This window comes from Limnohabitans sp. Rim8 (assembly GCF_943326455.1).
Classification (GTDB): Bacteria; Pseudomonadota; Gammaproteobacteria; order Burkholderiales; family Burkholderiaceae_C; genus Limnohabitans_A.
This window is the reverse complement of record NZ_CALPTI020000020.1, coordinates 1-56,060: the sequence shown is the minus strand read 5'-3', so window position 1 is coordinate 56,060 and position 56,060 is coordinate 1. Positions and strand designations below refer to the sequence as shown.

The 56,060-nt window shown below is 58.4% G+C and carries 58 protein-coding genes (1 of these 58 running past the window's edge); 18 read left to right on the top strand and 40 right to left on the bottom strand.

The genetic code is table 11. The annotated features are described in order from the left end of the window. The 3 genes in view from Q1M54_RS12760 to Q1M54_RS12750 are tightly spaced (at most 58 nt apart) and all read right to left on the bottom strand, a layout consistent with a single transcriptional unit that may run on beyond the window. Positions 1-136 carry the start of an MFS transporter gene (locus Q1M54_RS12760; protein WP_300557788.1) on the bottom strand. 1,043 nt of this gene lie to the left of the window's left edge, so only the first 136 of its 1,179 coding nucleotides appear in the window; the start codon lies at positions 134-136; the stop codon falls past the left edge of the window. Positions 137-194: 58 nt separating this feature from the next. After that, entirely contained in the window at positions 195-1,172 is a 978-nt protein-coding gene (locus Q1M54_RS12755) for a tripartite tricarboxylate transporter substrate-binding protein (protein WP_300557786.1), read from the bottom strand. Between the two features lie 31 nt (positions 1,173-1,203). Continuing rightward, entirely contained in the window at positions 1,204-1,794 is a 591-nt protein-coding gene (locus tag Q1M54_RS12750) for a carboxymuconolactone decarboxylase family protein (protein ID WP_300557784.1), read from the bottom strand. 140 nt (positions 1,795-1,934) lie between these two features. Between Q1M54_RS12750 and Q1M54_RS12745 the strand changes: the two genes are divergently transcribed. After that, positions 1,935-2,633 carry a glutathione S-transferase N-terminal domain-containing protein gene (locus Q1M54_RS12745; protein WP_300557782.1) on the top strand — a complete coding sequence of 233 codons (699 nt, stop codon included), beginning with the start codon at positions 1,935-1,937 and terminating at the stop codon, positions 2,631-2,633. 9 nt (positions 2,634-2,642) lie between these two features. Beyond that, positions 2,643-3,350, top strand: a complete 708-nt coding sequence (locus Q1M54_RS12740) for a hypothetical protein (protein WP_300557780.1) — start codon at positions 2,643-2,645, stop codon at positions 3,348-3,350. A gap of 18 nt (positions 3,351-3,368) precedes the next feature. On the opposite strand, the gene Q1M54_RS12735 is transcribed toward Q1M54_RS12740, so the two are convergent. The 15 genes from Q1M54_RS12735 to Q1M54_RS12665 all read right to left on the bottom strand — a co-directional run bounded on the left by Q1M54_RS12735 (position 3,369) and on the right by Q1M54_RS12665 (position 19,909). Next, on the bottom strand, positions 3,369-4,256 hold the full coding sequence (locus tag Q1M54_RS12735; RefSeq protein WP_300557778.1) for an isocitrate lyase/PEP mutase family protein: 888 nt from the start codon (positions 4,254-4,256) through the stop codon (positions 3,369-3,371). Continuing rightward, positions 4,253-5,653 (bottom strand): FAD-dependent oxidoreductase, encoded by a 1,401-nt coding sequence (locus tag Q1M54_RS12730; protein WP_300557776.1) that lies wholly within the window; start codon positions 5,651-5,653, stop codon positions 4,253-4,255. Before Q1M54_RS12730 ends, Q1M54_RS12735 begins: the two co-directional genes overlap by 4 nt. A 4-nt stretch (positions 5,654-5,657) precedes the next feature. Beyond that, entirely contained in the window at positions 5,658-6,260 is a 603-nt protein-coding gene (locus Q1M54_RS12725; RefSeq protein ID WP_300557774.1) for a cysteine hydrolase, read from the bottom strand. Beyond that, positions 6,257-8,329 carry a hydantoinase/oxoprolinase family protein gene (locus Q1M54_RS12720; RefSeq protein WP_300557772.1) on the bottom strand — a complete coding sequence of 691 codons (2,073 nt, stop codon included), beginning with the start codon at positions 8,327-8,329 and terminating at the stop codon, positions 6,257-6,259. Before Q1M54_RS12720 ends, Q1M54_RS12725 begins: the two co-directional genes overlap by 4 nt. Beyond that, positions 8,326-10,017 (bottom strand): hydantoinase B/oxoprolinase family protein, encoded by a 1,692-nt coding sequence (locus Q1M54_RS12715; RefSeq protein ID WP_300557770.1) that lies wholly within the window; start codon positions 10,015-10,017, stop codon positions 8,326-8,328. The genes Q1M54_RS12720 and Q1M54_RS12715 overlap by 4 nt, the downstream gene beginning before the upstream one ends. Beyond that, on the bottom strand, positions 10,014-10,517 hold the full coding sequence (locus tag Q1M54_RS12710) for a 3-isopropylmalate dehydratase (protein ID WP_300557768.1): 504 nt from the start codon (positions 10,515-10,517) through the stop codon (positions 10,014-10,016). Before Q1M54_RS12710 ends, Q1M54_RS12715 begins: the two co-directional genes overlap by 4 nt. Then, positions 10,514-11,794: a 3-isopropylmalate dehydratase large subunit gene (locus Q1M54_RS12705; RefSeq protein WP_300557766.1), complete on the bottom strand. Its 1,281-nt coding sequence runs from the start codon at positions 11,792-11,794 to the stop codon at positions 10,514-10,516. The genes Q1M54_RS12710 and Q1M54_RS12705 overlap by 4 nt, the downstream gene beginning before the upstream one ends. Further along, positions 11,791-12,744, bottom strand: coding sequence for a tripartite tricarboxylate transporter substrate binding protein (locus Q1M54_RS12700; RefSeq protein ID WP_300557811.1), 954 nt, complete (start codon positions 12,742-12,744; stop codon positions 11,791-11,793). The genes Q1M54_RS12705 and Q1M54_RS12700 overlap by 4 nt, the downstream gene beginning before the upstream one ends. Positions 12,745-12,836: 92 nt before the next feature. Further along, complete coding sequence (locus tag Q1M54_RS12695; protein ID WP_300557764.1) at positions 12,837-13,547, bottom strand: ABC transporter ATP-binding protein; 711 nt, start codon at positions 13,545-13,547, stop codon at positions 12,837-12,839. Continuing rightward, entirely contained in the window at positions 13,544-14,332 is a 789-nt protein-coding gene (locus Q1M54_RS12690) for an ABC transporter ATP-binding protein (protein WP_300557809.1), read from the bottom strand. The genes Q1M54_RS12695 and Q1M54_RS12690 overlap by 4 nt, the downstream gene beginning before the upstream one ends. After that, a complete protein-coding gene (locus tag Q1M54_RS12685; protein WP_300557762.1) occupies positions 14,326-15,303 on the bottom strand; it encodes a branched-chain amino acid ABC transporter permease in 978 nt (325 codons plus the stop codon). The genes Q1M54_RS12690 and Q1M54_RS12685 overlap by 7 nt, the downstream gene beginning before the upstream one ends. Next, positions 15,300-16,172, bottom strand: coding sequence for a branched-chain amino acid ABC transporter permease (locus tag Q1M54_RS12680; protein WP_300557760.1), 873 nt, complete (start codon positions 16,170-16,172; stop codon positions 15,300-15,302). Before Q1M54_RS12680 ends, Q1M54_RS12685 begins: the two co-directional genes overlap by 4 nt. 24 nt (positions 16,173-16,196) lie before the next feature. Continuing rightward, positions 16,197-17,399, bottom strand: coding sequence for an ABC transporter substrate-binding protein (locus Q1M54_RS12675; RefSeq protein ID WP_300557758.1), 1,203 nt, complete (start codon positions 17,397-17,399; stop codon positions 16,197-16,199). Between the two features lie 20 nt (positions 17,400-17,419). Continuing rightward, a complete protein-coding gene (locus tag Q1M54_RS12670) occupies positions 17,420-18,223 on the bottom strand; it encodes a GntR family transcriptional regulator (protein ID WP_300557756.1) in 804 nt (267 codons plus the stop codon). A 126-nt stretch (positions 18,224-18,349) separates the two neighbouring features. Then, positions 18,350-19,909, bottom strand: a complete 1,560-nt coding sequence (locus Q1M54_RS12665) for an acyl-CoA synthetase (protein WP_300557754.1) — start codon at positions 19,907-19,909, stop codon at positions 18,350-18,352. A gap of 60 nt (positions 19,910-19,969) precedes the next feature. On the opposite strand from Q1M54_RS12665, the gene Q1M54_RS12660 reads away from it, so the two are divergent. Both Q1M54_RS12660 and miaB read left to right on the top strand, forming a co-directional pair. After that, positions 19,970-20,554 (top strand): DUF2889 domain-containing protein, encoded by a 585-nt coding sequence (locus Q1M54_RS12660; RefSeq protein WP_300557752.1) that lies wholly within the window; start codon positions 19,970-19,972, stop codon positions 20,552-20,554. A gap of 162 nt (positions 20,555-20,716) precedes the next feature. After that, entirely contained in the window at positions 20,717-22,054 is a 1,338-nt protein-coding gene (gene miaB, locus Q1M54_RS12655) for a tRNA (N6-isopentenyl adenosine(37)-C2)-methylthiotransferase MiaB (protein ID WP_300557750.1), read from the top strand. Positions 22,055-22,068: 14 nt separating this feature from the next. Here the strand turns inward: miaB and Q1M54_RS12650 are convergent, their stop codons facing one another. Beyond that, positions 22,069-22,461, bottom strand: coding sequence for a gamma-glutamylcyclotransferase family protein (locus Q1M54_RS12650; protein WP_300557748.1), 393 nt, complete (start codon positions 22,459-22,461; stop codon positions 22,069-22,071). Between the two features lie 20 nt (positions 22,462-22,481). Beyond that, the gene (ffh, locus tag Q1M54_RS12645) at positions 22,482-23,867 is read right to left on the bottom strand and encodes a signal recognition particle protein (protein WP_295500426.1); all 1,386 of its coding nucleotides are present in this window, start codon (positions 23,865-23,867) and stop codon (positions 22,482-22,484) included. A 77-nt stretch (positions 23,868-23,944) separates the two neighbouring features. On the opposite strand from ffh, the gene ccsA reads away from it, so the two are divergent. From ccsA to Q1M54_RS12615, 6 genes are all read left to right on the top strand, one after another. Beyond that, positions 23,945-24,748: a cytochrome c biogenesis protein CcsA gene (gene ccsA, locus Q1M54_RS12640; protein WP_300557745.1), complete on the top strand. Its 804-nt coding sequence runs from the start codon at positions 23,945-23,947 to the stop codon at positions 24,746-24,748. Continuing rightward, a complete protein-coding gene (locus tag Q1M54_RS12635; protein WP_300557743.1) occupies positions 24,745-24,981 on the top strand; it encodes a PP0621 family protein in 237 nt (78 codons plus the stop codon). The genes ccsA and Q1M54_RS12635 overlap by 4 nt, the downstream gene beginning before the upstream one ends. A gap of 77 nt (positions 24,982-25,058) precedes the next feature. Further along, a complete protein-coding gene (gene ampD / locus Q1M54_RS12630; RefSeq protein ID WP_300557741.1) occupies positions 25,059-25,640 on the top strand; it encodes a 1,6-anhydro-N-acetylmuramyl-L-alanine amidase AmpD in 582 nt (193 codons plus the stop codon). Between the two features lie 403 nt (positions 25,641-26,043). Continuing rightward, complete coding sequence (locus Q1M54_RS12625) at positions 26,044-28,953, top strand: ribonucleoside-diphosphate reductase subunit alpha (protein WP_300557739.1); 2,910 nt, start codon at positions 26,044-26,046, stop codon at positions 28,951-28,953. A 140-nt stretch (positions 28,954-29,093) separates the two neighbouring features. Next, a complete protein-coding gene (locus tag Q1M54_RS12620; RefSeq protein ID WP_300557737.1) occupies positions 29,094-30,236 on the top strand; it encodes a ribonucleotide-diphosphate reductase subunit beta in 1,143 nt (380 codons plus the stop codon). A gap of 192 nt (positions 30,237-30,428) precedes the next feature. Continuing rightward, entirely contained in the window at positions 30,429-30,953 is a 525-nt protein-coding gene (locus Q1M54_RS12615; RefSeq protein WP_300557735.1) for a histone, read from the top strand. Between the two features lie 92 nt (positions 30,954-31,045). Here the strand turns inward: Q1M54_RS12615 and Q1M54_RS12610 are convergent, their stop codons facing one another. From Q1M54_RS12610 to Q1M54_RS12585, 6 genes are all read right to left on the bottom strand, one after another. After that, the gene (locus Q1M54_RS12610; RefSeq protein WP_300557733.1) at positions 31,046-31,891 is read right to left on the bottom strand and encodes a DUF3426 domain-containing protein; all 846 of its coding nucleotides are present in this window, start codon (positions 31,889-31,891) and stop codon (positions 31,046-31,048) included. Positions 31,892-31,921: 30 nt separating this feature from the next. Beyond that, on the bottom strand, positions 31,922-32,812 hold the full coding sequence (gene prmA / locus Q1M54_RS12605; protein ID WP_300557731.1) for a 50S ribosomal protein L11 methyltransferase: 891 nt from the start codon (positions 32,810-32,812) through the stop codon (positions 31,922-31,924). 6 nt (positions 32,813-32,818) lie between these two features. Then, positions 32,819-34,168 carry an acetyl-CoA carboxylase biotin carboxylase subunit gene (gene accC / locus Q1M54_RS12600; RefSeq protein ID WP_300557729.1) on the bottom strand — a complete coding sequence of 450 codons (1,350 nt, stop codon included), beginning with the start codon at positions 34,166-34,168 and terminating at the stop codon, positions 32,819-32,821. A 15-nt stretch (positions 34,169-34,183) separates the two neighbouring features. Next, positions 34,184-34,636, bottom strand: coding sequence for an acetyl-CoA carboxylase biotin carboxyl carrier protein (accB, locus tag Q1M54_RS12595; protein ID WP_300557727.1), 453 nt, complete (start codon positions 34,634-34,636; stop codon positions 34,184-34,186). Between the two features lie 161 nt (positions 34,637-34,797). Then, positions 34,798-35,340, bottom strand: a complete 543-nt coding sequence (locus Q1M54_RS12590; RefSeq protein WP_300557725.1) for a TlpA disulfide reductase family protein — start codon at positions 35,338-35,340, stop codon at positions 34,798-34,800. Positions 35,341-35,354: 14 nt separating this feature from the next. Beyond that, a complete protein-coding gene (locus Q1M54_RS12585) occupies positions 35,355-35,939 on the bottom strand; it encodes a hypothetical protein (RefSeq protein ID WP_300557723.1) in 585 nt (194 codons plus the stop codon). 67 nt (positions 35,940-36,006) lie between these two features. On the opposite strand from Q1M54_RS12585, the gene mpl reads away from it, so the two are divergent. Continuing rightward, positions 36,007-37,374: a UDP-N-acetylmuramate:L-alanyl-gamma-D-glutamyl-meso-diaminopimelate ligase gene (gene mpl, locus Q1M54_RS12580; RefSeq protein ID WP_300557721.1), complete on the top strand. Its 1,368-nt coding sequence runs from the start codon at positions 36,007-36,009 to the stop codon at positions 37,372-37,374. Here mpl and Q1M54_RS12575 read toward each other — a convergent pair. The 8 genes from Q1M54_RS12575 to Q1M54_RS12540 form a co-directional block, all read right to left on the bottom strand. After that, positions 37,364-38,491, bottom strand: a complete 1,128-nt coding sequence (locus tag Q1M54_RS12575; RefSeq protein ID WP_300557719.1) for a 3-deoxy-7-phosphoheptulonate synthase — start codon at positions 38,489-38,491, stop codon at positions 37,364-37,366. The two genes, mpl and Q1M54_RS12575, sit on opposite strands and share 11 nt — an antisense overlap. 237 nt (positions 38,492-38,728) lie before the next feature. Next, entirely contained in the window at positions 38,729-40,189 is a 1,461-nt protein-coding gene (gene tldD / locus Q1M54_RS12570) for a metalloprotease TldD (RefSeq protein ID WP_300557717.1), read from the bottom strand. Positions 40,190-40,288: 99 nt separating this feature from the next. After that, the gene (locus tag Q1M54_RS12565; protein WP_300557714.1) at positions 40,289-41,176 is read right to left on the bottom strand and encodes an NAD(P)-dependent oxidoreductase; all 888 of its coding nucleotides are present in this window, start codon (positions 41,174-41,176) and stop codon (positions 40,289-40,291) included. Further along, a complete protein-coding gene (rodA, locus tag Q1M54_RS12560) occupies positions 41,173-42,354 on the bottom strand; it encodes a rod shape-determining protein RodA (RefSeq protein ID WP_300557712.1) in 1,182 nt (393 codons plus the stop codon). Before rodA ends, Q1M54_RS12565 begins: the two co-directional genes overlap by 4 nt. Before the next feature lie 13 nt (positions 42,355-42,367). Beyond that, positions 42,368-43,369: an NAD(P)H-dependent glycerol-3-phosphate dehydrogenase gene (locus tag Q1M54_RS12555; protein WP_300557807.1), complete on the bottom strand. Its 1,002-nt coding sequence runs from the start codon at positions 43,367-43,369 to the stop codon at positions 42,368-42,370. A gap of 27 nt (positions 43,370-43,396) precedes the next feature. Beyond that, the gene (gene secB / locus Q1M54_RS12550) at positions 43,397-43,876 is read right to left on the bottom strand and encodes a protein-export chaperone SecB (RefSeq protein WP_300557710.1); all 480 of its coding nucleotides are present in this window, start codon (positions 43,874-43,876) and stop codon (positions 43,397-43,399) included. A gap of 121 nt (positions 43,877-43,997) precedes the next feature. Further along, positions 43,998-44,258 (bottom strand): glutaredoxin 3, encoded by a 261-nt coding sequence (gene grxC / locus Q1M54_RS12545; protein WP_300557708.1) that lies wholly within the window; start codon positions 44,256-44,258, stop codon positions 43,998-44,000. Positions 44,259-44,301: 43 nt separating this feature from the next. After that, positions 44,302-44,703, bottom strand: coding sequence for a rhodanese-like domain-containing protein (locus Q1M54_RS12540; RefSeq protein ID WP_300557706.1), 402 nt, complete (start codon positions 44,701-44,703; stop codon positions 44,302-44,304). 114 nt (positions 44,704-44,817) lie between these two features. On the opposite strand from Q1M54_RS12540, the gene gpmA reads away from it, so the two are divergent. The 3 genes from gpmA to moeB all read left to right on the top strand — a co-directional run bounded on the left by gpmA (position 44,818) and on the right by moeB (position 47,890). After that, a complete protein-coding gene (gene gpmA, locus Q1M54_RS12535; RefSeq protein ID WP_300557704.1) occupies positions 44,818-45,561 on the top strand; it encodes a 2,3-diphosphoglycerate-dependent phosphoglycerate mutase in 744 nt (247 codons plus the stop codon). A 98-nt stretch (positions 45,562-45,659) separates the two neighbouring features. Further along, positions 45,660-47,108, top strand: a complete 1,449-nt coding sequence (locus Q1M54_RS12530) for a S41 family peptidase (protein ID WP_300557702.1) — start codon at positions 45,660-45,662, stop codon at positions 47,106-47,108. Positions 47,109-47,134: 26 nt separating this feature from the next. Further along, positions 47,135-47,890 carry a molybdopterin-synthase adenylyltransferase MoeB gene (gene moeB, locus Q1M54_RS12525; protein WP_300557700.1) on the top strand — a complete coding sequence of 252 codons (756 nt, stop codon included), beginning with the start codon at positions 47,135-47,137 and terminating at the stop codon, positions 47,888-47,890. Between the two features lie 3 nt (positions 47,891-47,893). Here the strand turns inward: moeB and Q1M54_RS12520 are convergent, their stop codons facing one another. Both Q1M54_RS12520 and Q1M54_RS12515 read right to left on the bottom strand, forming a co-directional pair. Beyond that, positions 47,894-48,391 (bottom strand): thermonuclease family protein, encoded by a 498-nt coding sequence (locus tag Q1M54_RS12520; RefSeq protein WP_300557698.1) that lies wholly within the window; start codon positions 48,389-48,391, stop codon positions 47,894-47,896. 8 nt (positions 48,392-48,399) lie between these two features. Next, positions 48,400-48,555: a hypothetical protein gene (locus tag Q1M54_RS12515; protein WP_300557696.1), complete on the bottom strand. Its 156-nt coding sequence runs from the start codon at positions 48,553-48,555 to the stop codon at positions 48,400-48,402. A 115-nt stretch (positions 48,556-48,670) separates the two neighbouring features. Here Q1M54_RS12515 and Q1M54_RS12510 point away from each other — a divergent pair, with 115 nt between their 5' ends. The 3 genes from Q1M54_RS12510 to Q1M54_RS12500 are packed head-to-tail and all read left to right on the top strand — an operon-like array spanning position 48,671 to position 52,702. Next, a complete protein-coding gene (locus Q1M54_RS12510; protein ID WP_300557694.1) occupies positions 48,671-49,651 on the top strand; it encodes a tripartite tricarboxylate transporter substrate-binding protein in 981 nt (326 codons plus the stop codon). A 4-nt stretch (positions 49,652-49,655) separates the two neighbouring features. Continuing rightward, positions 49,656-50,996 (top strand): sulfatase-like hydrolase/transferase, encoded by a 1,341-nt coding sequence (locus Q1M54_RS12505; RefSeq protein WP_300557692.1) that lies wholly within the window; start codon positions 49,656-49,658, stop codon positions 50,994-50,996. A 20-nt stretch (positions 50,997-51,016) separates the two neighbouring features. Then, a complete protein-coding gene (locus Q1M54_RS12500) occupies positions 51,017-52,702 on the top strand; it encodes a SulP family inorganic anion transporter (RefSeq protein WP_300557690.1) in 1,686 nt (561 codons plus the stop codon). 6 nt (positions 52,703-52,708) lie between these two features. On the opposite strand, the gene Q1M54_RS12495 is transcribed toward Q1M54_RS12500, so the two are convergent. From Q1M54_RS12495 to Q1M54_RS12480, 4 genes are all read right to left on the bottom strand, one after another. After that, positions 52,709-53,152 (bottom strand): SRPBCC family protein, encoded by a 444-nt coding sequence (locus Q1M54_RS12495; protein ID WP_300557688.1) that lies wholly within the window; start codon positions 53,150-53,152, stop codon positions 52,709-52,711. A gap of 33 nt (positions 53,153-53,185) precedes the next feature. Continuing rightward, positions 53,186-54,142 (bottom strand): putative transporter, encoded by a 957-nt coding sequence (locus Q1M54_RS12490; protein WP_300557686.1) that lies wholly within the window; start codon positions 54,140-54,142, stop codon positions 53,186-53,188. A gap of 13 nt (positions 54,143-54,155) precedes the next feature. Then, positions 54,156-54,545 (bottom strand): cupin domain-containing protein, encoded by a 390-nt coding sequence (locus Q1M54_RS12485; protein ID WP_300557684.1) that lies wholly within the window; start codon positions 54,543-54,545, stop codon positions 54,156-54,158. 122 nt (positions 54,546-54,667) lie between these two features. Then, the gene (locus Q1M54_RS12480; RefSeq protein ID WP_300557682.1) at positions 54,668-55,381 is read right to left on the bottom strand and encodes a Crp/Fnr family transcriptional regulator; all 714 of its coding nucleotides are present in this window, start codon (positions 55,379-55,381) and stop codon (positions 54,668-54,670) included. A gap of 128 nt (positions 55,382-55,509) precedes the next feature. On the opposite strand from Q1M54_RS12480, the gene Q1M54_RS12475 reads away from it, so the two are divergent. Next, positions 55,510-56,060: tripartite tricarboxylate transporter substrate-binding protein (locus tag Q1M54_RS12475; protein WP_300557680.1), on the top strand; the 551-nt coding region annotated here is incomplete at its 3' end.

Sequence of the window (56,060 nt, the reverse complement as noted above, 5' to 3'; positions counted from 1 at the left end):
CATACAAACCCACAAGTGCAGGAGACACCTGCAGATTTTGCGCGACCACCGGTGCAATCACTGGCAAAGTCAACAAGGCCATGGCCACCATGGCCTGGATGACCAGAGTCAGCAGCAAGGGCCACCAGCTTTGCATCATGAAATCTCCCGAACAGGCGAGACGCAGACCCCATGGCCCTTGCGCAGCGGGTGTATCAATTGGCTTTGACGCCAGCCTTGATCAACAAACCGCCCAGGGTGTCGATTTCGTTTTTGAGGTGGTTGCGCAAAGCTTCTGGACGCGCTTGGTCAACCGACACAGCCGAAATGCCCATGGCTTCAAGACGCTGGCGCACTTCAGGATCGGTCACCGACTTTTGCAGCGCAGAGGTCAACTGGTCGAGCACCGGTTTGGGTGTGCCCTTGGGTGCGTACAAACCAAATGAAATGTTGATGTCAAAACCCTCTACGCCGGCATCGGTGATGGCGGGCACTTCAGGCAACTGGGGCAGACGAGCCTTGCCTGCTGAGGCATAAGCCTTGATCTTGCCACCCTTGACCGAGGGCACTGTGCCAGAAGTTTGGTCGCACAAAATGTCCACTTGGCCGCCCATCAGGTCTGTCAAAGCGGGGCCTGTGCCTTTGTAGGGGATTTCATTGAGCTTGACGTTCAGGGCATTCATCATCATGAGGCCGCACAAGTGCGAAGCCGAGCCCACACCCGCGTGCGCCAAACTGACTTTGGGTCCGTTGGCTTTCACGTAGGCCACAAATTCGTTCAAATTGCGCGCCGGAAAATCATTGCGGGTGACGATGACCATGGGGCCGCTGGTGGCGCGGCCAATCGGCTCAAAATCGTCAACCGGGTGGTAAGGCAAACCTTTGTACATGGCCACGTTGGTGGCATGGCTCACATGGATCATCAACAAGGTGTAGCCATCGGGTCTGGCACGCGCCACTTTGGCTGTGCCAATGGAACCCGACGCTCCAGCGGTGTTGTCCACCACGATTTGCTGGCCCAAGTGCTTTTGCATGGCTCCGGCAAAAACCCGGGTGATGGTGTCACCCGGCCCGCCGGCGGCATAGGGCATGACCATGGTGATGGCGCGATTGGGAAAGTCTTGTGCCGATACATGCAAGGCCGTGGCTGCCAACATCAGGGCCAAAGCGCTGCGAACAAAACGGAATGTCATGGCGGTCTCCTTGGGGATTGTGAAAAACGGATCAAGCCAGCAAACGCTGGCGAATGTCTTGGGGGTCCATCACCTGCAAAGGGGCCTCGCCCCCGTCAGGAATGCCCACTTGAGTGGCATTGAGCAGCATGGAGACCATGACATAAGTGCCGGACAACACGGTGAGATCGACCACGGCTTGTTCGCCCATGGCCGCGACGGCCTCTTGCCACAAAGCATCTGGCACGCGGTGATTGAGCGACAACTGAACGCAGTAGTCGTACACCAAGCGTTCGTCGGCTTGCATGCTGGTGGGGCGCTGGCATTGCTGCAAGTCACGGATGACCGCATCGGACAAACCCGCCTTGCGTGCGATGCGCTCATGGGCCCACCACTCGAATTGCGCGTTCGAAATACGGGCCTGAATCAAAATGGCAAATTCGTTCAGGCGCTTATTGACCGAGGTGCGAAAACGCAAATAGTCTAAAAAATCAAAAGCGCGACGGGCCATGTCGGGGCTGCGCAACAGGGCGTTGTAAGGCCCACCCAAAGCAGCACTGGACACTTTGAGGATGTCATCGGCCAAGGGGCGTACTTCGGATGGCAAGTCCTCGTAAGTGATTTGCGAAAGTCTCTCGGTCATTGGAGTAGGCAAAAAGGGGGACATTAACAACAAGCCCCGCCAGCGACAGTCGCCCAAATGACTGTCTAAGCACCCCCTAGATGAACGGTTTCAGCGACACTGACGTTGGCTCTGTTATTCACCCCTCAATTGGATTGATCATGCTGAAATTTTTCTTCAATGCTGCCCCCAACCCCATGAAGATCGCCTTGCTGCTGGAAGAGCTGGGCCTGCCTTTTGAAGCCGTGCCCGTCGACACGCGCAAAGGCCAACAATTTGAGCCCGCCTTTTTGGCAGTCAACCCCAATGCCAAGGTTCCCGCCATCACCGATGGCGACACCACCGTCTTCGACAGTAATGCCATCTTGTTGTACTTGGCCGACCGCGAACAAAAGTTTGTACCCAGTGTGGCCCAAGCCCAAGGGCGAGGTGCAGCCCTGTCTTGGTTGATGTTCATCGCCAGTGGCATTGGGCCGTTTTCAGGCCAATCGGTGCACTTTCGCCATGCGGCACCAGAGCCCAAAGACTACGCGTTGAACCGCTACGACTTTGAGGCGCACCGCCACTGGACCGTGCTGGAAAAGCACCTGAGCCAACACACCTACATGCTGGGCGAGCACTACAGCATCGTGGACATGGCTTTGTGGGGCTGGGCACGTTTGTTGCCCTATGTGTTGGGCACAGGCGAGGCCACTTGGACCCAATACCCCCACATCAAGCGCCTGCTCGACTTGGTCAATGCGCGCCCAGCTGCTCAGCGTGCCGAGGCGTTTAAAGCGCAGTACACCTTCAAGACAGAAATGGACGCAGAAGCCAAGAAGTTCATGTTTCCGCAAAACGAACGTTTGCAAAAGTCATAAATTGACCGCATGAATTTGACGGGCGGTTGGCATTGGCATGTGCGTGCGTGGCGCTCTCAGGCGCGCTGGGCACCCGCTTGTACGCAGATCGCCGATTGGCTGATGGCGCAAGACATGCCTCGCCAACAATTGGTGCTGATCGGCGCGAGTGCAGCTTGGATGCTGCCCACGGCTTGGTTGGCCCAATTTGAAGAGGTCCATGCCTGGGACATCGACCCTTGGGCCAAGCCGCTTTTTTATGCGCGACATGGCCGACACCTGCGGCGCTTGGGAAGAAGATTGCACCTGCATACGGGCGATGGTTTGGCACTGCTGCCTGAACTTGTGCGCACGATGCCTGGCGCTTTTTTTTGGTTTGACAATGTGCTGGGGCAATTGCGCTTCACGGCCTTGCCTTTGCAAGAGACCACTCACCGATTGGGCCAAATACGGCATCAGATGAAGGGCGTGGCTTGGGGCAGTTTGCACGATCGCATGTCAGGACCCCGATTGCCTGACCACCCTTGGCCGCAGTCCAAAGCCGCTCTTGCAGGATGGGCGATGGAATCCAGCCAAGGCCAAGATTGGCTGCGCAGCATGGGGGCTGTGAGCCCTTGGCTCGACCACCTGACAGAGCAGGTCCTGCCGCAGGGCACACCCGTGCAATACACCGCATGGCACTTCAAAACGGGCTACGCGCATTGGCTTGAAATGGGTTGGTGTCCGCAAACCCTTTGAGGATGGCTTGCGCGCCGGTCACTTCAAGCCGGGCGGGCCCTGTTCGAAACTTTGCCCCAAATCCAACAGTTCTTGGGTTTCAATGACCGCGTTCAGACCATCGAAGTCCAGCATCTGGCCCTGCCAAGGCAGGGTCGTCTGATGCGTGTGCAAGCTGGCGTAGTAGCCTTGAAGCGTGTGCAGCACTGCCCGTGCCGTGCCGCCCGGAAAGATCACGATCTTGAATCCGCGCGCACCCAACTCGGCCGCGCTTTGCACCGGCGTCTTGCCGCCTTCCACCATGTTGGCCAAAAGCGGCACACGCTTTGCAAACTGTGCGCAGGCGCGGTTCATCTGTTCGTCCGAGCGCAGGGCTTCGATGAACAAGGCATCGACGCCGCATTCCAGATAGCGCTCGGCCCGCTCCAGCGCTGCATCCAGCCCCTCCACCGCCACCGCGTCGGTGCGCGCCAAAATCAGGGTATTGGGGTCGTGCCGTGCATCGAGTGCGGCGCGCAGCTTGCCCTGCATCTCTGCTACCGGCACCACGCCTTTGCCATCCAGGTGGCCGCAGCGTTTGGGGAAAGTCTGGTCTTCGATCTGGATCATCGCGGCCCCGGCACGTTCAAAATCGCGCACGGTGCGTTGGGTGTTGAGCGCATTCCCAAAGCCGGTGTCTGCATCCACGATCACAGGAATGTTCACCCGGTCGGTGATGTGGGCCAGGGTCTGCGCCACTTCGGTGGCGGTGGTCAGACCGATGTCGGAGCGGCCCAAGCGGGTGTAGGCAATGGATGCACCAGAAAGGTAAACCGCTTCGAAACCAGCCTGTTGCGCCACCAGCGCGGTGAGCGCGTCGTAAACACCGGGGGCGAGCAAGGCCTGCTCTTGTTGCAGGCGCTGGGCCAAAGTGTTGAGCTGGCTCATGGCGTGTCCTTCAAAAGTTGTTGCGCGGTATGCGCCGCAATGTGACCACCTGCGATGGCGCTGAGCAAACCGTTGCCCGATAAATAGCCCCATACCGCTTGGCCCGACACACCCCGTGCAGCGCCGCCTGCGGCCAGCAGGTTGGGCAAAGGCGTACCGTCTTGGCGCAAGACTCGGGTGTGTGCATCGATGTCCAAACCACCCTGCGTGTGAAACAAAGCGCCCGTAACCTTGATGGCATGAAAAGGGGCTTGCAAGGCGCGTTGGAAAGTTCGGCCCGTGACCGCATCGGTGCCGGGCTCCACCGCATGCAAAGTGACTCGCAAGGCTTCGGACGGGCAACCGATCAAGCGCGCCAGTTCGTTTGCGTCTTCGGCGTGTTGCACGGCACCCGCACCTTGCGCCGCCACAAAGTCCGGGAACTCTTGCGCAAAATTCAGGAGCGCATCGTCGAACACATTCCAGGCCACACCACCGGGCTGCGCCAACACATGCACCGCCGCTTCGGAATAGCCCTGGGTTTCGTCGTGAAAGCGTTGGCCTTGGGCGTTGATCTGCACACCGCCTTCCATCATCAGCGCCCATGAAATCAAAGCACCTTGTGGTACCGCCCATGAGCCGTGGCCTTGGTACGCGCCCAGGTCGGCCAGACCTGCGCCGAGTTGTTGACCCCATGCAATCGCACTGCCATCGTTGCCAACATGGCCTGCATAAGTGGCATCGGCCATCTCGGGCAGCATCTCTTGGACCATGGCCGTGGCCCCACCAAAACCGTTGCAAGCCAGCAGCACCCCATCGCAACGGATGCGCTCGATCTGACCATCGGGCCTGACAAAACCCACGCCGTGAATGCGCTGCGTGTCGTCTGCCCACAGCTCGGTCACTTGCGCTTGCGTGAGCACCACCACGCCTGCGGCGTCGGCTGCCGCTTGCAAGCGGCTCATCAGACCGGCGCCGGTTTTTTCGGGCACGGCGTGCATGCGGTGAGCGCTGTGGCCTGGGTACAAAAAGTTGTCCAGCACCTGCCAGGGCAGGCCATGGTGCGTGGCCAGCGCATCCATGGCGGGGCCGATGCTGTGGGCATAAGCTTGCACCAAATGCGGCGCAGCTTGGCCGTGGGCCTTGGCTTGAATGTCAGCCGCAAACTGCACCACGCTGTCGCTGATGCCTTGGACCTGTTGCGCCTGCGTGCCAGGTGCCGGAATGAAACCCGAAGACAAAGCCGTAGAGCCTGCTGCAAACACATCGCGCTCCAACACCACGCAGTCCACACCCAAGCGGGTCAAGGCCAGCGCGGCCGTGAGACCACAAGCGCCTGCACCCACGATCACCACCGGTGTGTGGTCCAGGGCTTGCAACTCGCTCGCAGGCAGAACTTGCGGCACTGGCGCGCTCATGGCTTCAGCCCAGTTGTTTCAAAAAAGTGGCACTGTCCATCACATCGCCCACCGAGGCCATATCGGCCAAGGACGCCTGGTGCGCGGCTTCACTGAAGGCGGCACAACCGTCTGACAAAACAATGGCGTGGTAGTCGCGCACATGGGCGTCGCGCACCGTGCTGGCCACGCCGCCGTTGGTGACGATGCCGCAAACCACCAAGGTGTCGATGCCCGATTTTTTGAGTACCCAGTCGAGCTGCGTGTTGAAGAAGGCTGAATACGCCACCTTGAACACCGACACATCGACCAGTGGCGCGAGCAGGTCCACATTGGCCTGGCCCCGGCTACCCGGCGCAAAGTCGCCCTTGCGCAAAAATGGGCGGCGCTCTTTCAGGTGCGCCGAAATCATGGGTTCGCCCTGCGCATCGGGCCACAGGGTGAACAAACTGGCTGTGACCAAACCGCCATGGGCTTTGATGGCACGCGCCACCGGGGCCATGCGCTCGGGCAGCTTCACCGCCTCAGCGCTCAAGGTGTTGCCCCGGGCATAAGCGCCGTCGGGTGCCAAAAAATCGTTTTGCAGGTCCACCATGACCATGCCAAGTTTCGCGTTCTTCAAGTTCATGCTGCGCGCTCCACCAACAAGTTGCCCAATTTGTCCACACGGCCTTCAAACCCGGGTTCGAGCCAAACAGTGGTGTCGGGCTGCTCCAAGATCGCTGGACCTTGCACCACGGTGCCCACGGGCAGGCTCAAGCGCTCATAGCGCTGCGCCGTCCACCATTGGCCCTGGTGGTAAACCTGCTGCTCACCCACCGGGGCGGTGCGGCCCTCGCCCTGCGGAGCCAGCACCGCCAAGTCAAACTTGGGACGCCGTCCGATGCGGGCATAACGCAGGTTCATCACGCGGATCACCGGGCCTTGCAGCACACGACCAAAAGCGTGTTGGTAAGCGGCCTCAAACGCGGCCAGCAAACCGGCAGCATTCAATTGCTCGCGTTTCACCGGGACTTGCAGCGTGTGCGTCTGGCCCATGTAGAGCATGTCAAAGCTGATGACTTCGTCCACCCGCACAAAGTTCACCCCGGCGGAATCGAGACGCAACTGGCAGGCCTCGGCCAGGCCATCCACGCGTTCCAACAATGAAGGCCAGGCCACATCGGCCAAAGCCACATTCAAGGTTTGCACCGCGTCGTGGCGCATGTCGGCCATCACGCAACCCAGCGCCGAGGTGACGCCCGGGTAACGCGGCACGATGCCGGTGGTCACTCCCACCTCGCGCATCATGGCGCAAACATGCAGGCCGCCGCCGCCGCCAAAAGGCATGTAGGCGAACTGGCGCGGATCGTGGCCGCGCTCGATCGACACCACGCGGATCGCGCCTGCCATGCGGGCATTGGCCACCGTCAAAACCGCTTCGGCCGCCGCCAGCGCCGTCAAACCCAAGGGCTCGGCCACATGCTGGGCAATCGCTTTTTCGGACAAGCCCGAATCGAGCTTTTGCAACAAGCCGCCGCCCAAAGGCCGGTCGGCCGCAATGCGGCCCAGCAGCACATTGGCATCGGTCACCGTGGGGCGGGTGTTGCCGCGCCCGTAACAAGCCGGGCCGGGGATGCTGCCGGCCGACTCGGGGCCCACTTGGAGCATGCCGCCCGCATCGACCGAGGCGATCGAGCCGCCACCTGCGCCGATGGTCTCGATCTGGATCATGGGCGAGCGCACCACCAGTCCGAATTCGATGGAGGTTTGCGCGGCCAGTGCCGCTTCGCCCCCGGCCACCAGCGACACGTCAAACGAGGTGCCGCCGATGTCGCCAGTAATGACGTTTTCAAAACCCGAAGCGCGGGCAATTTCGGCGCAAGCCATCACGCCCGCCGCCGGGCCGGACAGCGCGGTGCGCACCGGCACATCGCAGGCCGTCTCGCGGGACATCACGCCGCCATTGCTTTGCACAATCAGCAACTCACCGCCAAAGCCTTGGGCACGCAAGTCGCCATCGAGGCGCTGCAAATAGCTGCCCACCACGGGCTGCAAAGCGGCGTTGAGTGTGGCTGTGGAGCAGCGCTCAAACTCACGAATCTCGGGCAGCACTTCACTCGCAGCCGTCACATAGCTGTTGGGCCAGATCTCGCGGACTGCGGCCACTGCGGCTTGTTCGTTGGCCGGGTTGGCATAGGCGTGCACAAAAAAAACACACACCGCCTCGCAGCCTTCGGCCAGCAGCGCGCGGGCTTGTTCGCGCACCTGGTCCAGATTCACAGGCGTGTGCAATTGGCCATCGGCCAGCACACGCTCGTCCACCTCCAAACGCCAGGCACGGGGCACCACCGGCGTGTAACTGCCGCGCAGGCCCCAGGTTTGCGGGCGGTCGCGGCGGCGCATCTCCAAAACATCGCGAAAACCCCGTGTGGTGATGATGCCGGTGCTGGCGATCTTGCGTTCCAGCAAGGCGTTGGTACCCACGGTGGTGCCATGCACGATGGTGGCAATGTCTTTGGCACCTTCAGCCCCCGTGTTGCCAGTGACTTTGGCGATGCCGTTCATGAAACCCCGGGCTTCTTCGCCCCGGGTCGAGGGCACTTTCACGATGCGGGCCTGGCCGGTTTTTTCGTCCAGCACAAACAGGTCGGTAAACGTACCGCCCACGTCCACACCCACCACCCAATGCGGCTGATTCACTGCTGCCTCGCTCATGCTTGTTCCTTGGTGTAACCCAGTGCGCTGTCTTTGGCACGGTCTTGTGCCGAGCGCTCATCTGGCGATCCCCAGCCACCGCCACCCGGCGTTTGCAGGCGCACACGGTCGCCCTTTTTCAGATGAATGCCCAGCATCTTGGACACCATGGGTGGGGTTTTCCACTCGCCGTTTTGGCAGTACTCAAACACATTGGGCAGCGCAGGCTGGCCGCCATGAATGCCCTTGGGCGCAGACTTGCCGCGCTCGCCAAAAATGAAGGCCTCGGCGCTGTCTTCGAGCAATTCAATTTCGTAAATCGCACCCAAGCCACCCCGGTGCTGGCCATCGCCGCCCGAGCCGGGGCGCAAGGCCCACTGCGTGAAGCGCACCGGGTAGGCCGCTTCCAGAATCTCCATGGGCGGGATCGTGGCAGTCGAGATGGGCGCGTTGCCGTGTGACAGGCCGTCGCCATCCGAATGGCCGCCGTGACCACCGCCAAAAAAGCTGAACATCACCCAGCGCTGGCCTTTGCGCTTGTCGTCGGTGCGGTGGCCGGCAATCGACAAGGCGTTGATGGTGCCGTAGGCATGGGCAACCGCCCGCTGCGGGTCGGCCAGGGCCGTGGCGCTGAAAATCACATCGATCATGCGCAAAATGGTTTCGGTGTAGCCGCCCACCGGGCGCGGGCGCGAAGCGCTGATGACCAAACCATCGGGAATCACAAAATCCACTGCATCGAGGACACCCGCGTTGGCGGGCACATCGGGGAACACATGCTTCAAGGCCACATAACAAGCGGCCACCGCAGTAGCGCGTGAGATGTTCACCGGACCCGCGCATTGCGCCGAGGTGCGTGAAAAGTCCAGCGTCAACCGGTCACCGGCCACGGTCATGTCGAGTGCAATCGTCAGCAGTTCGTCTTTCACGCCGTCGTTGTCCAGCACGTCTTCAAAGCTGTAACGGCCATCGGGCAGGCTGGCGATGTGCGAACGCATCAAACGCACTGCGCGGCTGCGCAGCTCTACCAAGGCTTGTGCCACTTTGGCGTCGCCGTATTCGTCCAGCAGTCCGTCCAGGCGCCGTGCGCCCAATTCGAGCGCTGCCAACTGACCGTTCAGGTCGCCCCACAGGCTATCGGGCAATCGGGTGTTGGCCCGCAAAATGGCCAGCACATCATCGTCCAGCACACCGCCGCGCAAGATCCGCACCGGCGGAATCTGCACCGCTTCTTGCCAGCACTCGGTGGCGGCTGGGTTGTAGTTGCCGGGCACCGCGCCGCCCACGTCGTGCCAGTGCGCAGCAGACGCCAAAAAGCAATACAACTGACCATTGCGAAAGCAAGGTTTGACCAGCTTGAAGTCGTTGGCATGCGTGCCACCTTCATACGGGTCGTTGAATAACCATACATCACCCGGCTGCATGCCGCCGCGCTCAGCCGCCACACGCATGGCCGCCCGCACCGCAAAAGCCATGGCACCTACAAACACCGGCAAGCCCGATTTGCCTTGGATCAGGGTGTCGCCGGTGACGGCGTCGTACAAGCCGTGGCAAGCGTCGTGCGCCTCGGCAATGATGGGGTTGAAGGCGCTGCGGTAGAGCGTCGCGTCCATCTCGTCGGCAATTTGTTCAAGCCGGCCGCGCAACACGGCCAAAGTCACGGGGTCCATGGCTGTCGCGGCAGGAGAAAGAGAATCGATCGGGTTCATGCGGGCTTTCTTCTTCGAAGCAGGGGCAACAAGCCGCCTGCATCGACCATGTCCATTAAAAAATCAGGTATCGGCGCACAGTCCAGACGCTGACCACAGGCGCGCATCACCACAGGCCCGTCGCCATCAAATCGCACCGCAATCCGTTCGTCTGCTTGGATTTGATCGGCTTCAGGGCATGTCAAAAGCAAAAGCCCCAAATTGAAAGCATTGCGAAAATAAAGGCCGCTGTAGGAAGGCGCAATCACCGCAGCCAAGCCCAGATGGCGCAGCACGCCAGAGGCCTGCTCGCGGGAAGAACCGATGCCAAAGTTGGCTCCGGCCACGATCACATCGCCCGCCCGAACGCCGGTAGCAAAGTCGCTTCGTACCGCCTCCAGGCAGTGCTGGGCAATGACATCCAGACCGTGCTTCATGTAAGCACCAGGGGCCAAGGCATCGGTGTCCACGTCAGCACCCAGACGCCACACCTTGGCGTTGTCAAATGCGCGCTGCGTCATGCCATCACCTCGCGTGCATCGGTGATGCGTCCGCGCAAAGCAGAAGCCGCGACCGTGTAGGGCGAGGCCAAATACACATTCACACTGGCAGGACCCATGCGGCCTTTGAAGTTGCGCGCGGTGGTCGAGATCACAGTAGAGCCTTCAGGGAAAGTGGCACCGTAGCCCGCACACGCGCCACAGCTGTTGGGCAGCACCGTGGCCCCGGCGTCCAGCAAGGTTTGCATCACACCTTCTTGCGTGGCCTGCGCTTGTTCACGGGCACTGGCGGGGGCCACCATCAGCTGCACACCCTGGGCCACATGCTTGCCTTTGAGCACCGAAGCTGCGGCGCGCAGGTCATCGAGTTTGGCGCCCGTGCAGGCACCGATGTAAGCGATATTGGGCAGCACATCAGCGAATGCGCCCACATCCCTTGTGTTGGCAGGGCTGTGCGGAGCCGCCACTTGGGGACTCAGGGCCGATGCGTCAAACCTGTAATCCTCAAATTCAGCGTCATCATCCGAGCACCACTGTTCGGCATTCACCAAATCAGCATCGCTCACGCCCACGCCGCGCAGGTATTGCAAGGTGGTGGTGTCGGCCGCAATCAAACCAACTTGCGCACCCATCTCGGCGCTCATATTGGACAGCGTCATGCGCTCGGCCATGGACAGCGCCTGGACCGCAGGACCGGCAAATTCGACCGCTTGGTATTGACCGCCGTTCATGCCAAAACGCCCCACCATGTGCAGCATCATGTCTTTGGCCGACACGCCCGATTGCAATCGGCCCGACCAGTGCATGCGCAAGGTACGCGGCACTTGCAGCCAAATTTGACCCGTCGCGCACACACCCAGCATTTCGGTGGCTCCGATGCCAAACATGTAGCAGCCAAATGCACCGCCAGTGGGCGAGTGGGAATCCCCACCCACACACAACATGCCAGGCTTCAGATGACCCCGCTCGGGCAGCACCACATGGCAAATGCCCTCGCTGTCGATGACGTGCGGCAATTGCCAGGTTTTGGCGGTGTCCCGGGTGATTTGGATGATCTTTTGGGCATCCGCGTCTTGGGCGGGTACATAGTGGTCGAGCACCAAAACGACTTTGTTTTTGTCCCAGATCTCAGCGCCCAGTTCGTCCAGCATGGGCTTCAAGCGACGAGGTCCTGACGAGTCATGGAACATGGCCAGATCGACCTTGCAGGTGACCAACTCACCGACCGCCACATGGCTTCGCCCGGCTGCACGGGCGATCAGCTTTTGGGCCAATGTTTGTGCAGGGTGTTGGCTCATTCAGGCTTGGCTCCTGCATACTGAACCACAGCCCGCCAACGCACAATTTCGCTGTCAACAAAGCGGGCAAACTCTTCGGGGCTGTTGCCCACGGGCGTGGCCCCTTCGTTTTCAATGCGGCGCCTGACCTCGGGCGACTGCACAGCGGCTCGCGCTGCATCGGCCAAGCGTTTGGTCAATTCAGGGCTCATGCGGCCGGGACCGAACAGACCAAACCAAGCGCTCGACTCGTACCCGGGCAAACTTTCGCCAATGGCTTGCACCTCTGGGTAAGCTGGCAAACGTTTGGCACTGGTAACGCCCAGCGCCTTGAGCTTGCCCGCCTTGATGTGCGCTTGCACATTGCCCACGGCTGCGAACATCAAATCCACTTGACCGGCCAAGACGTCTTGGACCGCTGGGGCGGTACCGCGATAAGGGATATTGACAATGAACACGCCCGACTGCATCTTGAAAGCATCACCAGCCATGTGCAGCGACGAACCCAAAGCGCCAATCGCAAAGTTGAGTTGTCCAGGCTTGGACTTGGCCAACGCAATCAGCTCTTTGATGTTGTTCGCAGGCACTTTGGGGTGAGCCACAAGCACCGAGGGCGATGTCGACACCATGGTCAAGGGCGTGAAGTCCTTCACCGGGTCAAAGGGCAGGCTGGGGTACAAAGAGGCATTGATGGCGTGGCTGGTAAAACTCATCAGCAGCGTATTCCCGTCCGGTGCCGCTTTGGCCACGGTGTCTGCAGCCAAGTTGCCGCCTGCTCCAGGGCGATTTTCCACCACCACCGTACGGCCCAGCTGAGGACCCAACACCTGAGCCAGTGTGCGCGCCATCGTATCGGTCGTGCCGCCAGCGGGAGCACCCACCAAAATTCGGATGGGCGGTTGCGACTGGGCTTGCGCACAACCCGCAAAGGCCAAGGCCGCACCCAAGGTCAATAAACGGCGAGAAATCATGGGACTTGTTGGCATGAAAACTCCTTTGAAAAAGAGAAGATGAATGGGATTGAGGTTGAACAGCACGGGCATTCAAATGGTTTGACCATGGGTCACATGCCCAGGTAAGCCTGCCTGAGGGTGTCGCTGGCCAACAATTCGCCAGGTGTTCCACTGAAGCGAATATGTCCGTTTTCCATCACATAAGCACGGTCAGAAATGTCCAGGGATTGGCCCACGTTTTGTTCCACCAATAAAATCGACAAACCGGTGCTGCGCAGTTGAGAAATAAGGCCAAACAACTCTTCGACCAACAACGGTGACAAGCCCAGAGATGGCTCATCCAAAATCAGCAAACGCGGCTCGGCCATCAATCCTCGGCCAATGGCGAGCATTTGCTGTTCGCCACCACTCAAGGTGCCTGCCAACTGGCTGACGCGCTCTTTGAGGCGCGGAAAGGTTTCGTAAACCTTGTCCAAGTTCTGAAGGCGTCGCGCTCGTCCCCGCGTGAAGGCTCCCAGCTCCAGGTTTTCGTGAACGCTCAAGTTCGGAAACACCTTGCGGCCTTCAGGCACATGAATCAGGCCACGAACCACCACTTGGCGGGAATGCAAACCGGTGATGTCATGCCCGTCAAACTGCACCTGCCCAGCGCGCGTGGCCACCAAACCGCTCAGGGTCAAATTGAGCGTGGTCTTGCCTGCACCGTTGCTACCCAGCAGCGCCACCAATTCACCCGGCATCACATGCAAATCGACACCGCGCAAGACTTCGACCACGCCGTAGCCTGACTTGATGCCTTGGACATTCAAGAGGGCGCTCATACCGTGGACTCCTGTGCAACATGCGCTGATTGACTTTGAGCCGCGCTCTTTTGCAAACGCTCCGCCGTGCCATGGCCCAAATAGGCCTCCACAACGGCTTGGTTGCGGGTGACCTCGGCGGGAGTGCCTTGGGCAATCAGTTGTCCTTGCGCCAGCACCCAGACCTCTTGCGCCAGGCTCATCACAGCTTGCATGACGTGCTCGATCATCAGCACCGTCACGCCGCTTTGGGCAATGCCTTGCACCACTGGGATCATCTCGGCAATTTCTTGAGGGTTCAGGCCTGCCAGCACCTCGTCGAGCAGCAACAAGCGTGGACGCGTAGCCAGTGCACGCGCCAGCTCCAAGCGTTTGCGGCCAGCCACCGTCAGGTCGCTGGCCAGCTTGTCCAGCTGTGGGCTCAGGCCTACTTGTTGGGCGACCGATTCGGCAAATTCAAGCGCCTTCGCGCGGCCTGGCAAATGCAAGTGGGCTCCCACCGCGATGTTCTCACGCACGGTTTGCGCCGCAAAGGGCTGCACGATCTGGAAAGTACGTGTCAGGCCCATGCGGGCATTCAGATGCGGCGGCTGGCCCGTGATCTCTTGACCGGCAAACACCACACGACCCGTATCCGGTGTCAAAAAGCCCGACATGAGCGCGAACAAAGTCGTCTTGCCCGCGCCGTTGGGCCCAATCAAGGCGCTCAGACGCCCTTGCGTCACCGACAGGCTCACGTTTTGCACGGCCTTCAAGCCGCCAAAGGACTTGTCCACGCCCTCGATCTGCAGCAGCGTGCTCATGATTTGTCTCCATCCGACTTGCTCCCGCGCAACCATTGCAACGGCGTGATGGTGCCCAGCCCCGCAATGCCGCGCGGCAAGAACATCACGATCACGATCAGCACCACGCCATAAATGACCATGTTGATGCCCGGAAGTTGCCCAAACAAATTGCGCGTGACATCGGCCAAGATGTGCAGGCTCACCGCGCCCAAGAGCGGGCCCCACAACGTGCCCATGCCGCCCACAATCGCCCCCACCAAGGCCTCGACCGAGGTGTGCGCCCCAAAGGCGATGCCCGGGTCGATGTACTGGAACACCTGCACATAAAACGCACCGCCTGCGCCCATCAGGCCGCCGGACAACACGGTGGCGATCAGCTTGACGCTGAAAGGGTTCACGCCAATGGCGCGGGCCGCGTCTTCGTTGTCTCGCACCGCCTGCAAGTAAGCGCCAAAGCGAGAGTGACGCAGCCACGCGGTGATGCACAGCGCCAGCGTGACCAAGCCCAGCATGAGCCAGATGAAACCGGCGCGGCTGCCAAATTGCATGTTCGCAGTCGACTCTTTGAGCGGCAGCATCATGCCCACACCCGCCCCGGTAAAGGGCACCGAGGTGGCCAAAATGCGGAACACCTCAGCAAAGGCCAGCGTGACCAGCGCGAAGTATGAGCCCTTGAGGCCATAGCGGAATGAGGCCGCGCCCACAAAGGCCCCCACACCCGACGCAAACACCATGGCCAGCGGCAAAGCGACCCAGGGGCTCAGGCCCCACTGCATTTGCGCGATGGCCTGCACGTATGCGCCCGTGCCAAAAAACAGCGCATGGCCAAACGAAAACTGTCCACCAAAACCACCCAGCACGTTCCACGCCTGCGACAACAGACACGCGTACAAAGACGTCATGACGAAGTTGAGCATCACGCCCGAATCGGTGAACAAGGGCACCGCCCCCACCAGCACCACAAACAGCACGATGTTGCGAAAGTCTTTCATGCCTTCGCTCCAAAAAATCCTTGTGGCCTCAGCAAAAGCACCGCAATGAAAATCACAAAAATACCCACTTGACCCAGGGACTCACCCAGCAGCAAACCGCCCAGCGACTCGACCACACCAATGAGCAAACCACCGAGCAAAGCCCCGGTAAAACTGCCCATGCCGCCCAACACCACGATGGTGAAGGCCACCAGCACAAAGCCGTTGCCCACTTGCGGGTTCACGTAATAGGCCGGCATCAAAAAGCAGGCTGCAGCGCCCAAACTGGCCAGGCCCAAACCAAAACACATGGCATACACATGGTCCACATCGATGCCCATCAAACGTGCGCCTTGCTTTTCTTTGGAGACAGCGCGGATGGCGCGGCCTAAATCGGTTTTTTCCACAATCAGTAAGAGCACAGCCGACACCACCAGTGCGCCAGCAAAGGACACCAGTTTGGGCAGTGCAATGAAGGCCGGGCCGATCTCGACCGTGGTCAAGGTGTAAGAGGTCTCGATGGTGCGGGTGTCGGATTTGAAAAACAGCAGCGCCAGGTTTTCGAGCACGATCGAGAGGCCCAGCGTGACCAACAAAATGTTTTCGTCCTTGCCGTGGCTGGCGCGGTTGATGACACCGCGTTGCAGCGCATACCCCAGAAAAAACATGGCCGGCACCATGATGGGCAGGGCCATGTAGGGATCGACCCCGAACTGTTGCTTCAACATGTACACGCCATACAGCGCCACCATCAATGACGCGCCATGCGCAAAATTGATGATGTGCAATACGCCATAAATGAGCGTGAGGCCCAGTGCGATCAGCGCATACACGGCACCTGTGGTGATGCCGTTGAGCATCGAAGGAAACAGGATGTTGAAGTCCAGCATCGGGGTCTTTCAGGTCTGCGCAGTTCAGCCCTTGAGCGGGAAAATCGGCTCAATCTCGCGGTAGTCGCGCGGCACAATCACCTTGATGTCGCCTTTGTGGACCTGGGTCATCAAAGGCTGTGCGCCCATGTTCTGGCCATTGACAAACTGCGTGGGGCCGTAGGGCATGATGTGGTTGGCGAACTTGCTCGCAGCCAGGGCGTCGATGATGGCGGCGCGGTCGGTGGACTTGGCGCGTTCGATCGCATCGGCCAACAAGCTCATGGCGGTGTAGGTCATGAACACTTCGTAGCTGAAGAACTGACCCTGTGCTTCCACGCGTTTGCGCAACTCGGCCGAGCGTTTGTCACGTGGATTGAACCAGTGGTTGCAGTCGATGATGCCGTTGGCCGCATCAGGAAACTCCTTGACGAACTTGTAGCTAGAAGCCGCGCCGCCCAGCACCGAGTAAATGGCTTTGGGCGTGATTTTTTGCTGCTGCAAGGTGCGCACCAACAAGGCGTATTCGTTGTAGTAGTTGGCCGGGATCAGGATGTCGGGGTTGACCTGCTTGATGCGCAGCGCGATGTTGTTGAAGTCACGCGTAGGGTTGGCGTGTTTGATGATTTCTTTGACTTCGTAACCATAGCCGGGCAGCTCTTTGGCCAGCAAGTTAGCCGTGCCTGTGCCGAACAGCGACTCTTCGTGCACGATCATCACCGTACGGGCGGGCTTGCCTGCGGCCGTGTTCAAAACGTGCAGGCTGGACACGGCCACTTCGGCGCATTTTCTGTAACCGGGGCCAAAGCGGAAAGTGTTTTTCAAGCCGCGCTCGACGATTTGGTCAGCCACGCCCACATCCACCACATGGGGCAGGTTGTATTTGGCTGCGGCTTGGGTGGTGGCCAAGCAAATGGCCGAGGCAAATGCCCCCACCACAGCACTGACACCCGCTTCATTCATCTTTTCAATTTCGGCTGCACCCGCTTGGGGGTTGGACTGCGCATCTCCCAGCATGGCTTCAATCTTGGCACCGCCCAAAGACTTGATGCCGCCAGCTTTGTTGATGTCTTCAATGGCCATCATCGCGCCCAAGCGACACTGCTGGCCCGAATAAGCCAAGGCACCGGTGACGGGGTGCAGCACACCCACTTTGATGGTTTTGGGCTGAGCGCCCCCCACCAACGGAAAAGCGAGCGCCGAGGCCGCAGCAGCGGACTGGCCCATGAAAGTGCGACGTGAGGTCATGAGAACATCCTTTAAGTAGGTCAATGAAAGTTGGCGGACAGCTCTTGGCTTACCCACACCTTGGCATCGATGCTGCCAACGCGGGATAACTGCATCTGGTATTCATACCGGTCCGGTCGGTACAAGCCATGCAGCCATTGGACGGGACGTTCGTCCACGTCATAAATCAAACGCCGCACCGCCAGCAAGGCCGATCCGACGGACACATCCAGATGCTGGGCCATGCCCACATCGGCCAGACGGGCCGAAATGGTTTGCTCGGCTCGGCCCACCTTGACGCCCGACTCTTCGAGGAGCACCAAAATGGGTTTTTGCGCCAGTTCACGCTTGCCAAAACCCGAAGAAATTGAATCGGGCACCCAGGTGGTGATGTGTGACAAGGGACCTTCGGGCGTGCTGCGCACGCGCTCGGCTTTTTGCACCAGAGCCGCGCTGTGCAGCTTGAGCGCAGCGGCCACGTCCACCGGGGCCCGCATGCACTCCACGCTGAGCACCTTCACCTTGGTGCGCATACCCATGGTGACCAAGTTCTCCAGCAAACCCGTCAGGCGTGCCTGCTGGCCCGTGGCCATGGTCGAGGCTTGCATGTGCACCTCTTGCGCACGCGCCGAAACGGGCCGTGTACCGCGCCCGGGCTCGCGCTGAATCAAGCCTTCTTCGGCCAGCTGGGACAAGGCCCGCCGAACCGTGACACGCGCCACACCAAATTGACCCATCAAAGCCATCTCGCCCGGCAAGCCATGGTCAAAGCGACCTTCGCGCAATTGCTCACGCAGCACCAGATAGATCTGGTGGTACTTGGGCAAAGGCAGATGGGCATCCATGATCTTGATGATTAAACAGTCCCATTGTCCTGTCAATAGGACATTCAAGTCTTATGCATAGAACATTTAATCAGTAGTTTCCCTAGGTTCACACGCTTTGGGGCTGCTGCCCTCACGCCCAAAGCTTCAGGCATACCGCAAGCGCAAATCCCTCTTGAGCAGTTTGCCACTCGGGTTTTTGGGCAGCGTGTCGGTGAACACCACGCGCTTGGGGCACTTGAAGCCAGCCATGTGCTCTGCGCAGTGCGCGATCACCGCCGCCTCGTCCAACGTTTGCCCGACCTTGACCACCACCACCGCCGTCACGGCCTCGACCCACTTGGGGTCGGGCAAGCCGATCACCGCCACCTCGCTGACTTGCGGCAGGCGGTAGATCATTTCTTCGACCTCGCGGCTGGCCACGTTTTCGCCACCGGACTTGATCATGTCCTTCTTGCGGTCCACCACGGTGATGTAGCCCTCCTCGTCGATGAGCCCCAAATCACCGCTGTGGAACCAATCGCCCTCAAACGAAGCTTTCGTGCGCTCGTCGTCGTGGAAATAGCCCAGCATCAGGTGTGGCGAGCGGTGAACGATCTCACCCACTTCGCCCACGGCCACGTCCTCCATGGCGTCGTTCACCACGCGGGTCTCGACGTTGCGCACCGCCTTGCCGCACGAGCCGGGTTTGCGCAGCTGGTCTTCTGGGCCAAGCATGGTGGCCAATGGCGCAATTTCGGTTTGGCCGTACAGGTTCCACAAACGCACATTCGGCAGGCGTGCTGCCAGCTCTTTCAGCACCTCCACCGGCATGATGGACGCACCGTAGTAGCCTTTGGCCAGTTGGACAAGCTTGGCCGGGTCCAGTAAAGGCGAGCGCAGCAACGCGATCCAAACCGTGGGCGGCGCAAAAAAACTGGTGATGCCGAACTTTTCGAGCATCGGCAGCAGGTTGTCGGGCGTGGGCTTGGCCGTGATCACATTGGTGCTGCCCATGTAAATGGCCGGGCCAAAGAACACATCAAGCTGGGCGCAGTGGTAGAGCGGCAGCGCGTGCAGGGCCACATCGGCCTCGGCAATTTCGGCATCGATCACGCAGCTGACGTACTGCCACAGCACCGCATCGTGCGTGAGCTGTGCACCTTTGGGCGAGGACTCGGTGCCGCTGGTGTAGACAATTTGCGCCACGTCGTAGCTGCCCAATTGCACATCGGGCAGCTCTTCTTGGCAGGCGGCCAGCGTGTCAAAACTGTGCATGCCCGCCACCGGCTGGCTCGGGTCTTCGGAGGGCAGCCAGATGAACTGCTCGACTTTCGTATCCAGCTTGCTGGCGGCCTGCGCCAGCTCGGCCAGGCCGCTGTCGGTGGCCAAGGTTTTGGCACCCGCGTGCCGCAAGATGTAGGCGACTTCTTCAGACTTGAGCATGAAGTTGATCGGCACCATGACCGCGCCTCGGCGGGCCAGCGCAAATCGCAAAGCGGCAAAACCGTGCGAGTTGCGGGCCAGCACCGCCACTTTCTCACCCTCGGCCACGCCCATGCGGGCCAGGCCTGCTGCCAGGCGCGTCACCAGCGCATCGAATTCGGCATAGGTCCAGGTCGTTGCACCGCACACGATACCGGTTTTAGCAGGCAAACGGACCGCGGTGCGGCGCAAAGCATCGGCAATGGTCTGGCGGCGAACGGCGGGGTGAAGGGTGGCGGACATGCTGAGGACTCCTGGATCGATATGATCAGCAGATTGAACATCAGACCCGCGAGATTTCCATTGGCACTTCCCCCACCCTCTCCCCGCAAACTGTCACACACGCGCACCGTGGTGTACCAAGGCTATGACCGCGAAGACGGCCTGTGGGACATCGAAGCGCAGCTGACCGACGTCAAGACCTTCGGCTTCCAGGTGCCCAACGAACGGCTTTTCCCAGGGGATGAGCCGATCCATAACCTCAAAATCCGCGTCACACTCGACAACAAGATGGTCATCCAGGACATCGCGACCTCCATGGACAACATTCCCCATCCCGAATGCGTCGGCGCGCCACACGGCATGCACAAGCTCATCGGCTGCACCATGGGCCCGGGCTGGCGCAAGGTCATCAACCAGCATGTGGGCGGCACCGAGGGCTGCACCCACCTGCGAGAAATGTTGTTCAATATGGCCACCGCCGCTTACCAGACCCTGCCTTCAGGCCAATGGCAGCGCCGCGAACTGGCAGGCCAGCCCCACCCCGAAATGACCCAAGCGCCGTATTTCCTGGGTCAATGCCACAGCTGGGCCTATGACAGCCCTACGGTACAAAGGGCGTATCCGATGTTTTTCAAGCCGAAGGCGATGGAGGGCACCGGAAACTGAGCAGGAGCACGCCTGCGATAATCTGCCACCTTCAAAGCGCATCTGCGCTTTTCTTTTACACAGCCTCTGGATCTACACCATGAACCGCTGCACTTTGGCCCTATTTGGGCGTGCTTTGCTTCGCCTTGACTTCATTCCCTCCGTTAACGCCATGGAGGCCGCATGAGCAAGAAGGTCTTCATCAAAACCTTTGGCTGCCAGATGAACGAGTACGACTCGGACAAGATGGCCGATGTGCTGGGCGCAGCACAGGGTTATGAGCCCACACAAGATGTGGATGAGGCCGATTTGATCTTGTTCAACACTTGCTCGGTGCGCGAGAAGGCGCAAGAAAAAGTGTTCAGCGATCTGGGCCGGGTGCAGCACCTCAAAGCCAAGGGCGTGCTGATTGGTGTGGGCGGTTGCGTGGCCAGCCAGGAGGGTGCCGAGATCATCAAGCGTGCGCCTTATGTGGACGTGGTGTTTGGCCCGCAGACCCTGCATCGCCTGCCCGAATTGCTGAACGAACGTGAGCGCAAGCAGCGCCCGCAAGTGGACATCAGCTTCCCCGAGATTGAAAAGTTCGACCACCTGCCGCCCGCCAAGGTGGAAGGCGCCACCGCCTTTGTGTCGATCATGGAAGGTTGCAGCAAATACTGCAGCTACTGCGTGGTGCCTTACACCCGGGGCGAAGAGGTCTCTCGCCCGTTTGACGATGTGCTGGTCGAAGTGGCCGGGCTGGCCGCACAGGGCGTGAAAGAGATCACGCTGCTGGGCCAGAACGTGAACGCGTACCGAGGCAAGATGGGCAACACGGCAGACATCGCCGACTTTGCACTGCTGCTGGAGTACGTGGCCGACATGCCGGGCATCGAGCGCATCCGCTACGTGACCAGCCACCCCAACGAGTTCACACAGCGGTTGATTGACGCGTACGAGAAGATCCCCAAACTGGTGAGCCATCTGCACCTGCCGGTGCAACACGGCTCGGACCGCATCTTGATGGCCATGAAACGCGGCTACACCGCCATGGAATACAAGAGCACGATCCGCAAGCTGCGGGCGATCCGCCCCGACATGTCGCTCAGCAGCGATTTCATCGTAGGCTTCCCTGGAGAGACCGAGGACGACTTCAACAAGATGATGAAGCTGATCACCGATGTGGGTTTTGACACGAGTTTCAGCTTCATCTTCAGCCCCCGGCCCGGCACGCCTGCGGCCAACCTGCACGACGACACGCCACACGCCGAAAAGCTGCGCCGCCTGCACCACCTGCAAGCGACCATCGAAGAAAACGTGCAGCGCATTGGGGACAGCCGTGTGGGCACGGTGCAGCGCATTTTGGTGGAACGCCCTTCACGCAAGGACGCCGCCGAATTGGCCGGCCGCACCGAGTGCAACCGGGTGGTCAACTTTCCCGGCGGCCCGAACATGGACCGCCTGATCGGTCAGATGGCCGATGTGCGCATCACGCAAGGCCTGTCGCACTCCCTGCGGGGCGAGTTGGTGATCAAGGACTGATCAGCTGGGGGGTTTCAGGATTCGCGCCCGACTTCGCGGATGTAGCGGCGGTAGTCGCCATGCGGTATGGGTGTGCAGCCCTCCATCGGGCGGTTGTACACATAGGTCTGCACCGGCTGGCCTTGCAGCGGACCACTGACCACCGACACCAGCTCTCGCCAGTAGTGTGATTCGGCGCGGTCACCGGGCACCACGCCTTCCACCCCATCCAGACGAGCCAGGTGTGCGTCATTGACTTCATAGACTTCGCCCGTGACGTGGCCTTCTCCTGGCAGCAAGCCGGGGTAACGCCCAAGGTCGAACAAGCGGCCAGGCACTTGGGCAGGGCCGATGAAGCGGGCACCATGCATTTCGGCTTCCAAGCGCAAACCAGGCATCAGGGTGCCGTAAATAAAGAGGTAAGTCATCTGTAGATGGCCTGAGGTGATCAACGCGGCATGCCGGGGAAGCCCCCGCCGCCGCCCATCATGCCTTTCATGGCACCCATGCGTTTCATCATCTTCATCATGCCGCCGCCGGACATTTTTTTCATCATGTCCTGCATCTGCTCAAACTCCTTGAGCATGCGGTTGACGTCTTGCACCTGAACGCCCGCGCCCGCTGCAATCCGGCGCTTGCGGGTGGCTTTGATCAACTCAGGTTTTTTCCTCTCTTGCGGCGTCATGCTGTGGATGATGCCTTGCTTGCGACCAATGTCTTTTTCGACCTTGTCCATGTCCATGGATCCGGCCTTGGCCGTCAGCTGGCTGGGCAATTTGTCCATCAAGCTGGACAACCCGCCCATTTGTTTCATCTGTTGGATCTGCGCCAAAAAGTCGTTCAGATCAAAACTGCCACCGCTTTTGACCTTGGACGCCAGCTTTTGTGCGGCTTCCATGTCCACACCAGCCGTGACTTGTTCGACCAAGGCCACGATGTCGCCCATGCCCAGCACCCGGCCCGCGTGGCGCTCGGCGTCGAAGACTTCGAGGCCGTCAATCTTTTCGCTGGTACCGGCAAACTTGATGGGCACACCCGTGATCTGGCGCACCGACAGAGCAGCTCCACCGCGTGAGTCGCCGTCCAGCTTGGTCAGCACAATGCCGGTGAGCGGCAAGGCGTCGCTGAACGCCTTGGCAGTGTTGGCCGCGTCCTGACCTTGCATGGCATCCACCACAAACAGGGTTTCAACAGGCTTTAATTCAGCGTGCAGCGCCTTGATCTCCGCCATCAAGGCTTCGTCAATCGCCAGGCGACCGGCGGTGTCGACCAGCAACACGTCAAAAAAATGCTTGCGGGCGTAGTCAATGGCGGCGCGCGCGATATCGATTGGCTTTTGGTCAGGCGAGCTGGGGAACCACTCGGCCCCTGCTTGGGCAGTTACAGTCTTGAGCTGCTCAATCGCGGCGGGACGGTAAACGTCCCCCGAGACCGTCAACACTTTCTTTTTACGCTTTTCGATCAGGTGCTTGGCCAGCTTGGCGGTGGTGGTGGTTTTACCGGCACCTTGCAGACCGGCCATCAGAATCACGGCGGGCGGCTGTGCGGCCAGGTTGATGTCCGACACGCCCTCGCCCATGGTGGCCGCCAACTCGCGGTTGACCACCCCCACCAAGGCCTGACCGGGCTTGAGTGAGCCCATGACCTCTTGGCCCAGGGCTTTTTCCTTCACACGGGCAATGAAGTCACGCACCACCGGCAAGGCCACATCGGCCTCCAGCAGAGCCATGCGCACCTCGCGCAGCATGTCCGCCACGTTCGATTCGGTGATGCGGGCCTGTCCGCTGAGGGTCTTGACGAGGCGTGAAAGTTTGTCGGTCAGGGCGGAGGCCATGGGGGAATCCAGAAAAAACCGGTTCAGCGTGATGGCGAAGCCCCAGTGACTGCGCCCGAAAGGCTAAACTCGGCTCCATGATTTTAGCGAGTGCGCCTTTCTGGACGCTGCCCTTCTCGGCATTGGCAGCATTGACCTATGCTTTGCCCGCCCTGGTGCCCAGTCGCCTGAGCGATGTGCATGCCCGCCGCCTACTCTGGCTGGCTTGGGCAATGCATGCCGTCAGTTTGCTGGCCCTCCTGATGGGCCCCGTGCGCTTCGGTTTTGCGCCAGCTTTGTCGGTCACCGCTTGGTTGGTGGTCACGGCTTACATGATCGAGACCCAGTTTTTCCCCAAATTCAAAGCCCGTTGGGCAATGGGTTGTTTGGGTTCTGTCACCGTGGCGCTGGCTTGGTTCTTTCCGGGCACGCTGCTGACCAGCCAAGCCTCGGCTTGGCTGCCTTTGCACTTTGCTCTGGGTTTGTCGGCCTACGGCATGTTTGCGGCTGCTGTGGTGCATGCCTGGATGATGACCCGCACCGAGCAAGACATTCGCCAAGCGCACGAAGGGTCCAGCGGCTTGCCTTTGTTGACGCTGGAGCGCCTGACTTTCCGTTTTGTGACTGCTGGCTTTTTGCTGCTGACGGCAACCTTGGTCGCCGGCGCCCTGTTTGGTGAAGCCCTCTATGGCCAAGGTCATACCGAATGGCGTTGGGATCACAAACGGGTGTTCGCTTTGTTGTCATGGCTGACTTTCGCCACTTTGTTGGTGGGCCGTAGCCAATGGGGATGGCGTGGTCGACGCGCCGTGCGGGTGCTCTACATCGGCGCAGGTTTGTTGTTGCTTTCTTACGCAGGTTCGCGGTTTGTCTTGGAAGTCTTGATTGGGCGCGCTGTATGAAATACCTGATTTGGCTGCTGGTCATATTGGCCGCGATTTGGGCTTTCAAGCGCAGCCGAAGAGCCGTCAACCCACCCGCCGAAAAGGCGACGCCCCCCGCTGGCCCCGCCAACATGGTGGGCTGCGCCCATTGCGGGCTTCATTTACCGCAAGAAGAAGCTGTCACCGGGGAAAAAGGCCTGTACTGCAGCACCGAGCACCGGGCAGCTGCTCTGGACCGTAACCCTGCTTGAACCCTGTTGGTCTGCTCCTCCGTCCATGCTGCAGAATTTTTTGTCAGCGGCGTTGACCATCCTTGAACGGAGACACCATGTCTTTTCCGTCCGATGAACCCACCGCGCTCTGGCAGGATGGTTGGTATGCGCCGGCGCAGCGGATGGACTCCCCCAACTTTGGCGACAGACCCAAAGGAGCATGCATTGATTTGGTGGTGATCCACTCGATCAGTCTGCCGCCCGGCCAATATGGTGGTCAAGAGGTACAAGACCTGTTCACCAACCAACTGGACTGGGACGCTCACCCTTATTTCTCGCAAATGAGGGGCTTGCAGGTGTCCGCTCATTTCTTCATTCGAAGAGATGGCGCCTTGATCCAGTTTGTCAGCGCCAACGACCGGGCTTGGCATGCCGGACAGTCCGAGTACCGTGGACGGTCCCAATGCAACGACGACTCCATCGGCATTGAACTGGAGGGCCTGGAAGGCGATATCTTCACAGAAGCACAATATCTGCAACTGGCACGCCTTTGCCAAGACTTGCGAGGCCCTTACCCCATTGCCCATGTGGCAGGGCATGAACACGTGGCTCCTGAACGCAAGCAAGACCCCGGGCCCGGTTTTGCTTGGGAACGCTTTAAACAGCTATTGAAATTCCCGGATTCGTACTTTCCCTAGGAATTTAAAGCCACAGTTGGAAAAAAATATTTTTCAACTTTTTACATTTGTGGGGCGGCTCCATGACTTTCAATGGTCAACTTCAAAAGTCAAAACCCTTCTCTTAAAAGCGATTGAAGGACAAAGCTTGTCCAAGGCCACACCGTTATTGGCTTTGCGTCCAAAAATGCTGTTTTCAAAGCGTTTGCAGTGACTTTTTTCAGCTTATAAAAAAACTCTCAACGACCTGTTTTCCAGCCATGGCTCGCCAGCGCTCAAAAAGCATCGGTACACTACCTGTAGTGGCTTGCAAGGGTCGCAGACACCAGATATAGTGTCTGAAACAAATTTTGACAATTGAAGTTACAACCAGGCTCAAGCACTTGTTAACGCCCTAAAACAGACCACAAATTAGAAAAAAACCATGCAAACAGAACTCAACGTTTCATCTTCTGCATCTGGCCTGATGAACCAGCCCATGTCTGACCGTGCGGGCCAACCCTCCACGCAAAGCCTGAACCAATACCAAATCATTCGTCGCAACGGTGCGGTCGTTCCTTTTGAGCCCAGCAAAATTGCAGTAGCCCTGATGAAAGCCTTTTTGGCTGTGCACGGCACACAAGGTGCCGCATCGGCCAGCGTGCGAGAAGTGGTCGAAGAATTGACACAAAACGTGGTTCGCGCACTGATGCGCTCACGTCCTGGCGGCGGTACGTTTCACATCGAAGACGTGCAAGACCAAGTCGAGTTGGGCCTGATGCGCAGCAGCAACCATGAGGTAGCGCGCGCTTATGTGCTTTACCGTGAGCGCCGTACCCAAGAGCGTGCCCAGCAAACTCAACAATCCACGCAGGCCACCCAAGAACCTGCGTTACACGTCATCGACCGCGGCCAACGCGTCGTCCTTGATCTGGGTTACCTCAAATCACTCATGGTCAATGCTTGCGCTGGCTTGGGCAAAGATGTGAGCCCCGAACCCATCGTCGCCGAAACCATGCGCAACCTGTACGACGGCGTGCCCATGGAAGAGGTTTACAAGGCGTCCATTTTGGCGTCGCGCACCCTGATCGAAAAAGACCCGGATTACACCTACGTGACCGCCCGTTTGCTGATGCACACCATTGCCAAGGAGATTTTGGGCAAGGAAGTACCTCAGAGCCAGATGGCCGAGGCGTACATCAACTACTTTCCTCAGTTCATCAAAAAAGGGGTTGAAAACGACCTGCTCGATGAAAAGCTGCTGCAATTCGACCTGAAGCAATTGGCCGCAGCCCTCAAGCCCGAACGTGATTTGCAATTTGATTACCTGGGCCTGCAAACCCTGTATGACCGCTACTTCTTGCACGTGCGCAAAACACGCATCGAGATGCCGCAGGCTTTCTTCATGCGCGTCGCCATGGGCTTGTCCCTCAACGAAATCAACCGTGAAGCCCGCGCCATCGAGTTCTACGAGGTCCTGTCGTCGTTCGATTTCATGTCGTCTACGCCCACCTTGTTCAACAGCGGTACTTTGCGCTCGCAACTTTCAAGCTGCTACCTGACCACCGTGCCCGACGACTTGGGCGGCATTTATGACGCCATCAAGGAAAACGCCTTGCTGTCTAAATTTGCGGGTGGTTTGGGCAACGACTGGACACCCGTGCGTGCCATGGGCGCCCACATCAAAGGCACCAACGGCGAATCACAAGGTGTGGTGCCGTTCCTGAAGGTGGTCAACGACACCGCTGTCGCGGTCAACCAGGGCGGCAAGCGCAAGGGCGCGGTCTGCGCCTACCTTGAAACCTGGCACCTGGACATCGAAGAGTTCCTGGAGTTGCGCAAGAACACCGGCGATGACCGCCGCCGCACGCACGACATGAACTCGGCCAATTGGATTCCTGACCTGTTCATGCGCCGAGTCATGGAAAAAGGCACTTGGACCTTGTTCTCGCCTTCAGACGTACCCGATCTGCACGACCTGTTCGGCCTGGCATTCGAAAAAGCCTATGTGGCTTATGAACAAAAAGCAGAGCGCGGCGAGATCAAGCCCAGCAAAACCATCCCAGCCACCGACCTGTGGCGCAAGATGCTGTCCATGCTGTTCGAAACCGGCCACCCCTGGATCACTTTCAAGGACCCTTGCAACGTGCGCTCACCCCAGCAGCACGTTGGCGTGGTGCACTCGTCTAACTTGTGCACCGAGATCACGCTCAACACCAGCGACACCGAGACCGCCGTCTGCAACTTGGGCTCAGTGAACCTGTCGCGCCACCTCAAGGACGGCGCGAACGGCAAAGTGATCGACCACGACAAGTTGAAGAAAACCATCACGATTGCCATGCGCATGTTGGACAACGTGATTGACATCAACTACTACGCCGTCAAGAAGGCCCGTGACTCCAACATGCGCCACCGACCTGTGGGGCTCGGTTTGATGGGTTTCCAAGACGCACTGTACGAGATGCGCACACCTTATGCGTCTCAGGCTGCTGTGGAATTCGCGGACCAATCGATGGAAGCGATTTGCTACTACGCCTACTGGGCATCCACTGAGTTGGCCAAAGAGCGCGGCCAATACGCCACTTACAAAGGCTCTTTGTGGGACCAAGGCATCTTGCCTTTGGACACGCTGAAACTGTTGGAGCGTGAGCGCGGTGGTTATGTGGAGGTTGACCGTTCATCCACTCTCGACTGGGACGCCTTGCGCCAAAAAATCGCCTCCGACGGCATGCGCAATTCCAACTGTGTAGCCATTGCGCCTACGGCCACCATCTCCAACATCATCGGGGTTGACGCCTCCATCGAGCCTTGCTTTGGCAACTTGTCGGTCAAGTCCAACTTGTCGGGCGAATTCACCGTGATCAACGGCTACTTGGTGCGTGATCTCAAGCGCTTGGGCCTGTGGGACGATGTGATGGTCATGGACCTGAAACACTTTGACGGTTCACTGCGCCCGATCGACCGTGTGCCCCAAGAAATCAAGTCGCTGTACGCCACCGCCTTTGAAGTCGAAACCACTTGGTTGGTAGAAGCTGCAGCGCGTCGCCAGAAATGGATCGACCAAGCCCAGTCTCTCAACATTTACATGGCTGGCGCATCGGGTAAAAAACTTGACGATACCTACAAACTGGCTTGGCTGCGTGGTCTTAAAACCACCTATTACCTGCGCACATCCAGCGCCACGCAAGTTGAAAAATCTACGGTGAATGCGGGCTCGCACAACGCCGTGTCATCCTCAGGCATGAACGCCGCGGAATCTGCAGCAGCAGCGTCTCAAGCGTCCATGAGCACATCGCCAGCAACCGACGTCAAGTTTGTGGCCATTGACGATGTGAGCTGCGAGGCTTGTCAGTGATTTGAAACGCATCGCACTTGGCTGTGATTGGCCAAATGCGATGCAATAGCACAACACTTCTTGTGGGTTGTTCGTCATAAAACGCATCACTGCTTTGCAATTTGTTGGCAAGCTTTCATAATTTAAGAACTGGAATTTTTATGCTCTCTTGGGACGATCAAGTCAAACCTGCTTTGCAACCCGCAATGCCTCCATTTTCTGGCGCAGACGCCTCTGCTGCCATGGCATCGCCGTCCTCGACTTCTGGTTCCACAACAGCAGCGCCTCGTCGCATGAATGCAGCAGACAAGCGCATCATCAACGGCCAGACCGACGTCAACCAGTTGGTGCCGTTCAAATACAAATGGGCTTGGGAAAAATACCTGGCCACTTGCGCCAACCACTGGATGCCGCAAGAAATCAACATGACCCGCGACATCGCCTTGTGGAAAGACCCCAACGGTCTGACCGAAGACGAGCGCCGAATGGTCAAGCGCAACCTCGGTTTCTTTGTCACCGCAGACTCTTTGGCGGCCAACAACATCACATTAGGCACCTACCGCCACATCACAGCACCTGAGTGCCGCCAGTTTTTGCTGCGCCAAGCCTTCGAAGAAGCGATTCACACCCACGCGTACCAATACATCACCGAGTCATTGGGTCTGGACGAAAGCGAAATCTTCAACGCTTACAACGAAGTCAAATCCATCCGTGACAAGGACGAGTTCCTGATCCCGTTCATCAACGTGATCATGGATCCCAACTTCAAGACCGGCACACAAGAATCCGATCAGACGCTTCTCAAGTCTTTGATCGTTTTCGCTTGCCTGATGGAAGGCCTGTTCTTTTACGTGGGTTTCACGCAAATTTTGGCCTTGGGTCGCCAAAACAAGATGACGGGTGCTGCTGAGCAGTACCAGTACATTTTGCGCGACGAATCCATGCATTGCAATTTCGGCATTGACATGATCAACACCATCAAGCATGAAAATCCACAGCTGTGGACCGCCGAGTTCAAAGCTGAAATCAAAGAATTGTTCTTGCATGCGGTTGAATTGGAATACCGATATGCCGAGGACACCATGCCACGCGGCGTATTGGGCATGAACGCCTCCATGTTCAAAGGCTACTTGCGTTACATTGCCAATCGCCGCGCCACTCAGATCGGTTTGGAGGCGCTCTTCCCCAATGAAGAGAATCCATTCCCATGGATGAGCGAAATGATTGACTTGAAGAAAGAGCGAAATTTCTTCGAGACGCGAGTCATCGAGTACCAAACCGGTGGGGCTTTGTCCTGGGATTGATCTTCTGAACACCCCCTCAATGCGCCCTCTCTTCAAGCCACACACCGCATTGCCTTCGGGCCATGCGCGTTGTGGCTTTTCTGTGTTCATGGTGTTGAGTTCTTGCTCAGCGCCATGGATCGCTTTGTGCAATCCAACAAGCACCAAGCGTTCCCTTTCCGTTGAGTTCTCAACTTGATCAAGGAGAAAATCATGGCAACTGCAAAAAAAGTAGCGGCAAAAAAAGCTGCTCCCGCAAAGAAGGCCGTTTCGGCCGCGAAACCTGCCGCTAAAAAAGTAGCTGCAGCCAAGAAACCAGCCGCTAAAAAAGCTGCGCCAGCTAAAAAAGCTGCTCCTGCCAAAAAAGCAGTCGCAGCCAAAAAGCCAGCAGCTAAAAAAGCAGCGCCCGCCAAAAAAGCAGCACCTGCTAAAAAAGTAGCCGCAGCCAAAAAGCCAGCAGCTAAAAAAGCAGCGCCCGCTAAAAAAGCAGCCGCAGCCAAAAAACCAGCGGCTAAAAAAGCAGCCCCCGCCAAAAAAGCAGCCCCCGCTAAGAAAGCAGCAGCCAAAAAAACTGCAGCCAAGAAGCCAGCTGCCAAAAAAGCGGTCGTGAAAAAAGCAGCCAAAAAACCAGCAGCAAAGAAGGCATCCAAAGCACCCGCTGCCCCTACTGCCCCTGCTGCACAAACGACTTTGAATCCACAAGCTGCCTGGCCGTTCCCTTCGGCCGCCAAGCCCTGATTCAACCGTCTGGCGTTAGCCACAAAGCCCATCACTGGCAACAGTGGTGGGCTTTTTCAATGAATGATCGTCACGAGTCAGGTCGCTATAACTCAAGGATAAAAGTTCAATAACCGGTAGTGGCTGAACACCAGTGAAGGATCGACTCTGACAGTCAGGGACCCATTCCAAACTTGGCCTGGTGACAAAGTCTCCGGCGCTTGCACTTCGTCAGGCAAGAAAATGCGACGAGCCACGGGGTTATTGGACCCGTCCAGCAATGTCAACTCCAAGGACGTCGTGGCCACGGTTAAGGGACCCGTGTTGCGAAGCGACCAATTCAACACGAATGATTGACCACTTTGCGCAAAACTCGCGCCCTCAATCTCCAAGGCTTTAGCGTTCATCCAAGGCTTCAATTGGCAATGAAGTGGGCGACATAAGCTTTCCAAAACAGGCTGACTGTTGGGCCACAAAGCAGCCATGGCGTGACGCTGGAAAAAGAAAAATTGCCCCATCAACAACAAAGCCAAGGCTGCCGCTGTGGCGTACTGCAACAAACGCGTTGGCGCTGGACCTGTTTCTTCAGGCCCTCGCACGGAGGGCTCATGCGTTGGAACTTGTGGTTTGAATGTGGCCAGCGCCTCAGAAAAGTCCATCAAGTCAGCGCTGACACCAGGGTCGAGTGTTGAAGCGGGACCCGAACGGTCCTCTCTCAGCAAAAGATCATCCAACGCCACTCGGCTGACCGGCTGGGCCAAAACTGGATCGGTGGCTTGGGCACCCAATCTGTCAGAGGCATGCGCCAGCAGAACCGGAGAGGCCGGCACATCCAAACCCGTGCCATTGAAAACCTCTTGGCACTTTCCGCAGCGAAGCCAACCATGGGCGGCTTGGATTTGAGCCGCATCTAATGCGTAGACAGTAGCGCAAGAGGGGCAACGAATGATCCTGGTCATGGAACGATTGTAGTCAGCCTCAGACCGCTGTCATGCTGGGTGGGACACACCTGTCATCAATATCCAGCCGTCTTGGGTATCGCTCACTTCGAGGAGAATCCAAGGGGCATAGGCAGCCTTCAACTCGTCAGCTTGACGTTCCAGAATACCGGCCAAAACCAAGGATCCGCCGGCCGCCACATGGGCGCACAACAGAGGTGCCAGAACCCGTAGCGGTGTGGCCAAAATGTTGGCCAAGACTGTTTGGTATTGGCCCTGGGCCTTGTCCGGCAGTCCGGCTCGCAAAACCACATGGTTGGCGACTGCGTTCAAATCGGTGGCGATCACAGCTGCTTCATCGATATCAACGGCATCGATGTCGGTAGCGCCGTACTTGGCCGCACCGATCGCCAAAATACCGGAACCGCAACCGTAATCCAAAACACGTTGGTCTTGCACACCATTCTGTGCAATCCACCGCAGACACATGCGGGTGGTCGGGTGAGTGCCCGTGCCAAAAGCCAAGCCCGGGTCAAGCCGGATGATCTGACGGGCTTGCGCAGGTGGCTCATGCCAAGTTGGAACAATCCAGAAATCAGAGGTGACCTCGACCGGTGCAAACTGCGACTGCGTCAAACGCACCCAATCTTGGTCCTCGAGCGTCTGAACCCCTAGCAACTGGCAATCTTCAAAAAAATCTTGCGCTGAGAGCAAAACAGCGGCTTCTTTGGCTGCAGCTTCTTGTGCGAACAAAGCCACCATGCGGGAGCGCTGCCAACCGTCTTTGGGTGGCGGCATGCCCGGCTCGCCAAATAAAGCCTGCTCAGCGGGTGTTTGGGCGTCCGCGTCCTCAACGGAAACACTCAAGGCATCCAGCGCATCGAGCGCATCGCTCAACACATCGACCCGGTCTTCGGGACACAACAGGCTCAGTTCGTACATATGTGATCAGCGTTTGCGCTGGCTCAGCCAGTGTTCCAAATAATGGATATTGGTACCGCCTTGCATGAACTTGGCATCCACCATCAACTCTCGGTGCAGTGGAATGTTGGTGTGAATACCCTCAATCACCGTCTCGTTCAAAGCAGTTTGCATGCGGGCCAAGGCTTGTTCGCGCGTATCGCCGTGCACAATCAATTTGCCAATCATGGAGTCGTAGTTGGGTGGCACAAAATAGTTGTTGTACACATGAGAGTCCACCCGAACACCTGGCCCACCAGGCATATGCCATGAGGTGACGCGACCGGGCGAGGGTGTGAACTTAAACGGATCTTCGGCATTGATCCGACATTCGATCGCATGGCCGCGAATCTCAATTTGGCGCTGTGTGAAAGGCAGTTTTTCGCCAGCAGCCACCATGATCTGGGTCTTCACAATGTCCACGCCCGTGACCCACTCGGTCACCGGGTGCTCCACCTGCACACGGGTGTTCATCTCGATGAAATAAAACTCACCGTTCTCATAGAGGAACTCGAAGGTACCTGCGCCCCGGTAATTGATCTTCTTGCAAGCGGCAACGCAGCGGTCGCCAATCTTGTCAATCAACTTGCGGGCAATGCCAGGCGCTGGCGCTTCTTCGATCACTTTCTGGTGACGGCGCTGCATCGAGCAATCGCGCTCACCCAAGTACACCGCATTGCGGTGCTTGTCCGCGATGATTTGAATTTCAACATGACGTGGGTTTTGCAAAAACTTTTCCATGTAGACCGCAGGATTGCCAAAAGCCGCACCGGCTTCCGCTTTGGTCATCTGCACCGCATTGATCAATGCAGCCTCGGTGTGCACCACACGCATGCCGCGGCCACCGCCACCGCCTGCGGCCTTGATGATGACCGGGTAGCCCACAGACTTGGCAATGCGCCGCACCTGTACCGGGTCGTCGGGCAACTCACCCTCAGAACCAGGCACACAGGGCACGCCAGCCCGGATCATGGCCTGTTTGGCCGAGACCTTGTCGCCCATGATGCGAATGGATTCAGGTGTGGGGCCGATGAATTGGAAACCGCTCTTTTCCACCCGCTCCGCAAAATCGGCGTTTTCACTCAAAAAACCATAGCCAGGGTGGATAGCTTCTGCATCGGTCACTTCAGCTGCCGAAATGATGGCCGGCATGTTGAGGTAACTCAAAGCTGACGAGGCGGGCCCAATGCAAACCGCTTCTTCTGCCAATTTGACGTACTTGGCCTCTTTGTCGGCCTCGGAATAGACCATCACCGCCTTGACACCCAACTCGCGGCAAGCGCGTTGAATACGCAGGGCGATCTCGCCACGGTTGGCGACCAGGATTTTCTTGAACATGAAATCCCCGATGCTTTATTCGACGATGAAAAGAGGCTGACCGTATTCCACGGCTTGGCCGTTTTCACACAGGATCTGAGTGACGGTGCCGGACTTATCGGATTCGATTTCGTTGAGGATCTTCATCGCCTCGATGATGCAAAGGGTGTCGCCTTCTTTGACCACGGAGCCAATTTGAATGAAAGGTGCAGAGCCAGGGCTCGATGAACGGTAAAAAGTACCCACCATTGGCGATTTCACCGCGTGGCCAGCGGCCGCTTCGGCCACCACAGGAGTCTCTGCAACGGGAGCAGCAGCAACCGCCACGGGTGCAGCCATGACAGGCGCGGCTTGTTGGAGCACCACGGGTGCAGCGACGCCCATGCTTTTGACAATGCGTACCTTGCCTTCAGCTTCGGTGATCTCCAACTCGGAAACATTCGAGTCAGACACCAAATCAATCAGTGTTTTAAGTTTGCGCAAATCCATAAGATCCTCCGATGCCTGAAATACATGTAATGGATCGAATTTACACTAAATTTCAATAAAGCCCCGCAAAATTATCTGTTCTTCACTGTCTAAGTACCCATCAAAGGCTACAGAACCACCATTCGGTGCCGTTCATCGGAGAGGCGACGACGTCAAGGCATTCAGGCGGCAGCCGCACGCCATTGGCTGAGATCATCATCTGTGAGTTGCCCCATCTTTTGTCGCCAAATGCTGCCATCTGCCTTGAAAAATACCGTAAATGGCAAACCACCCACCGCATTACCCAAAGATTTGGCCAAGTTTGTGCCTTCCAAACCAGCCAAACCAACCGGAAATGCCAAAGGTTGTCGCTCCAGAAAGCGACGCACGGCACTGGGCTGATCGATGGCCAAAGCCACCACTTGATGACCATTCGGGTTGTTCTCGCGCCAAAAGGCATTGATCATGGGCAACTCTTCAATACAAGGCGGGCACCAAGTGGCCCAAAAATTCAAAATCAAGGGTTTACCCCTGAATTGAGCCATGCTCAAGCCCTGGCCTGCCGGGGTTTCAAACTGTTGCAGCCACAAGGGATGGCTGGCGACTTGGGCCACAGGTTCAGGCTCATAACGCCACAGGGCCAAACCAACGCCAGCCACAGCAGCAGCCGCACCAGCACCCCAAATCAAATGACGCCTGGAAGCATCTGCATTGCGATTGTTCATGGTTTGATTTTCTTTCATGCCGCCAGCAGGCGCTTTAATGCGGCCAAATTCCCCCGGGGCGAGCGGCCTTGCAGATCGGGCAGCAAAGCTCCGCGCAGATCATCCAAGTCGTAGATTCGCAGGTGCACACCCACATCTTCGTTCAAGGCTTCACAAAAACTGTGCAGGCTCAAAACCTCGACATCGTCGCCGTGAAGGCCGCGAACGGTTTGCGCTTCATAGCGCTGGTTTTGGTTGATCAAGGCGATCTCGGCCGATTTAGGATCGTCGCAAAACAAGGCCAAATCCACGTCGCACAGGCGTGTGGCCCACCCTTGCCAAACCGCCCCACCCAAGTGCGGACGGAATTCACTCAGGCGTTCCATCCAAACCTGCGCCAATTCGCGCAAAGCCAACAACTCGGTGGGCTGCGTGTCGGCGCACAACAAGGCGATGTAGTCGCGCACCTCAGCCTCTACCACGTCATTGGTAGGCAAAGCCGTGCGCGCGGACAGGCCCAGCTCTTTCAGGGCGCGGTGCTTAGCCGGGCCAAAGGCCAAGCCTTCCTCCACCACCAGACGGGCGGCGGTAGCGGCAATTTCAAGGGCAAGATCGTTCATGCGGCAGATTGTGCCTGCCTGGATCGCCCCGAATGAAAAACGCCTTGCGGCCGCCTAAAATCAGACCATGCATATACATATCTTGGGCATTTGTGGCACCTTCATGGGGGGCCTGGCCGCGCTGGCCCGCGAGGCAGGGCATCGGGTCACCGGCTGCGACGCGGGCGTTTACCCGCCCATGAGTGACCAACTGCGGGCTTTGGGCATCGAGCTCATCGAGGGTTTTGACGCCGACCAGATGACCCTCCAACCCGACATGTACGTGGTGGGCAACGTGGTCAGCCGCGCCCGGCTGGCCGACGGCAGCCCCAAATTTCCGCTGATGGAAGCGATTCTGGAAGCCGGTGCGCCCTACACCAGCGGACCCCAGTGGCTGTCCGAACATGTGCTGCAAGGCCGCCATGTGCTGGCGGTGGCGGGCACGCACGGCAAAACCACCACCACCTCGATGCTGGCCTGGGTGCTGGAACAGGCCGGGCTGCAACCGGGCTTTCTGGTCGGTGGCGTGCCGCTCAACTTTGGCTTGTCGGCCCGGCTGGGCGGAGGTCAATATTTCGTCATCGAAGCGGACGAATACGACACCGCCTTTTTCGACAAGCGCAGCAAGTTTGTGCACTACCGCCCGCGCACCGCCATCCTGAACAACTTGGAATTCGACCACGCCGACATTTTTGACGACCTGGCCGCCATTGAGCGCCAGTTTCACCACCTGGTACGCACCGTGCCCGGCTCGGGCCGGGTGGTGGTCAACGGCCTGGAAGAAAGCCTGACCCGCGTGCTGGCGCAAGGCTGCTGGAGTGAAGTGCGCACATTTGGCAGCGCCGTCAGCGACTTTGTGGCCGAAGGCGAACCCTCCAGCTTCAAAGTGCTGCAGGCTGGCCAGCCTGTTGCCGAAGTGCAATGGGCGATAGGCGGCGTGCACAACCAGCTCAATGCACTGGCTGCCATCGCCGCTGCCGAGCATGTGGGGGTGAGTCCGGCTGTGGCGGCGCAAGCGCTGGCCAGCTTTGAAAACGTCAAACGCCGCATGGAAGTGCGCGGCAAAGTGAACGGCATCACCGTTTACGACGACTTCGCCCACCACCCCACGGCCATTCGCACCACCGTCAACGGGCTACGCCGTCAGGTGGGTGATGCACGCATCCTGGCCATCTTCGAGCCGCGCAGCAACACCATGAAGCTCGGCACCATGAAAGCCCAGCTGCCCTGGAGTCTGGAAGAAGCCGATCTGGCGTTTTGTCACTCGGGCGGTTTGGGTTGGGACGCCCAAGCCACGCTAGGGCCTATGGGTGATACAGCGCAAGTGGGCGCCAACATCGACGAAGTGATTGCCCAAGTGCTGGCTCAAGTGCAGCCCGGCGACCACCTGCTGTGCATGAGCAATGGGGGCTTTGGTGGCATTCACGCCAAGCTGCTCACGGCCCTCAACGGCTGAGTGAACGACGCGCCTTCACCGCATCCGACAGCACCTGCAAAACGCCTTCGCTGTCGTCCCAGCCAATGCAGGCGTCTGTGATGCTCTGACCGTAAGTCAGCTTGGAGACCTCGTGCTGACCGGGTGTGAATTTCTGGGCACCATCTTTCAGGTGGCTTTCAACCATGACGCCAAACACTTGGCGTGATCCACCGTTGATTTGCGCGGCGATGTCTTTGGCCACATCGATCTGCCGCTCGTGCTTTTTACTGCTGTTGGCGTGGCTGCAATCGACCATCAAGCTGGCGGGAAGTTTGGCGGCCTCCAATTCCTTGCAGGCAGCGGCCACACTTTCGGCGTCGTAGTTGGGCGCTTTGCCACCGCGCAAGATCACATGGCAGTCTTGGTTGCCTTGGGTCTGCACGATGGCGACCTGACCGTTCTTGTGCACCGACAAAAAATGGTGACCACGGGCAGCGGCCTGGATCGCGTCGGTCGCGATTTTGATGTTGCCGTCGGTACCGTTCTTGAAGCCAATGGGGGCTGACAAGCCCGAAGCCAACTCGCGGTGCACCTGGCTTTCGGTCGTGCGGGCACCGATGGCACCCCAGCTGATGAGGTCACCAATGTACTGGGGCGAGATCACGTCCAAGAACTCGCTGCCAGCAGGCAGGCCTTGGCGGTTGATCTCGATCAACAACTGGCGTGCGATGCGCAGGCCTTCGTCGATCCGATAGCTCTCGTCCAAATAGGGGTCGTTGATCAGGCCCTTCCAGCCCACAGTGGTGCGCGGTTTTTCGAAGTACACGCGCATCACGATCTCCAAAGAGTCCGCGTATTTGTCACGCAGCGGCTTCAAGCGGCGAGCGTAGTCTAAGGCCGCTGCCGGGTCGTGGATAGAGCAAGGACCCATGATGACCAACAAGCGGTCGTCTTGGCCATGCACGATCTTCTGAATGGCTTTGCGGGTTTGGGAAATAAGGGTCTCGGTGGCCGTGCCAGCAATCGGGAAAAACCGAATCAAATGTTCTGGCGGTGGGAGCACGGTGATGTCCTTGATGCGTTCGTCGTCGGTCTGACCTTTGCGGTCGGCGGCATTCGGATACCAGCTCTCGGGGGCTGCGGTTTTGGCGTTCATCGTGAAGTCCTCAATTGAAAAACAGGTGAAAAAAAACCGCCGGGCTTTGGGGCTCCGGCGGTGTGTATCGAGATATTCGGGTGCTTATGCGCTCGCCTCTCGTCCGCCGGGGACTGAGAACCAAAAGTAAAAAAAGTAAAAAGCAAAGCGGGAAGTCATGGGATTCAATGTAGCACAGCTTGATGACGGTTCATGACAGAGGCATCCGGGGACAAACCCGAAGCCCCATTTTCAGAATCAGGCCGTGCCCCCAACCGTGAGTCCATCGATGCGCAAGGTGGGTTGGCCCACACCCACTGGCACGCTCTGGCCCTCCTTGCCGCAGGTGCCCACCCCCGAGTCGAGCTTCATGTCGTTGCCGATCATGCTGATCTTTTTGAGCGACTCAGGGCCGCTGCCAATCAGCGTCGCGCCTTTGACAGGGTATTGAATTTTGCCGTTTTCCACCCAATAGGCTTGGCTGGCCGAGAACACAAATTTGCCGCTGGTGATGTCTACCTGCCCACCTGCGAAGTTGGTGGCATACAGGCCTTTTTTGATGCTGGCCACAATTTCTTCGGGGCTCTTGTCGCCGCCCAGCATGTAAGTGTTGGTCATGCGCGGCATGGGCACATGGGCATAGCTTTCGCGGCGGCCGTTGCCCGTGGGCTTGACACCCATCAAGCGGGCGTTCATCGAATCTTGGATGTAGCCACGCAAGATGCCGTCTTCAATCAACACGTTCTTTTGGCTGGCATGGCCTTCGTCGTCCACATTGAGCGAGCCACGGCGGTCGGCCATGGTGCCGTCGTCCAGTACTGTGACGCCTTTGGCTGCTACGCGCTGACCGATGCGGCCGCTGAAGGCACTCGAGCCCTTGCGGTTGAAATCCCCCTCCAAGCCATGGCCCACAGCTTCGTGCAACAGCACACCGGGCCAGCCATTGCCCAGCACCACCGTCATCTCGCCTGCAGGCGCAGGGCGGGCTTCGAGGTTGATGAGCGCGGCTGAGACGGCTTCTTGCACATAGGTCTCGACCATGCCGTCGTCAAAGTAGGCCAGGCCAAAGCGGCCACCGCCGCCTGCGCTGCCCACTTCACGGCGGCCGTTTTGCTCGGCAATCACCGTCACCGACAGACGGATCAAGGGGCGCACATCCGCAGCCAAGGTGCCGTCGGCGCGGGCCACCATGACCACGTCGTACTCGGTCGCCAAACCGGCCATCACCTGCACCACTCGCGGGTCTTTGGCCCGGGCGATTTTCTCAACACGGCCGAGCAAGTTCACCTTGGCGGTGCTGTCCAAAGTGGACATCGGATCGAGCGAGGGATAGAGCGAACGGCTGGCCGAAATTTTGCGCGTGGGCACCTTGATGCGTTTGTTTTGCGTGGCCTGCCCGATGGTGCGGACCGTCATGGCCGCGTCCATCAAAGAGGCCACGGAGATATCGTCTGAGTAAGCAAAGGCTGTTTTTTCACCAGACACCGCACGCACACCGACACCTTGGTCAATGCTGAAGCTGCCGGTCTTGACAATGCCCTCCTCCAAGCTCCAACCCTCAGAGCGGGTGTACTGAAAATACAAGTCGGCGTCATCAACTTGGTGCGCCTGGATGGCGGATAGCGCTCGACTCAGGTGGCTTTCATCCAAGCCAAAGGGTTCAAGCAAGAGGGACCGGGCCGTGGCCAAGCGTTCGATGGTGGGTTCGCGTGAAATCATGGAACACATTGTAGGCAGGCTTCAAGACCCTTGCCCAAGCAGGTGGGGCCACTTTGGGTTCGCATGGCTTGGCAGCCTAAGGGACGCATTGCCCAAGTCTCAGCGCTGGCGCATCAGTTGAATGAGTGCCGCATCGTCCAACTGGTCCCAGCCCTGAGCCATCGCCTGTGCAAACAGGTCCCGCGCCAAACGGCCCAGTGGTGGGTCGTACGCCACTTCATCAGCAGCAGAAACGGCCAAACCCGTGTCCTTGGCCAGCAAACTGACGTGCGCTCGGGGTTCAAAGTCTCCGGCCAAAGCCCGTCGCATGCGGTCAGTACCTATCCAACTTTGACCACTGGAAGCCTCAATGACCGACATGGTCACAGCCGGGTCCAGCCCCAAACGCTCTGCTAAAGCCAAAGCCTCGGCTGCCCCTGCCAAGTTGACGGCGGCCAGCAGGTTGTTGACCAATTTGGTGCGCGCGCCATCCCCCGCCCGAACGCCCACGCGAAACACCTGCTGACTCAAAGCCTGGAGCAAATTCTGGCTCCGCTGCCAGACGGGCTCAGAACAGGCCACCATCAGGCTCATGGACCCTTGTCTGGCCCGCAACGGGCCACCCGACATGGGCGCGTCAATGCAATCTACGCCACGTTGTGCCAAACGTTCGGCTTGGTCTTGCACGGTCTTGGGTCCCAAAGTGGGGCACAACATGACCGTTTGACCTGGCTTGAGGTCAAAACCCGCGCCATCAGCACCCCATAAAACAGCTTCGGTTTGGGCCGCATCCACCACGGCAATCAACATCACTCCGTCAGGTGCCAAACTGCGGACAGCTTGCACAGGCGACGCAAATGACAACGCACCCTCAGCCACAGCCTTGGCTTGGGCCTGCACATCCGTGTCATGAACACCCACCGACCAAGCCAATTCGCGCAGCCGGGCCAACATGGCACCGCCCATATTGCCTGCACCAACGACCACCACAGATAATGAATTGCTCATGTTTGTACCAGTTGTTTCGATTTGGCAATCGACATCAAAATGCCCAAGGCCAAGCCCAAAGTGACCATGGCTGTTCCACCGTAACTGATGAAGGGCAAAGGCACACCGACCACCGGCAAAATGCCGCTGACCATGCCCATATTGACGAACGCGTAAGTGAAAAATATGGTGGCCATGCTGCCGGCCAGCAAGCGGCTAAACAATGTGGGCGCCTGCATCGCAATGACCAAGGCGCGGTAGATCAAAAAGAAAAAACACGTCAGCAGGACCAAGCCCCCAAGCAGTCCAAACTCTTCACCCAAGGCCGCAAAAATGAAGTCAGTGGTGCGCTCTGGAATGAACTCCAAGTGGGTTTGCGTTCCCTGCATGAAACCCTTGCCCCACAGACCTCCTGAACCAATCGCGATCATGCCCTGAATGATGTGGAAACCTTTGCCCAATGGATCTCGCCCGGGATCCAGCAAGGTACAAACCCTTTGCCGTTGGTACTCGTGCAACACATGCCAATCAACGCCCGGCTTGCACAAGCTGGGCTCCATGATCACCAAAACAACAATACCGACAACGCCCGAAAAAACAGGCGGCAAAATCCAACGCCAATTCAAACCTGCGAAAAAAATCACCGCCAAACCAGCAGCCAGCACCAGCAAAGAGGTTCCCAAATCGGGTTGTTTCATGATCAAGCCAACAGGGACCAGCAAAATCAGCAGCGCGATAGCGAAATCAGACATCCGCAGCTGTCCTTCGCGCTTTTGAAACCATGCGGCCAACATCAGCGGTAAAGCAATTTTCAGAATCTCGCTGGGCTGAATCACCACCCCCAAATTGATCCAACGGGTTGAGCCTTTCTTGGTGATGCCAAAAAGCGCCACAGCCACCAGCAACAGCACGCCAACCGCATAAATAGGCAAGGCCCAAGCCATCATTTTGGAGGGTGGAATTTGCGCCACCACCATCAAGATCACACCTGCTATCAGCATGTTGCGGCCATGGTCAACAAAACGGGTACCGTGGTCAAAACCGGCTGAGTACATCACCAAAAGACCCAAGCCCACCAACAAACCCACAGCCATGGCCAGTGGGCCATCAAAGCCCTCAAACAAGCGCCAAACTTGCTGGAGCAACGTAGGCTTTTGAAAAACAGAACCCTTGGCCAAGGGTGGTTGTCGGGCAATCATAAAGAGCAATGATTCAGGCGAACTCGCCTTTGGGGTCACGGCCCATCAAGGCCTGCACCGCCTCTTGCGGGCTGCACGCCCCATCCAGCAAGGCCACCACTGCAGCGGTGATCGGCATGTCAACGTCCAGCAACTGGGCCCTTTGCATCACTGTGCGGGCACTGTAGACGCCTTCCGCTACGTGCCCCAAAGAGGACACGGCTTGCGCCAAAGTTTGTCCTTGCGCCAAGAGCAAGCCAACTTTTCGGTTGCGGCTCAAATCACCCGTGGCTGTCAACACCAAATCACCCAAACCGGACAAGCCCATAAAAGTGTCGGCCTGCGCCCCAAGGGCTATGCCCAAACGGGTCATCTCTGCCAATCCCCGGGTGATCAGGGCAGCCCTTGCGTTGAGGCCTAAATTCAAACCATCGCACAGGCCGGTGGCAATGGCCAAAACATTCTTCACCGCACCACCCACCTCCACACCCACCATGTCTTGGTTGGCATAAACGCGCAAGGAAGGGCCATGGAATGCGTTCACCATCGCATCGCGCACGCCGGCATGGGGGCTGGCGGCGACCAACGCTGTTGGTTGTTGGCGGGCCACTTCCAGCGCAAAACTGGGGCCACTCAAAGCCCCCGCTTGGAGCTTGGGCGCCACTTGCGCTTGAACCTCGTGCGGCATCAGACCCGTACCCGACTCAAAACCCTTGCACAGCCAAGCGACTGGCGCATCCGCACCAGCCAAAGACGTCAAGACGTCCCTCAAACCAGCCATCGGTGTGGCCACCACCACCAAACGAGGCGCATTGCCAAGCCATCCAGTGCTGGCGAGTGGCTCAGATGAAATCCGAACAGACTCCGGCAAACGAACACCGGGTAGATAGCGGTTGTTTTCACGGGACTGCTGCATGGCGAGCGCCTGCGCCTCATCCCGAACATGCAGAACCACCTGATGACCTGCTGGGTGGCGGTTGGCCGCCAAGGCCATGGCGGTGCCCCAAGCGCCGGCACCAATCACGCTGATGTGCATCACGGGGTGTCCGGCTAAATCATCTCTTTATTGGGGCAAAGAACCGGCTTGCTCTGCCTGTTGCAATTGCTGCTGCTCGTACATGGCTTGGAAGTTGATTTCGGCCAGATGCACGGGCGGAAAACCTGCACGAGTGATCAAGTCGGCCACGTTGCCACGCAGATACGGGTAAACGATTTGTGGGCAGGCGATGCCCATGACAGGACCCATTTGCTCTTCGGGGAGATGGCGAATTTCGAAAATACCACCCTGTTTGCACTCCACCAAAAACACCGTCTTATCATCGATTTTGGTGTGCACAGTGGCCATGACACAGACTTCAAAAACACCATCAGCCACGGGTGTGGCTTCAACGCCCAACTGAATGTCCACGCTGGGTTGTTGTTGATCGAGCAAGATGGCCGGTGAGTTGGGCTGCTCCAATGAAGCCTCTTTCAAGTAGACACGCTGGATCTGAAAAACAGGCGCTTGAACTTCGGTGTTGGAGGTGGCTGCGGTATCGGTCATGGTATTTCTTTGAAAAAAAGCCTCGGGAAGATCCCGGACAAATAAAAATGGAGATTATGAGGGAAGCACGGTGGGCACAGCGTCCAAAAACGCGGCCCCATACAAAGCGATAAGCCTGAAGTCAGGCCGCTTGCAACAAGGCTTGGAGGCCACCTTTGGCATCCAGCGCCATCAGATCATCACAGCCGCCCACATGGGTGGCACCAATGAAAATTTGGGGCACTGTGCGGCGACCTGTGGTTTGCATCATGAAATCGCGTTGCACCGGATCGGTGTCGATGCGAATTTCTTCGATTTGCTCAACGCCTTTGGCCTTGAGGATTTGCTTGGCACGTGTGCAATAAGGGCAGACGGCTGTGGTGTACATCTTGACGGCTTGCATATCGGAACCTTGGGTTATGGGTCAATATAAATTGAGGGGAAAATCAGGCTTTTTCGGTGGGCATGCTGGCCGCCACCCAAGCACGAAGGCCACCAGACAAGGATTGGACATTGTCATAGCCCAACTTGCGCGCTGCCGCAGCGGCCCGAGATGAACGCGCACCCACTTGACACACCATGATCACATGGGTGGACTTGTTCTTGACCAACTGGGCCAATTTTTCGTCGACCTGGGCCAAAGGCAAATTTTTGGCACCGATGACATGGCCACGCGCGAACTCATCGGGCTCACACACATCGATCACCACCGCCTTTTCGCGGTTCATCAGTTGCACCATGGCTTGGGGATCCAAGCCACTGCCTTTGGTCAACGCAGGCAACATCAAAGCGACGCCCGAGGCCACAGCCACCAACAACAACATCCAGTTTTCGAGGAGAAAGTTCACAAATCAGACCTTTTGGGGCAAAAAAAACAAAGGCCTGTCAGTAGGCCGCCAGCCCGGATTCTAAAATGGACAGCTTAAACCTTGTCTTCACACCCTAAAGCGCCCTTTATCACCATGTACAAAATTGTTCTCATTCGCCATGGCGAGTCCACTTGGAACCTGGAAAACCGATTCACGGGCTGGACCGATGTGGACCTGACCCCTACCGGGGTGAGCCAAGCCATGTCGGCAGGCCAACTGCTCAAAGCCGAAGGGTGGGACTTTGATGTCTGCTTCACATCGGTGCTCAAACGGGCCATTCACACACTGTGGTTCGCTCTGGACGAAATGGACCGCACTTGGCTGCCCGTGGTCAAGGATTACCGCCTGAACGAGCGCCATTACGGCGCTTTGCAAGGCCTCAACAAAGCCGACATGGCCAAAAAATTTGGCGAAGACCAAGTCTTGGCTTGGCGACGCAGCTACGACACACCGCCCCCCGCTCTGGAGGCCAGTGACCCCCGTTGCGAACGGGGTGACCGCCGTTATGCCCATGTTGAACCCCATAAACTGCCCCTGACCGAATGCCTCAAAGACACCGTGGCCAGGGTGCTGCCCTGCTGGAATGACACCATTGCCCCTCGCATTCGGAATGGCGAACGCATCCTGATTGCAGCGCATGGCAACTCGATCCGGGCTTTGATCAAATACCTCGACAACGTCTCAGAACAAGACATCGTGGGGCTCAATATCCCCAACGGGATCCCCTTAGTGTACGAATTGGATGCCGAGCTCAAGCCAATTGGTCACTACTACTTGGGAGACGCGCAAGCTGCTGCCCACGCCGCCGCCGCGGTGGCCAGCCAAGCTAAAGGTTGAGCTTTCGGGGTCTTTACAGGAAATTACAGGCCACGCCCGTCGCTTCAGGGCTTGCGGGTGTATATTGATTTGACCTTCACCGAACACGCACACGCACCATGGGATACAAACTCAAGATCGCCGGATGGCTCAGCATTGGCGCCTTGGCGGGCGCGCTGACCACTGTTTCATTGCAAACCGTGGCGCGTGGCAACATGGCTCCGCTGCCCTTAGAAGAGCTGCAGCAATTGGCAGCCGTTTTCGGCATGGTCAAAAGCGATTACGTAGAGCCAGTCGACGAGCGCAAACTCATCACCGAAGCCATCTCCGGCATGGTGGCCAGCCTGGACCCCCACTCGCAGTATTTCGACAAAAAAAGTTTCAAAGAGTTTTCTGAAGGCACGTCCGGAAAATTTGTGGGTGTGGGCATCGAGATCAGCCAAGAAGACGGTGTCGTCAAAATCGTCTCTCCGATCGAAGGCTCGCCGGCTGACCGAGCAGGCCTCAAAACCAACGACCTGATCACCAAAGTCGATGACACGCCCCTCAAGGGCTTGCCTTTGAGTGAAGCGGTCAAACGCATGCGTGGCGAACCCAAAACCAAGGTGGTTCTGACGGTTTTCCGCAAGTCCGAAAACCGCACCTTTCCGGTCACCATCATCCGTGAAGAGATCAAGACCCAATCGGTCAAGTCCAAGCTGATCGAGCCGGGCTATGGCTGGATCAGGGTTTCTCAGTTCCAGGAACGCACCGTGGAGGACTTCGCTCGCAAGATCGAAGAAATGTACAAACAAGACCCCTTGATCAAAGGCATGGTGCTTGATTTGCGCAACGATCCGGGCGGTCTGCTGGACGCGGCGGTGGCCCTGTCTGCAGCCTTTTTGCCAGACAACGTCACTGTGGTCACCACCAACGGACAGCTTGAAGAGAGCAAGTTCACCTACAAGGCGTCCCCCCAGTTTTGGCGGCGCAACAGCACCAATGACCCGATCACCCGCATGACCCAAGCCACCAACGGTGCCTTGAAAAAAGTACCCTTGGTGGTGCTGGTCAACGAAGGCTCTGCATCGGCCAGCGAAATCGTGGCGGGTGCCTTGCAAGACTACAAGCGGGCCACCCTGATGGGCAGCCAGACCTTTGGCAAAGGTTCGGTGCAAACCGTGCGCCAACTCGGCCCCGATACGGCACTGAAAATCACGACGGCCCGCTACTACACCCCCAGTGGTCGAGCCATTCAAGCCAAAGGCATCGTGCCTGACGTGATGCTCGATGAAACCGAAACGGGCAATGTGTTTGCGGCCCTGCGCACCCGCGAAGCCGACTTGCAAAAGCACTTGTCCAATGGCCGGGAAGCGGAAGAAAAGAAAGACCCTGCCCGCGAGCAAGCCCGCGAAGAAGCCATGAAAAAACTGGAAGAAGAGTCGCGCAAACCCTTGGCAGAGCGTCGCTTGCCCGAGTTCGGCTCTGACAAAGACTTTCAGTTGGCTCAAGCCATAAGGCAACTCAAGGGCCAGCCGGTCAAGGCCAGTACAACCTTAGCAGAGCGCAAAGTCGAGAAAAAAGACTGATCCGTTGCCTCGGATGGATACCCTGAATGGATGACACCCAACTGCTGCGTTACTCGCGGCACATTTTGCTCAACGAATTGGGCATTGACGGTCAGGAGCAACTCCTGGCCTCTCATGCTTTGGTCATCGGAGCGGGTGGCTTGGGTTCACCAGTTGCCTTGTATTTGGGCAGTGCTGGGGTGGGGCGCATCACGGTGGTGGACCACGACGAAGTGGACGCCACCAACTTGCAACGACAAATTGCCCATACGCTGGACCGCGTGGGTCAATTCAAGGCCGAATCCGTGCGCACTGCCATCGCACAGATCAACCCGGACGTCACCGTCAATGCGGTCACCCAACGGGCCGACCAGGCCCTGTTGAACACCTTGGTGCCGCAAGCCGATGTGGTGATCGACTGCTGCGACAACTTTGAAACGCGTCAGGCTGTCAACATGGCCTGCGTGGTCCACCGCAAACCCTTGGTCTCTGGGGCGGCTATCCGAATGGACGGCCAAGTGTCTGTGTATGACAGCACCCAAACCGATGCACCTTGCTACGCCTGCATTTTCCCGCCCGAAGAAACACCCGAAGAAACCCGGTGCGCCACCATGGGCGTGTTCGCGCCGTTGGTGGGCATCATCGGCACCGTACAGGCCGCAGAAGCCCTCAAGATCTTGAGCGGCATGGGCAGCCACATGGCTGGGCGCTTGCTCATGCTCGATGGGCGTGAACTGTCTTGGACCGATATCCGCATGCAACGCAACCCGGATTGCACAGTGTGCGCCTCTGCCAGAGCCTGAAGACTATTGGCCCGGATTGCCTTGGCACGGGCCGTGAAAACGTCTGAAGACTGGGGGGGACATCGCAGCTTCAGATGCTGCAAACACCCCTTTTTTCTCTTTTTGGGCTGCGCGTTGCAAGGCCGCATAAGGGCCACGACCTGTTTTAAAACGGTAAGCCCAAGCCATGCCAGACCGCGCCATCTCCGCGCCGACATCGACCCCGACCACCGTCAAGCGCCCCACTTGACGACCGTAGTTGTCGAAACCCAGATCCGTGACCTGAACCGACTTGCGCAGGGTCAGGCGAATCATCGCGTCTCGTGAGGCCATGCCACCGGGCTGGCAGATCTCCGGAGCATCGATGCCATCGATGCGCAATATGACCGGCTCTGTTTGCCCGGACCGCACCAACAAAACCGTATCGCCGTCCATCACCCAACTCACCCAAGCAGGCCAGATCTCGGCGGCATGCAGCCCACTGACGCTGGACAAACACCAAACGATCCAAAAAGCGCGCATGCTTTTCATCAACGGGGCTTGGCACGCTGGCCTAGGCTTTGAAGGTCTTTAGGCCCATACGGACTCAGGCTACCCCAAAGCGCATGCGTTTGGATCTGCAAAGGAGCCAAAGCTTGGTACAGGTCGTCGATGAAAAACAGACCTTGCGAAGGTATCAGGGGCATCAGGGTTTTCAGGGATGATGGTTGAGGAGAACAACGGTTCAAAACAGGATTACATTTTGGCTTGATTTACCCATTCTTTCGACCCCTTGGGGCCCCACATATTCAGGAGACTTTGATGCCTATTTTTCAACGCTCGCCACGCCTGGGATGGCTCTTGGCCCTGGCCGCCTTGTCCATGTCTGTGCTGACCCCTGGGGTTGGGGCTCAAGACAAACCACCCCTGAAAATATTGGTCGGTTTTCCGCCTGGTGGTTCTGCCGATGTGTTGGCCCGCATGGTGGCCGATGCGCTGAAAGACGACTTTGGCCCCATCGTGGTAGACAACAAACCGGGCGCAGGCGGGCGCATCGCCTTGAACATGGTGAAGGCCGCCAAACCCGATGGCCAGACCGTGATCATCTTGCCCAGCGGCCCCATGGTCTTGTTTCCCCACGTCTACAAAAAGCTCGATTACGACGCCGTGAAAGACTTCACACCCATTTCTCAAATCGCCAGATTTCAGTTTGGTGTGGTCTCTGGCCCCGCCAGCAACGTGAAAACCGTGGCCGAGATGGTGGCCAAAGCCAAATCAGACCCCAACTCTGCCAGCTATGGCACACCGGGCGCGGGCACCCTGCCCCACTTCATGGGCGTGTTGATGGAGCAATCGGCGGGCGTCAACCTCAACCACATCCCTTTCCAAGGCGGTGCACCGGCCAACACCGCTTTGTTGGGGGGGCACATCGGTTACAAATTTGACGTGGTGTCTGAAACTGCGGAAATGCACAGGGCAGGCAAAGTCCGCATCATCGCCGTGACCGGTAACCAACGCGACCCCCAGGTACCGGAAGTGCCCACCCTCAGGGAGTCGGGCGTCAACATGGACGCCACGGCCTGGTTTGCGATGTACGGCCCAGCGGGTCTCAGGGGTGAAACCCTGGCCCGATTGGAAAAATCCATGATGAAAATCGCGCGCGATCCCGCCACGAAAGACAAGATGGTCAAACTTGGCTATGAGGTCATTGGCTCCAAATCCAGTGATTTGGCAGCAGCACAGCGCGCGGACTTGGCCCGCTGGGAAAAACCCATCAAAGCCACAGGCGTGCAACTGGACTGAACACATGACAACCACGAGCACCCCACGCCCCAACATCATCTTCATCGTGGCCGATGACCTCGGCTTTGCCGATCTGGGCTGCTATGGCGGCCGCGACGCACAGTTCGGCAAGGTCTCGCCCGTGCTCGACCAGTTGGCTGCAGGCGGCCTCAAGTTCACACAAGGTTACGCCAACTCGCCCGTGTGCTCGCCCACCCGCTTTGCACTGATGACTGCGCGATACCAGTACCGCCTGCGCGGGGGGGCTGACGAGCCGATCAACAGCAAAAGCAAGGGCAGCAAAGTGCTGGGCCTGCCGCCAGAGCACCCCACACTGCCCTCGCTGCTCAAGGCCAGCGGGTACCGCACCGCCCTGATTGGCAAATGGCACTTGGGCTATCCACCCCACTTCAGCCCGATCAAATCGGGCTATGAAGAATTTTTTGGCCCCATGTCGGGCGGGGTTGACTACTTCACCCACGCCAGCAACAACGGCACGCACGACCTCTACACCAACGAAGAAGAAAAGCACGAAGACGGCTACCTGACCGACCTGATCTCGCACAAGGCGGTGGACTTTGTTCACCGCATGGCCCCCGGTGCCGCGCAGGGTACGCCCTTCTTTTTGAGCCTGCACTACACCGCGCCACACTGGCCCTGGGAAACGCGTGAAGACCATGCGCTGGCGCAAGAGGTCAAGGACAACCTGTTCCACCTGCACGGCGGCAACATCCACACCTACCACCGCATGATCCACCACATGGACGAAGGCATTGGTTGGTTGGTGGACGCGCTCAAAAAGACGGGCCAGCTCGACAACACCCTGATCGTTTTCACCAGCGACAACGGCGGCGAGCGCTTTTCCGACAACTGGCCCTTGGTGGGCGGCAAGATGGACCTGACGGAAGGCGGCATCCGCGTGCCGTGGATTGCACATTGGCCCGCTGTCATCGCTCCCGGAGGCACCTCCACCCAACACTGCATGACCATGGACTGGTCGGCCACCATGGTGGAGCTGGCAGGCGCAAAGCCCGATGCAGACCACCCGTTTGACGGCGTGTCGCTCGCGCCCGTGCTGCGCGATGCCCAGCACCAGTTTGAGCGACCGCTTTACTGGCGCATGAACCACCGGGGCCAACGCGCCCTGCGCATGGGCGACTACAAATACCTGCGGGTGGACGGCAACGAATACCTCTTCAACATTCCGGCCGACGAGCGCGAGCGCGCCAACCTAGGCAAGCACCAGCCTGAGACACTGAAAAGGCTGCGCGAGGCTTGGGAAGCGTGGGACGCCACCGTGCCGGTCATCCCCGAAGACGCCACCGTCAGTTTGGGCTACTCGGTCAAAGACATGCCGCAGCGCTGAAGCGGCGGCTAAGATCGGGCATGCCTGACCTGGAACGCTATTTAACTTTTCGCCAGTGGCCCCGTCTGACTGGTCCTTTGGCCCGCACCGAGGTGCTGGCCGGGCTGACCGTGGCACTGGTCATGATTCCCCAAGCGGTGGCCTATGCAGGTCTGGCGGGCATGCCCTTGGTCACGGGGCTCTACACCTGTCTGATTCCCGCTTTGCTGGCCGTGCTGTTTGGCAGTGCCAACCGCTTATCAGTGGGCCCTGCTGCACTCACTTGCGTGTTGATTGGGGCTTCGCTGACTGGCATGGCCGAGCCCGGCTCACCCGAATGGGTGGCGCTGGCGGTATGGTTGTCGCTGCTATCGGGGGCCATTCAGTTGTTACTGGGTCTGGGGCATTACGGCTGGTTGATCAACCTGGTCAGCGCCCCGGTGATGATGGGCTTCACCCAAGCCGCGTCTTTGCTGATCATGGCCTCGCAGGTCCCCGGACTGCTGGGCGTCAAAGCCTGGAGCTGGGATGTGCAGACCTGGCCTGTATGGCTCAGCGGCTGGCCTGCGTGGTTTGGGCTGGGCAGTTTGGCCGTGCTCTTGCTGCTGCGGCATTTCAAGCCACGCTGGCCTGGCATCATGATCGTCATGGGTGTGGCATCGGCCATCGCCTATGCCACCGATTACCAAGACCACGGCACCGTGGTGGGCTTGTTGCCTTCGGGCCTGCCCGACTTTTACTGGCCAGCTTGGCCGGGACTGGACACCCTTAACCAGCTTTGGGTTCCCGCCATGGTGATCGCCCTGGTGAGCTTTCTGGAGACGGCATCGAGCGCCCGCATCGAATGCCGGCGCGATGGCAAGCGCTGGGACGACAGCACCGAACTCTTCAGCCAAGGCCTGGCCAAAATTGCTTCGGCGTTTTCAGGCAGTTTTGCCACCAGCACCTCGTTTTCGCGCTCCGCCCTCATGCTCTATGCCGGAGCGCGCTCGGGCTGGGCGGTGGTGGCCTCAGTGGGCTTTGTGCTGCTGGCTTTGCTCTTGCTCATGCCCGCGCTGCAGTTCGTGCCGCGCTCGGTCATGTCGGCGGCGGTGATTGTGGCGGTGCTGAACTTGTTCCAGCCCCGACAGTTTTTAAGTCTCTGGCGCGTGGGCCGCATCGAGACCATGACAGCGGGCATCACTTTTGCCATGACCTTGTTGACGGCACCACGCATTTACTGGGGCGTGATGACCGGCGTGCTGGTGGGGCTGAGTCACTTTTTGCACACCCGCTTGCACCCGCGCATCATCGAAGTGGGCCTGCACCCCGACGGCAGCCTGCGCGATCGGCATCTGTGGAAACTACCGCCACTCGCGCCGCATCTGTATGCGCTTCGCATGGACGCCGAACTGGACTTTGCCGCAGCCAACGAATTTGACCGCGCCATCACCGACCACTTGGCCCAGCACACCGATGTGAAACATGTGGCCCTGTTTGCACAACCCATCAACCGCATCGATGTGACCGGTGTGGAAACCTTTGGCCAGTTGCACCGCCAACTGGCCAGCCGGGGCATCACGCTGCACATCAGCGGCATCAAGCTGCCGGTTGAGACCACCTTACGCCGTGCTGGTGAACTGACTGAAAACCAGCACCTCAAGCTCTACCGCACCGATGCCGAAGCCTTGCAGGCGCTCAAAGAGCTGGACCCGCTGCCAGCCGACATCAGCGCTGCTGCCATCTGAAGCGCATCAACCAGGAATTTCGGCCTCGACCAAAAAAGCCAGCAATTGCAAGGACTCCTGCCAGCCCAAACAACAAGCCTCGGGAGGAATCGGATCGGGAATACCCGTCTGCTCGATGTTCACCTCGGTGCCCACCGAGACCGTTTGAAAGCGGATGGTGGTGACCATCTGGCCCGACAAATCGGCAGCATCAAAGCGGTCGGTGTGGCTGAGTAATTCAGCGGGGCGAAACTCCAGAAACTTTCCACCAAAGCTGTGCGATTGGCCATTGCTCAAGTTGGTGAATGACATCCGGTAAACACCACCAACACGGGCATCCATCTCATGCACGCGGCCCGTGAATCCATGGGGCGGCAACCACTTGGCCATCGCATCAGGATCGATGAAGGCGCGAAAAACGCGCTGTGCAGGCGCACGAAAAACACGTTGAAATTTGACGGTATGGGGCACGGTTTTTCCTAAGGATCGGCATTTTGCCAAGGATCAGGCCAACGCCTTTTCAAACTCAGACAAGCGCTTGTAAATCGAGCGCAGCTCGGTGATGTCGGTCCAGCGCTCGATGAGGTAAGAAAAGGCGTCGTTCACTTTGTTGAAGGCATTGCTCACCTGCTGGATGACCCCCAAAGTGATCAAGCCTGTGAAGAGCGATGGCCCCATCAAGAGGAAAGGAAAGATCACCATCATCTGGCTGTACAAATTGCTCCACAGGTGAAAGTAAGCGTAATGGTTGAACAGCCGGAAATTGTTCAGCCGCACCCCCATGAACAACTCCAGCACGGTGGGCAAATGCATGCGGCTGCGCTCGTCTTCGGCGAACACCAAATCCTTGCGCAAGGCGGCTTCGGTTTTCTGGTTGTTGTACTCCAGCCCAGGCAGGCGAATGCCCACAAACCACGAAATGACTGTGCCGCCCAGGGCCGTGACCAGTGCCACCCAAAACAGCGAGCCCTCAAACTGCAACCAGGCAATGGCCATGCCCGCGGACAAAGCCCACAAAATCGGAATGAAGGACACCAGCGTGAGCAGCGCACGCACCAAGCCCAGACCTAAGTTTTCGGTCTGGCGGGCAAAGCGCATGCAATCTTCCTGAATGCGCTGCGAAGCCCCCTCCACCGTCGCCTCAGTGCGTTGCCAGCGCGGCAGGTAGGACTCGGTCATGGCCTGACGCCAGCGAAAAGCGAAGTGAGAGGCCAGATACGTCTCGAGGCTGCGCAGCAGCATGAAGGGAAACGCAATCCACGCGAACTGCAGCATGAAGCCCCAGAACTTCTCCAGCCCGCCAGCTTGTTCTGGCTTTTGCAGCAGGTCATAAAACTCGCCGTACCAAGCGTTGAGCTTGACCGTCTGCTGCACGGTGATGAACACCAGTGCCACCAAGACCAACAAACCACCCCAGGCCCACAAAGCCCAGCGGCGTGAGAGAAAAAAACTTCGGAACATGGGGTCTACTTATTCAGGGGTTGACGCTGTCCACCGTCTCGGTCTTGAAGTCGGCGGGCAGGACGACTTCGAGCAACTCCAGATCCTCGCTGTGGCCCAGTTCACGGTGGCGAATGCCTGGCGGCTGGTGCACACAAGAGCCGGCCTCCAGCCGAACGGCACCCTGGCCCTCGTATTCAAACTCGATCCAGCCTTTGAGCACATAGACCAGCTGGAACTCGGTGTGGTGCAAATGCGGCTGGCTGGAAAAATCATGTCCCCCTGCGGCGCGGATCACACTGGCCGTGACACGGCCCTGGGTGGCCTCCTTGAGCCCCAAATCACGGTACTCAAAAAACGAGCGCAGACCACGCTCGAACTGCGCATCTTTGGCGTGCGTCACCACAAAACCTTGCGTTGTCATCGGCATCTCCTGGGTCACTGAATTCATTTGCAAACAGTCAAGCATCCTAAGGCCAGTCAAGTGGAAAGGCTGTCACCCTGAAACATCGCCATTGAATCAACAGCAGCAAGCACTTGCGTCTTCTAGCCAACCCCGTCCATCAATCCTCGCAAATTCAACACCTCGATCCAGCCGCGCCCCAGTTTCAAAACGCCATCGCCTTCCAGCGCTTTAAGAGCAATGGAGGCCTTCGGACGACTGATACCGCAGCTGGCAGCTATTTGGTCATGCGTAGCGACGACGACGGCACGACCGTCGGAGCGGCTGGGCAAATCAGCCGCCATGCGCGCCAAGCCAGCACAAAGCCGGGTTTGCACGCCTCTTGCAGCCCAACTGCGCTCCCGTGCTTGAACCTCTCGCAGTCGCTGACCGAGAAAACGCACCAGCATCAGCAGCAAGCCCTGATCGTTCAGCAAACAAGCCTCAATGTCTTTCAATGGCAGCCATTGAATGGTGCTGGGCTCTCCCACCACCAAGTCGCTGCCGCTGGGCAGCTGGTTGAACATGTAAGACAGAAAAGCCATTTCACCCGCGCGAAACGAGATCGGAACGATTTGGCCACCTTGAACGCCCGGCACGTGAACCACGGCATCGAGCCGACCGCTCATGACGAAGGGCAATTGCGCCACGCGATCCCCCGCTTTGAACAAGCTGACGCCAGCTTCAAAGCGGTGCAGCGGTCTGCTCTTGAGGGCCATTGGTTGCGCCAGAGCGTTCACAAACTTGCGGCCCAATTGACGGCTTTGCAAAAGTTCTGCAGCGATGCGATCACTGGAATGCAGTTGATTAAGGGTCATCCCTGTATTGTTCCCGAAGATACTGAAGCGTGCTCCAGACCGGCACATGATCGTTTTATTCGCAAATGGCCTTCAACGCGAATACGCCCACATCCAATGCTGACTGCAGCATCCTTGAAAGGATCATCATGTTGAATCGTCGCCACTGCTTGACCTACATCGGAATCAGCGCTGTCGCAGGCCTCTCGCACAGCCTGGCCTTCGCGCAAGGCAAACCCCTGAAAATCCTCGTGGGTTACCCCGCCGGGGGGGCTGTGGATGTGGTGGCTCGCCAAGTCGGTGAGGAGCTTCGTGCCGCAGGCTACAACGCGATCATAGAAAACCGCACGGGTGCCGCTGGACAACTGGCCACCGAGGCCATGCTGGCCGCACCCGCCGACGGCAGCACGATTGTGATGATGCCAGGGGGCAATGCGACGATCTTCCCGCATGTCTATCCCAAACTGCGTTATGCGATGAGCGATCTCGCACCGCTGGCAGGTGTTTGCTCTTTCCAGTTTGCTTTGGGTGTCGGGCCGGGCACACCCGCCAAAACACTCAAGGAATTTGTCGATTGGGCCAAGGCCAACCCTGGCAAAGCCAGCTACGGCACGCCAGGCGCTGGCACGGCCATGCACTTCATGGGTGTGATGTTTGGGCGCAAGGCTGGCATCGATTTTCAGCATGTGCCCTATCGCGG

Excerpts from the sequence above, each read along its gene's own strand:
- Q1M54_RS12520 (WP_300557698.1), bottom strand. The coding sequence starts at position 48,391 with ATGCGCGCTTTTTGGATCGTTTGGTGTTTGTCCAGCGTCAGTGGGCTG.
- Q1M54_RS12665 (WP_300557754.1), bottom strand. The coding sequence starts at position 19,909 with ATGTCCGCCACCCTTCACCCCGCCGTTCGCCGCCAGACCATTGCCGAT.
- Q1M54_RS12670 (WP_300557756.1), bottom strand. The coding sequence starts at position 18,223 with ATGGATGCCCATCTGCCTTTGCCCAAGTACCACCAGATCTATCTGGTG.
- Q1M54_RS12575 (WP_300557719.1), bottom strand. The coding sequence starts at position 38,491 with ATGAACGCCAAAACCGCAGCCCCCGAGAGCTGGTATCCGAATGCCGCC.
- Q1M54_RS12700 (WP_300557811.1), bottom strand. The coding sequence starts at position 12,744 with ATGATTTCTCGCCGTTTATTGACCTTGGGTGCGGCCTTGGCCTTTGCG.
- Q1M54_RS12755 (WP_300557786.1), bottom strand. The coding sequence starts at position 1,172 with ATGACATTCCGTTTTGTTCGCAGCGCTTTGGCCCTGATGTTGGCAGCC.
- Q1M54_RS12675 (WP_300557758.1), bottom strand. The coding sequence starts at position 17,399 with ATGACCTCACGTCGCACTTTCATGGGCCAGTCCGCTGCTGCGGCCTCG.
- Q1M54_RS12530 (WP_300557702.1), top strand. The coding sequence starts at position 45,660 with ATGGGATACAAACTCAAGATCGCCGGATGGCTCAGCATTGGCGCCTTG.
- Q1M54_RS12585 (WP_300557723.1), bottom strand. The coding sequence starts at position 35,939 with ATGAACGATCTTGCCCTTGAAATTGCCGCTACCGCCGCCCGTCTGGTG.
- prmA (WP_300557731.1), bottom strand. The coding sequence starts at position 32,812 with ATGTACGAACTGAGCCTGTTGTGTCCCGAAGACCGGGTCGATGTGTTG.
- Q1M54_RS12730 (WP_300557776.1), bottom strand. The coding sequence starts at position 5,653 with ATGAGCGCGCCAGTGCCGCAAGTTCTGCCTGCGAGCGAGTTGCAAGCC.
- rodA (WP_300557712.1), bottom strand. The coding sequence starts at position 42,354 with ATGATTGCCCGACAACCACCCTTGGCCAAGGGTTCTGTTTTTCAAAAG.
- tldD (WP_300557717.1), bottom strand. The coding sequence starts at position 40,189 with ATGATTTCACGCGAACCCACCATCGAACGCTTGGCCACGGCCCGGTCC.
- Q1M54_RS12680 (WP_300557760.1), bottom strand. The coding sequence starts at position 16,172 with ATGCTGGACTTCAACATCCTGTTTCCTTCGATGCTCAACGGCATCACC.
- mpl (WP_300557721.1), top strand. The coding sequence starts at position 36,007 with ATGCATATACATATCTTGGGCATTTGTGGCACCTTCATGGGGGGCCTG.
- grxC (WP_300557708.1), bottom strand. The coding sequence starts at position 44,258 with ATGCAAGCCGTCAAGATGTACACCACAGCCGTCTGCCCTTATTGCACA.
- Q1M54_RS12720 (WP_300557772.1), bottom strand. The coding sequence starts at position 8,329 with ATGAGCGAGGCAGCAGTGAATCAGCCGCATTGGGTGGTGGGTGTGGAC.
- ffh (WP_295500426.1), bottom strand. The coding sequence starts at position 23,867 with ATGGCCTCCGCCCTGACCGACAAACTTTCACGCCTCGTCAAGACCCTC.
- gpmA (WP_300557704.1), top strand. The coding sequence starts at position 44,818 with ATGTACAAAATTGTTCTCATTCGCCATGGCGAGTCCACTTGGAACCTG.
- moeB (WP_300557700.1), top strand. The coding sequence starts at position 47,135 with ATGGATGACACCCAACTGCTGCGTTACTCGCGGCACATTTTGCTCAAC.
- Q1M54_RS12725 (WP_300557774.1), bottom strand. The coding sequence starts at position 6,260 with ATGAACTTGAAGAACGCGAAACTTGGCATGGTCATGGTGGACCTGCAA.
- Q1M54_RS12510 (WP_300557694.1), top strand. The coding sequence starts at position 48,671 with ATGCCTATTTTTCAACGCTCGCCACGCCTGGGATGGCTCTTGGCCCTG.
- Q1M54_RS12710 (WP_300557768.1), bottom strand. The coding sequence starts at position 10,517 with ATGACGCAGCGCGCATTTGACAACGCCAAGGTGTGGCGTCTGGGTGCT.
- miaB (WP_300557750.1), top strand. The coding sequence starts at position 20,717 with ATGAGCAAGAAGGTCTTCATCAAAACCTTTGGCTGCCAGATGAACGAG.
- Q1M54_RS12750 (WP_300557784.1), bottom strand. The coding sequence starts at position 1,794 with ATGACCGAGAGACTTTCGCAAATCACTTACGAGGACTTGCCATCCGAA.
- Q1M54_RS12620 (WP_300557737.1), top strand. The coding sequence starts at position 29,094 with ATGCTCTCTTGGGACGATCAAGTCAAACCTGCTTTGCAACCCGCAATG.
- accB (WP_300557727.1), bottom strand. The coding sequence starts at position 34,636 with ATGGATTTGCGCAAACTTAAAACACTGATTGATTTGGTGTCTGACTCG.
- Q1M54_RS12735 (WP_300557778.1), bottom strand. The coding sequence starts at position 4,256 with ATGAGCCAGCTCAACACTTTGGCCCAGCGCCTGCAACAAGAGCAGGCC.
- Q1M54_RS12490 (WP_300557686.1), bottom strand. The coding sequence starts at position 54,142 with ATGTTCCGAAGTTTTTTTCTCTCACGCCGCTGGGCTTTGTGGGCCTGG.
- ccsA (WP_300557745.1), top strand. The coding sequence starts at position 23,945 with ATGATTTTAGCGAGTGCGCCTTTCTGGACGCTGCCCTTCTCGGCATTG.
- Q1M54_RS12565 (WP_300557714.1), bottom strand. The coding sequence starts at position 41,176 with ATGAGCAATTCATTATCTGTGGTGGTCGTTGGTGCAGGCAATATGGGC.
- Q1M54_RS12745 (WP_300557782.1), top strand. The coding sequence starts at position 1,935 with ATGCTGAAATTTTTCTTCAATGCTGCCCCCAACCCCATGAAGATCGCC.
- Q1M54_RS12705 (WP_300557766.1), bottom strand. The coding sequence starts at position 11,794 with ATGAGCCAACACCCTGCACAAACATTGGCCCAAAAGCTGATCGCCCGT.
- secB (WP_300557710.1), bottom strand. The coding sequence starts at position 43,876 with ATGACCGATACCGCAGCCACCTCCAACACCGAAGTTCAAGCGCCTGTT.
- Q1M54_RS12505 (WP_300557692.1), top strand. The coding sequence starts at position 49,656 with ATGACAACCACGAGCACCCCACGCCCCAACATCATCTTCATCGTGGCC.
- Q1M54_RS12650 (WP_300557748.1), bottom strand. The coding sequence starts at position 22,461 with ATGACTTACCTCTTTATTTACGGCACCCTGATGCCTGGTTTGCGCTTG.
- Q1M54_RS12500 (WP_300557690.1), top strand. The coding sequence starts at position 51,017 with ATGCCTGACCTGGAACGCTATTTAACTTTTCGCCAGTGGCCCCGTCTG.
- Q1M54_RS12485 (WP_300557684.1), bottom strand. The coding sequence starts at position 54,545 with ATGACAACGCAAGGTTTTGTGGTGACGCACGCCAAAGATGCGCAGTTC.
- Q1M54_RS12635 (WP_300557743.1), top strand. The coding sequence starts at position 24,745 with ATGAAATACCTGATTTGGCTGCTGGTCATATTGGCCGCGATTTGGGCT.
- Q1M54_RS12590 (WP_300557725.1), bottom strand. The coding sequence starts at position 35,340 with ATGAACAATCGCAATGCAGATGCTTCCAGGCGTCATTTGATTTGGGGT.
- Q1M54_RS12610 (WP_300557733.1), bottom strand. The coding sequence starts at position 31,891 with ATGACCAGGATCATTCGTTGCCCCTCTTGCGCTACTGTCTACGCATTA.
- Q1M54_RS12555 (WP_300557807.1), bottom strand. The coding sequence starts at position 43,369 with ATGCACATCAGCGTGATTGGTGCCGGCGCTTGGGGCACCGCCATGGCC.
- Q1M54_RS12685 (WP_300557762.1), bottom strand. The coding sequence starts at position 15,303 with ATGAAAGACTTTCGCAACATCGTGCTGTTTGTGGTGCTGGTGGGGGCG.
- Q1M54_RS12695 (WP_300557764.1), bottom strand. The coding sequence starts at position 13,547 with ATGAGCGCCCTCTTGAATGTCCAAGGCATCAAGTCAGGCTACGGCGTG.
- Q1M54_RS12615 (WP_300557735.1), top strand. The coding sequence starts at position 30,429 with ATGGCAACTGCAAAAAAAGTAGCGGCAAAAAAAGCTGCTCCCGCAAAG.
- Q1M54_RS12740 (WP_300557780.1), top strand. The coding sequence starts at position 2,643 with ATGAATTTGACGGGCGGTTGGCATTGGCATGTGCGTGCGTGGCGCTCT.
- accC (WP_300557729.1), bottom strand. The coding sequence starts at position 34,168 with ATGTTCAAGAAAATCCTGGTCGCCAACCGTGGCGAGATCGCCCTGCGT.
- Q1M54_RS12480 (WP_300557682.1), bottom strand. The coding sequence starts at position 55,381 with ATGACCCTTAATCAACTGCATTCCAGTGATCGCATCGCTGCAGAACTT.
- Q1M54_RS12625 (WP_300557739.1), top strand. The coding sequence starts at position 26,044 with ATGCAAACAGAACTCAACGTTTCATCTTCTGCATCTGGCCTGATGAAC.
- Q1M54_RS12515 (WP_300557696.1), bottom strand. The coding sequence starts at position 48,555 with ATGCCCCTGATACCTTCGCAAGGTCTGTTTTTCATCGACGACCTGTAC.
- ampD (WP_300557741.1), top strand. The coding sequence starts at position 25,059 with ATGTCTTTTCCGTCCGATGAACCCACCGCGCTCTGGCAGGATGGTTGG.
- Q1M54_RS12715 (WP_300557770.1), bottom strand. The coding sequence starts at position 10,017 with ATGAACCCGATCGATTCTCTTTCTCCTGCCGCGACAGCCATGGACCCC.